The sequence below is a fragment of the Paenibacillus sp. FSL R7-0163 genome, from assembly GCF_037969975.1.
In the GTDB taxonomy this organism is placed as follows: Bacteria; Bacillota; Bacilli; order Paenibacillales; family Paenibacillaceae; genus Paenibacillus_AQ; species Paenibacillus_AQ odorifer.
Map to the genome: position 1 here is coordinate 3,344,945 of NZ_CP150224.1, position 57,671 is coordinate 3,402,615.

The following is a 57,671-nucleotide window of genomic DNA, read 5'->3' on the forward strand; positions in this document are numbered from 1 at the left end:
TTTACGCCACTCATCGTATCGCTCACCAACAGACAGCCGGCTATGCATAACCGCGACACCGCTGCCGAACCGCCCCTTGAACCGCTCCACCATTTGTGGTGTTAAAGCAATCTCTGGCACAAGAACAACAGCCTGTCTGCCCTGATCTAAACAGCGTTTAATACATTGCAAATAGATCTCTGTCTTACCACTACCCGTAACTCCATGAAGCAGAAATACTTCGTGAAGCTGCTCCTCTAAGGTTCGAGAAATTCTTGTATATACGACCTCTTGTTCCGCTGTAAGCGGTAGAGGTGTGGTAGGTTTAAAATCTCGTCCTTGATAAGGATCGCGATAGACTTCAATTTCACTGATCTCGATAAAACCTTTTTCCTCCAAGGCCTTTACAGTACTTGCCGTTACTTGGAGTGCAGACAAAACTTCTTTAAGGGCCATGGGGAGTGTAGCTTCCATATCAACTAAAAAGCTCAGAACTTCCTTCTGGCGTGCGGATTTTTTTGGGAATTTGTTCAAAGCCTCACGGGCAGCAGTGACACCTATCGCCAGATCGACTGCCTTGAGCTTTTTCTTGCCCATTTTATCCTTAATGGATTGACTCTCTATAAGTACTCCACGCCGCAGCATGAACTTCACCGTCTCAGCAGCCTCAGGAAATGCACGAGTAAGTTGCTTCATGGAAACTTCGCCACTACGTCCAATAAATTCTGTGATTAGTCGTTCCTCATCCCCTGTGTCGGCAAACATTGGGAACAATTCATCCTCTGGAAATGCTGTCTCTTCCTGCACATCTCCAAGTGAAATCAGCCGTTCTGCCTTCCCTTTTAGAGCGGTGGGCAACATCGCCTGCAGTGCTGAAATTCGTCTACATGCATATCTTTTACTCATCCAGTCCGCAAGCTCAACTAATTCAGGAGATAAAGGCGGAAGCAAATCCAACACTTCTTGAATAGGCTTCAGGCTAGGACTCACTAGGGTCTCGCCTGATTCTAAAGATACTACAAAACCTTGGACTGTCCGGTGCCCAAACGGAACGGCTACCCGACTGCCCACTTCAATCCATAACTTCAGGGATTCTGGAATACTATAATCAAATGGCCGGTCAGTGCTGCGTACAGGCACATCCACAATGACCTTGGCGATATCCATTATAATGAAGCTCCAGTAATTCGCTCTGCCACGAGCGTCAGCAAACGACGAGCTACCTCATCCTTTGACAATTGTGGCAATTCAAGCACCAATCCATTCACATCATATATCGAAACGATATTCGTATCCGCTCCAAATCCGGCTCCTGCAGCCGCTACATTGTTAGCAACGATGAGATCGCAGTTTTTGCGGACCAGCTTGTCCTTAGCATAAAATTCCGTATTGCCCGTTTCCGCAGCAAAGCCGACCAAAAACTGCTTGTTTTTGGTCTTACCGAGTGTTTCCAGAATATCCGTTGTCTTCACAAGCTCAAGCGTCATCGTCTCTCCGCTTTTTTTAATCTTGGAAGGCTCACTATGCTTCGGACGGTAATCCGATACAGCAGCCGCCTTGATCATAATGTCGCAGCTGTCCCACAGTGCGGTAACTGCTTCATACATTTCCTGTGCAGATTGAACACGAATGACTGAAATCTCTGGTTCCTGTGGAGGAGCCTCATCTGTACGCGCAGCAATCAACGTTACCTCAGCACCCATTGCACGTGCAGCACGTGCTAGCGCGAAGCCCATTTTACCGGATGAATCATTGGAGATATAACGCACTGGATCAATCCGTTCTACCGTTCCACCCGCTGTGATGACGATTTTTTTACCCGCAAGAGGTTTGGATGCGACGCTAGCTTGGTGTGCAAAAAAATTCTCAACCACACTCACAATAGCCTCTGGCTCTTCTAGCCGACCTTTGCCAACGTATCCACATGCCAGCAGTCCTTCACCAGGCTCAATAAACTGAATGCCTCGGCTAGCGAGAATATTCAAATTATTAAGTACAGCTGGATGCTGATACATATGAACATTCATAGCTGGTGCAACCATAATAGGAGCCGTAGTAGCAAGCAGTGTAGTAGATAACATATCATCGGCGATACCGTGTGCCATTTTGGCAATTATATTTGCGGTTGCGGGTGCTACCAGCACAAGATCCGCAGCATCTGCCAGATCAATATGTGAAATGGAGGATGGATCTCTCTCCTGGAATGTATCGCTATATACTCGTTGCTTCGATAGTGACTGTAGAGTTAATTCTGTAATGAACTGCTTCGCCGAAGCTGTCATAATGACATGAACCTCGGCTCCTTTTTGGACAAGCTTACTGGTCAAGGACGCCGCTTTATAAGCAGCAATTCCTCCTGTGATCCCAAGTAAAATAGTCTTCCCCTTCAAGCTCTTCAACATGATCTCCCCCCTGTTCCCTACTCTTACAACGAATGGCTATCTTTACGACGAGAAAAAAATAACAACCTTCCGGTTGTCATAAAGAGCCCGGTTCTGGGCTTTCATCATAAATTTAAGACCCGTAATTGCTCCATAACCCAAGAAGAAACGGCAGCGCCTCAAAACAAATAGGCGGCATCCGTTTCTACAATAGGTCATTATTACTTATACTTGAGACTACTCTTCACCGCGGGTTAGAGTAATGCGATCTTCGTAAATTTCCTCAAGAGCAACACCAACAAATTTATGCGATCTAGGATTCTTCACATCTGTCTTGCCACCCTCACGCAATTGTCTAGCACGACGTGCAGCAGCGACAACGAGCGAATACTTACTGTCAACCTTGGTCATCATTTCATCAATGGATGGATATAGCACTGGGACACCTCTTCATAGTTTACTGTTAATACCATTTGACCTTCAGCATAAATTATCTGACTTTACAATGTTCGGCGATAATAATGCTTTCTATTCTCTTACAAGCCAGATCAATCTCATCATTCACTACAGCATAATCATAATGCTGCATTAAGTTGATCTCATCTTCCGCTACAGTCATGCGGTGATCGATCACATCTGGATGCTCAGTACCCCGTCCGCGAATGCGGTCCTTCAACTCGTCCATGGATGGAGGAAGAAGGAACACAAAAATCCCTTCAGGAAATTTCTCTTTGACTTTGAGAGCTCCTTGAACCTCAATTTCGAGAATAATGTCTTTGCCGCTATTGAGAGTTCTCTCTACAAAATCACGGGGAGTACCGTAATAATTACCTACGTACTCCGCGTATTCAAGCAATTGATCGGCTTCGATCATTGTCATAAATTCCTCTTTGCTTTTGAAAAAATAGTTGACGCCATCTTCCTCACCCGCACGCGGACTGCGAGTAGTAGCAGAAACTGAGTAGACAAGTTCGGGCATCTTCGGACGTAGTGCAGTACAAACAGTACCTTTACCCACGCCGGAAGGTCCGGATAATATGATGAGCAATCCTTTTGACATAATACACTCCATTTAGTTGTTATTCGTCGTTGTCGTCATCTTTACTGGATAAGCGATGCGCCACAGTCTCCGGCTGTACAGCCGATAGGATGACATGATCACTATCTGTAATGATTACGGCACGAGTCCGTCGGCCATAGGTGGCGTCGATCAACATATGCCGATCACGTGCCTCCTGGATAATACGTTTGATTGGTGCAGATTCCGGACTGACGATAGAAATAATGCGGTTGGCAGACACAATATTTCCAAAGCCAATGTTAATAAGTTTGATTGCCATGTTCCGGTAGTTCCCCCCATAAAGTTCTATGCTATTACCTATTCCCGATTACTCTATGTTCGCAGCTTGTTCTCGAATCTTCTCCAGTTCTGCTTTCATATCTAGCACAAGACCCACGAGAGTTAGATGATTGCATTTCGATCCGATTGTATTCGTCTCACGGTTCATCTCCTGAATGAGAAAATCCAGTTTGCGTCCTACCGGTCCTTTCCCCTTCAGGAGGGCTCTGCATTGCTCGAAATGACTATACAACCGGGTCAACTCTTCATCAATATTACAGCGATCTGCAAAAATAGCGATCTCCATCCCGAATTTATGCTCATCAAAAGCGAACGTCCCATCATTTAGTTCATTCAATCGATGTCGAAGTTTCTCACGATATTCAATGATTACGACAGGTGCAAGTTCAACCATTTCAGCATGCATGTTCTCAAGATGGTTCAGGCGCTGTTCAATATCTGCGGCTAGATAACTGCCTTCACGGGCGCGCATCTCCAGCAGAGACTGCAAACACTGCTCAAGTCCCGCCTCCAATACTTCGGAGTAGTCTTCTAATGTCGCAGACACGGCACCCGCAGCCTCGTCTTTGCTGTCCATAATACCGGGTATAGAAAGTATATCACGTAAAGTCAACTCACCAGTCAAACCATATTTGTTCTTAAGCTGCTCTGCTGCCTTTAGATAGGTCATTACAGCAGAGTGATTCAGAACCGGTCTAACTGTCGACTCATCGTGCTCTCTATTGATGGTAACATCTATTCTTCCCCGTTTGATGTGCTGTTGAACCTTTCTTCTCAACACATCCTCATAACCCGTCCAATCCCGGGGCATCCGCAGTACAACTTCGCAGTACCGGTGATTCACCGATTTCACTTCGAACATAATCTTGTAGCCGCCGAATTGCAGGGACGATTGACCGTATCCGGTCATGCTAAATGACAACGGAATCACATCCATTACACTATTGTAATTGATTATTACTAGCGAAACAAGGGGGACAATTTGCGTCCTGATTTCTCCCACACATACTCCATTAGCTGTGCGCTCATATCATAGAACATGAACGGAGTCATCAGATAGATTCCATTAAAATGGGCAGTAGCAACATCTAACAGTTCCTTAGCGATAGCGACACCTTCTGCTCTTCCAGCTTCCCCTTCATGTCCCTTCATGCGGTTGCGGACATCGTCCGTAAGCTGAATACCGGGAACCTCATTATGTAGAAACTCTGCATTACGTCCGCTTGCCAGTGGCATAACACCAATGAATACGGGGATTTCCAGATGTGCTGTTGCCTCAGCTATCTTCACGATAAGTTCCTGATCATAGACAGGCTGGGTCATAATATAGTCGGCACCAGAGGCAATTTTCTTCTCCAGACGTTGCACTGCCTTATCCAAATGCTTAACATTCGGGTTAAATGCAGCTCCGATTACAAAATTCGCTTTCTGTTTCAAAGGTTTACCTGAGAAGGAAATCCCGTCATTCAGCTGCTTGATCATTCTAATAATCTCAAAAGAGGTTAAATCATAAACCGAGCTTGAGCCGGGAAGATCTCCAAATTTCGCAGGATCACCTGTTACAGCCAGCACATGATCAATTCCAAGCGCATCAAAACCCATCAAATGGGATTGAGTACCGATCAAATTACGATCCCGGCAAGCAATATGCACTAGCGGACGAAGTCCAGTTTTAGCGTGCACCAAATGTCCCAAAGCCATGTTGCTCATCCGTGTGACAGCCAGGGAGTTGTCGGCGAGTGTCAGCGCATCCGCGCCTGCTCTTCTCAAAACTTCTGCGCCCTGCATAAACTTTGCAATATCCAATTCACGAGGTGGATCAAGCTCAACAATAACCGTATGTCGTTCCTTTACCAGATCAACCAGGTTCGGCTCTCTACCATCTCTATCCTCATCGCCAAAATTCTCTTGCAGCGATACACGCTCCACTGCAGGTGGCAACGGTTTAGGAAGCGGTTGCGGTACATAATTCTTCAGTGCAGAGGAGATTTCTGCGATATGCTGCGGAGTTGTACCACAGCAACCACCGATTATCCGGCAGCCCATCTCCGCGAAAGTCTGTGCCATTTGGCCAAAATATTCTGGTGAAGCCCCGTACCGGTATTCTCCGTCTACATAATCCGCCACACCCGCATTTGGATACACAGAGGCTGGCAGAACCAGATTCCCTTGTACAGCTTTGAGCGCTCGCTTCATTCCGTTCGGGCCTGTGTTACAGTTAAATCCGATTACATCAGCGCCATCGCCTTCCAGAATACGAAAGGCTTCTGGCAAAGTTAATCCATCTAATGTGCGTGCCGTTTCATCGACAGCTAATTGGCAAACTACAGGAAGCGAGCTGATCTTGCGGAGCGTTCTTAGAGCTAAATGCAGTTCCTCAACATCGTAAAAGGTTTCCAGCATAATGCCATCTACATCCTCTTCTAGCAATGCAGCAATCTGCTGTGTAAAATATTTTTTCAGCTCTGTGGAAGAGAGATTCGCACGTTTGCCCGCACGAATAGATCCTACAGCTCCTAATACATACCCATGATCTCCAGCAGCCTGGCGAGCGATTCTAACCCCGGCTCGATTTATTTCCTCAACCTTGGATTCTAGACCATATTTGGACAGCCTGTCATAGTTCGCCGAGAAGGTGTTGCTTTCCAGCAGCACTGACCCTGCCTCAATATAGCTGCGATGAACATCTTCGATTACCCCCGGAGAGGTCAAATTTAATTCTTCATAGGAAATGCCGACCGGGAAACCCTTCTGATATAAGTAGGTCCCCATCGCTCCGTCTCCGACTAATACTTTATTTCCCCATGCGGAACGTAAATCCGGCTTCACAACAAGATCCTCCCCTGCCACATTAGTTTCTAACTTTAGTTTCATACTAATGTAACATAAATCGGTATGGATGATAAGCTTTACAAAAGAAAAGCATTTAGACCAAAATATCACCATGCATGTTCATATGTAAAAAGCTTCATACTAACGTTAATGCCGTTATTTCCATAAAGGAGAGAATACTTTGAAGAAAAAAACAAGAAAGTTTCTGATCCGAAAATACGCTGTAACTTTACTGCTAGCCACTCTCTGCTTGCTGTATATTTATTTGCTAGATTGGCTGTATGGCTATGGGCTGGGTAACGTCGGGTATATCCTTAACTATCTATTCTATACCGCCTCTGAGAAAGCTACTGCTTGTATTTTGCTGCTCTGCTTGTTCATCCCCGATATCTATTACTGGAAAACAGGACATCAACCAGAACGTGGCGGGGAAAGATGACTTCTTATCGCCGCAACGATGATAAGAATTACAGGGATCAACACCATAAAGAAGGGAAAAATCGTATATAACAATCTCCCCCCCTCATTAATATGTTCAGTAAAGCTCCGCGCATTCAACATCGAGCTGAACAGAATGATCAGAGCACAGGGATAGACCATTCTCCGGTAAGGAATCTTGAACAATTCCGAAATTCCTATAAGTGCGGCCGCAAAAAACACAGACATTTTGAAAAAAACGCCGATAATCAGCACCATAACAATTAGAATATCCACACGTTGAATAAAATCGGAGATTGAAATCTTGCTAATCGTGGGCATCAGAGGGAGGGGTGACCGTTTCACTATATCTGTGCCAAGCACGGAAATATTCAGCATCATAGTCAGACTTAAGAGCAAACCTGAAACAAATATCCCCGCGGCGATGACCCAAGGACCTTTTTTAACATTGTTCAGATAGGGCATTAGCATGGTAAAACAAATCATTTCACCAAAAGGGAACATATAGTTCTGGCGAATAACAGAATCAATCACAGGCTGGAACCCATTCTCAAAAATAGGAAGTAATCGATTTAAATTAATTGAGCCCGATAACATCAGCATGATCGAGCAAAATATTCCTATCAGCATTACAAGAGTTGCGAATACCAATGAAGTTCGGGATAATACCTCTACTCCTTTATGCAAAACATACGCAGAAGATAAGATCATCAACGTTGAAATAATAAACAAAGGTGTGCGGTGCATAGTAGCCATAACCAGCATGGAACTGCCATCCCGTAAATCACGACCCGCTAAATTGAGGAATAGGGTAATGTAGAGAACGGAAATCACCGTACCTAAGGATTTTCCCAATAGCTTGCGGGTATAAGCCGTTAAGGGGAGATCCGGAAACTTTCTGTACAAATAAGTGTACCCCGAAAATACAATCAAACCGATCAAATTTCCGAGGAGTATGGAAATCCACGCATCTTTACCAGACTCCATCCCAAGATTCACTACCAGCGCTGTTCCCAGCTCAAACAACAAAGTCAACGTGAAAAATTGGAGTAGTCCTATTTTTATCTTTCCCATAGCTGTCTCCTCCTTTATTGTCATTACTTATTCTTGGATTGAAAGGAATCACTTCGCATATCCGTATGCCTGATCACAGCATCAGCCTCGATATTAATCTGGCAGGTTTCAAATATACTCTCCCAATGATCTTTTACTTGTTTCCAGCCACGTGGATTAGCTCTTTCTACTGCTTCACCGAAACCTAGATAATCACTTTTTAATGAACGGGCAGTTGCTATGGCAGCGCGGATCTGTTCTTGAATATTCTTTTCCAAAAGCTTCGAAAGATCGTTTAACACTGTTGGATCTGTTAGATCCAAGCCATTGGGCGATTCCTTTAATCCAGCCTGCTGAGTGACATTAACCGTGAAGATAGGATGCTCTATATCTTTCGCATCCGCATGGATATGTACCTGTGATAAATACACATTAAACGATATATAGTCCTTCTCCCCTATCGAGACCAATACCGGCATCTGAGATATTTTATTCTTAAGTAGAACGGTACCGATCGCCTCTTCGCCGAGCAGCCATCCTTTAAGCTTGTCTTCTTTAAAAGCTGCAAGACCGGTAACCTTTATTATGGTCTTCGGACTTAAGTTCTTTAAATTATCGTTGCTCTCCCTCTGGTCCAAATCTCCAGTCACTAGCACGCCATTGATCACAGGCCCCCCACCCGGAACCTGAATCCCCCGGATAATATCATCCACTTCCATCCGATAGTTATATCCGAATTGTTTAGAGGTTGTCTGCAGCTTCTCCACCAAATCATTGGCTGGAATCCTTCCGAACACGGTCATAGTCGTCATACATTCACTTGCAGGCTGTCCCTTGGAAATAAAAATCAGGCTTGTCAGCCGGGTTTCGCTTTCCCTTTCCAGCACATCCATGATATCCTTGATGCCTTCTTGAGCGAACTTCTCGGAAATGATGACCACCCTAATATGTCCTAAAGACAAAAAACGTGCAGTCTGACGCGAGGCATTAGCTAATGCTTCAAACATAGTGCGGCCGCTACCTTTATAAACCGAAACAGGTGAAGTTCCTCTAGCGTTCTTCCCAGAGATTTCGTCAGCAACGATAACCTGAAAGGATAATACATATTTCTCTTCTTCTGTAGGTCCTCTATCTATGGACACACCGGAAACGATGGCTCTTCTGTTTAATTCCACACTATCCCAGCAGCCTGTGAGACTAAGACAGATCAATACGCAAGGTAAAAGTCCTGCTAAGAAAAAATTGCATTTACTCAGAATCTTGCTTTCCTTTCTTATGCGGCTGTGTCCCTTTAGTCTTATCAAGAATTTTTGGAGATAGGTTCTGTTCATGTCCGGTTGTGATCTCCTTCCCTTCTGAAATGTTCCCTTGCTGCGCAGTAGCAGGAGCTGGTTCTGCTGTGCCAAGCGCCCACAAAGGCAGCCTTAAGACGGCATCCTTCTGACCTCTGGATGACAAAGGCACTATTGGAGACAAATAAGGAACGCCAAAAGAACGCAGACTGTTCATATGTGCAACCAGTACGATTAAACCTAAAGTAATCCCGTAAAAACCAAACATACCGGCCAATATCAAAAAACCAAAACGGATAATTCTGCCCGCAATCGCCATGTTATACGCTGGAATGGCAAAGCTCGCAATCCCGGTCAACGCGACCACAATCACCATAACGGGCGTAATAATTCCAGCCTCTACCACGGCCTGACCAAGAATCAGAGCACCTACTACAGATACGGTCTGCCCAACTGCACGCGGCATTCTTACTCCCGCTTCCCGGATGATCTCAAACGCACCTTCCATTAGAATAGCTTCGACAAAAGCGGGGAAAGGCACATTTTCCCGTTGCGATAAAAGGTTGATCAGCAAAGTCGTAGGGATCATCTCATAATGAAACGTCGTCAAAGCTATATACACGGAAGGCCCTAGAATAAGCACGATAAAACTGATATACCGAATAATTCGCATCAGAATAGCAATATCGAACCTTTGCGCATAATCCGAAGCTGACTGAAAAAAAAGAGTGAAAACCGCAGGCAAAATCAATACAAAGGGGGTGCCATCTACGACAATCACTACCCTCCCTTCTAACAGATTCGTTGCAGCAACGTCTGGTCGCTCGCTGTTATTGATGGTTGGAAAAGGGGTAAAGGTCTTATCCTGAATCAGCTCTTCGATATAACCGGATTCCATGATGGCATCTACATTAATCTGCTGCAGCCGTTTTCTAACTTCTTCAACCAGCTTCTCGTCCGCAGTATCCTTGATGTACATTAAAGCCACATCGGTCTGAGTTACCGACCCGATCTTCACATGCTCGAGTCTTAGTTTGGGTGATCTTATTCTTCTGCGTATTAATGAGACATTCGTAGCCAAAGATTCAACAAAGCTATCCTTTGGACCACGCACAACTAGCTGAGTGGAGGGTTCAGTGACAGAACGTGCTTCCCCTCCTTCAGTCTCACACATGATGCCACTGTCATAACCTTCAATGAGAATCAGTGTCTTCCCAGAAAGAATTCCGAGCAGCACCTCGTTCCAATCCTCCTGCAGCTGCGCTTCACCTATTTCCAGGGCACGGTTTAAGATGAGGTCATTCAGATTATTTGCTGCAGTATTGCTTTCCTTGAGCATCTCATCCGTAATGGAGAGCAATGAACCCATTACAAATTGATTAACGGTTTCTGTCTTAGCTAGACCATTAAGATGTACCGCAGCAGCCTCAACAACGGATTCCTCACCAAGCTTTACCTGGCGGATTCTAAGATCCGGACTATCTCCCAGCTCGGTTATGATATTGTTTAGCGTCTGCTCCAGATAAATGGTTAATCTCACTCCAGAACCTGGACCTGCCGGGTCAGCTTGCTGTCCCTTACCGGATTTATTTTTTTTAGTTAACCCGTTGATGTTCAACAAGCTCCCCTCCTTTTTTTCATAAACTTTGTAGTATTATTCTCGGTTACTCCTTCCATTATTCGGCTGCTTAAAGTCACCTCAGGTTAGAAACACAAAAAAGGCAGTCCAAGAATGCGCTCTTGGACTGCCTTTTTATTATTTTTCTATATTGCTACACTGCCCGTGAATACGACCTCAGCAGGTCCAGTCATATACACATGATTATCCTCTTCATTCCATTCAATATAGAGATCGCCGCCCTTTAGACTAATCCAAGCTGCCCGGTCTGTAAGATCATTCAGCACAGAGGAGACAAGGGTTGCGCAGGCTCCAGTGCCACAGGCAAGCGTAGGTCCTGCCCCACGTTCCCAGACACGCATATCCACTCTGCCCCGATCCAGTACCGTTGCGAATTCAACGTTTACTTTTCTCGGGAATAAAGGATGTACCTCAAGCTTAGGTCCCCATGTGGCAAGATCAAAATTCACTGCATCTTCTACGTAAATCACGCAATGAGGATTTCCCATGGATACCGCTGTGAACTTAAATTCGGTTCCGTCCGCTTCAATCGGCTGAGCGAGCACTGGCTCTGCATCAATAGATACTGGAATTTGCAGACCGGACAATACAGGTTCGCCCATATCTACGGTTACAGTCTCCACAACACCGTCTTTCACGTTTAAAGTAACCTTTTGTTCTCCGGCACCAATCGTTTCTATTACAATCTGCTCTGAGCTTACCAGTCCGTGGTCATATACATATTTAGAGACACAGCGAATGGCATTTCCGCACTGCTCCGCCTCCGAACCATCAGAATTCATAATACGCATCTTGAAATCGCCACGCTCAGAAGGCAGGATATATACCAGTCCGTCAGCACCGATTCCAAAGAACCGGTTGCATAGGGTTACAGCAAGCTCCGCTGCATTACTTGGCAGCTCTTGCTCGCCGAAAACAACGATGAAGTCATTACCGAGGCCGTGCATTTTTGTGAATTCCATTAAAAGTCCACTCCTAAAGGTTATGTTATGTTAGCATTCGCTTAAGCTTAAAGTTCTGTGTAATTGAGCATTTCGCAAGCATATGAGCGGTTAACTGCAACAAGTATACCTTTAGGAATGGAGCATTAGTATTGACTTTATGCTGAAATTTTTGTACTTTTTATCATCGGATTACTGCCGCTGCGTCCACGATTACGTTTGCCGCCCCAAACACTGCCGGCACCCATCAAGAAGGTCGGGATCCCCGCTGTTACAAACACCAGACACCATTCGCGGAAATTGAGCGGCACTGTTTTGAAGACAGGCTGGAGCACAGGCACGTACATTACGGCCAGCATCAGTAAGACTGATGACAACACGGCAAGCACTAGATACTTATTCTGGAACGGATTGCGGTGGAACACTGAACGCGAACTGCGGCAATCGAAAACATGGATCAACTGTGCCATAACTAGTGTTGCAAAAGCAACGGACTGTGCCCGAATCAATTGTGCAGGATTCTCTGGTGCTATACGTAAGGTTAGCCAAAATGCTCCTAGCGTACATAAACCAATCAAGAATCCACGGCTTATAATTTTCCAGCCTAAGCGGCGGGCAAAAATATTTTCTTTCGCACCACGAGGTTTATGCTCCATCAAATCCTTCTCGGGCTGATCCACTCCAAGTGCCATCGCTGGCAGTCCGTCCGTCACTAGATTGACCCAAAGAATTTGGATCGGAACGAGTGGTAAAGGCAGACCCAGCATCATGGCAAAAAACATAGTCAGAATCTCTCCCACATTGGATGCCAACAGATAACGAATGAATTTACGAATATTCTCATAGATATTTCTGCCTTCTTCGATGGCAGCAACAATCGTTGAGAAGTTATCATCCCCGAGAACAAGTGACGATGCTTCCTTGGTCACATCTGTACCTGTGATCCCCATGGATATCCCGATATCTGCAGCCTTAATGGCTGGAGCGTCGTTCACTCCATCTCCGGTCATAGCCACTACGTGACCGTGACGTTGTAGAGATTTAACGATCCGAAGCTTATGTTCTGGAGATACGCGGGCGAATACAAACACATTGTCCGATATCTTATCCAGCTCATCATCATCCATCCGGGTTAACTGAGCGCCTGTCAGCACCGTTCCACCACGCTGCAGAATTCCCAGCTGGTGAGCAATTGCCTCGGCAGTTGTTCCATGATCACCAGTAATCATAACCGTCTTAATCCCTGCCCGGCGTGTGACACTGATGGCATCGCGGACTTCACGACGTGGCGGATCGATCATTCCTGCCAAGCCAATAAAGACTAATTGATTCTCCGCATCCTTTTCACTATTCACATGTTCATTTGGACGCATATCCCGGTAAGCCATACCTAGCACACGAAGGGCTCCTGAAGCCATTTGCTCATTGGCATCAAGCACCTTCTGCCGCAAAGTTGGCGTACAAGGCACAACACCGCCCTCCCAAAGCATATATGCGCAGCGATTCAGCAATACATCGGGCGCACCTTTGGTACATACCATCCGTCCTCCCGGATGGCCTACGATCACAGACATCAGCTTCCGCTCAGAATCAAACGGAAATTCCTGTTCACGAGTGTAGGTTACGGCAAGCGTCTGAGCGGTCAGTCCCATCTTTCCTGACAGTGCCACGAGCGCTCCTTCTGTCGGGTCGCCCTTCAGTTCCCAAACGGAAGTGTTGTCTGCAGACTTTTCAAGAACAGCATCCTTATCCTTCCCTTTTCGTTTGCCTCGCACTTCAGACTGGAAGGTCTCAATAATTTCCGCGTTGCTGCATAATGCGCCAACCTGCAACATCCGCCGTAAGCTTTGATCATGTTTTAGATCCACTGCTTTGCCTTTCTCCAGAACCTGTCCATTTGGAGCATACCCTTCACCTGTTACCTCAAGACCACGTCCACCCGTCCATAATCGGGTCACCGTCATTTTATTTTGCGTTAATGTTCCTGTCTTGTCTGAACAGATTACCGAGGCACAGCCCAACGTTTCCACTGACGGCAATTTACGAACGATAGCCTTGCGTTTGATCATCCGCTGCACGCCTAGCGCAAGCGCAATAGTTACAATAGCGGGGAGACCTTCCGGAATCGCGGCAACTGCCAAGCTCACACCAGCTAAGAACATGGAGGTGGCAGGCTGTCCATGCAGAATACCTGCTACCACAACTACAATTGTCAATCCCAGAGATACGTAGATCAGAATCTTTCCTAGCTGCTCAAGCCGATGCTGTAAAGGTGTTTCCTGAGAATCCGTATTTTGGATTAGATCCGCTATCTTACCCATTTCCGTGTTCATACCGGTACGGATTACAACAGCTCGCCCTGTTCCTCTGGTCACCATAGTGCCCATGAAGCCTAAATTCTTCTGATCACCAAGCGGAATCTCTTCTGCACGGATCGCTTCCGAATGCTTCGAGACAGGCAATGATTCCCCAGTAAGTGCGGATTCTTCCACATATAGAGCACTGCATTCCAACCAACGTACATCGGCAGGAATCCGATCTCCACTCTCCAGCAAGACAATATCACCTGGCACCAACATCTTGGCTGGGATAATCTCGCTATTCCCTCCACGTAGCACTTTGGCAGAAGGTGCGGAGAGTTGCTTTAAAGCTCTTAGCGAACGTTCGGCGCGAAACTCCTGAACAAATCCAAGCGCTCCATTCAGTAGGATAATCGCGATGATCGTGATGGCATCCAAGTATTCGCCTAGCAACCCGGATACAAGCGTTGCACCCATGAGCACAAGCACCATGAAATCCTTGAACTGGTTCAACAGCAGGGTAAACGGAGATACTGTCTTTCCTTCCGACAGCTCGTTGTACCCGTTCTCCTTTCGTCTCTCCGCGGCTTCCTCATCACTGAGGCCCGTCCTTGGCTGGACATTGAACATTTTCTGCAGCTCTTCTGCACCGAGACGGTGCCAACTGTTTTGTTCCATGACTTTTCTTTCCCTCCCGGTCGTTTCTTTACTTCCGGCGGCGCACAGCTTTTCCACCTGTTCATGACAAATGTATTCAAGGTCGTCCAATAATATCACCCCTATCCAATTCCCCTTTTGCGCGAATGTCCTAAAGTATGGCATCATAGAGAGGTGAGCATAGACGTCTTCGGCGTCCTTATAAGGACAGGTAAGCGTTTGAGCGAGAAATATAAGATATAAGTATTGTGTGAAACTTTTACTTTCTTATATTTAAGAAATTCATTTCACGGCGACAGGAGAGCTTTATCATGGCATTAGACGGCATTGTTACCCGAGCTATCGTGCACGAATTGCAATCATTCATAGGTGCACGTATAGGAAAAATATATCAACCGAACAATCACGATTTAATTTTTAACCTGCGCGGCGCAGGTGGCGGCGGCAAGCTGCTGCTCTCTGCTAATCCAACGTATCCTCGGGTGCATTTTACCGAAAGAAACAGCATTAATCCTTCGGAAGCACCCATGTTCTGCATGCTTATGCGGAAGCATTGTGAGGGAGGGACCATTGAAAGTATTACGCAGGTAGGTATGGAACGAATTATTCACATAAACGTCAAGACTAGAGATGAGCTTGGTGACGTCTTTGCCAAAAAGATCATCATAGAACTCATGGGTCGACACAGTAACATCATTCTTACTGATCTCAGTTCTGGAACGATCATAGACGGCATTCATCATGTAACTCCATCGATCAGCAGCTATCGGATTGTGATGCCCGGTATCGCATACACAGAACCGCCACAGCAACATAAGCTGAACCCTTTGGAGATTGGTCAGGAGCAATTTCTCAATTTAATCTCGGCTGCTGAAGAAGCTGCACTGATAGAGGATGATGAGGAGGCTGAGCCAGAAGAAATCATTGAGGGTGAGCTTGCTAAGCTGATCACAAAAGAAGCAGTAGAGCAAAAACCTGACGGCTCTGGCGGTCCTTCTCCCTCAGCTGACCCCGTGGGCTGGATGGTACATGCTTTCAGCGGAATGAGCCCACTGATTGCTGGTGAAATTGCTCTTCGTCTGAGAAACACCCTGGATAAAGGCGTTACAGAATCCGAAGCAGCATTTCCGACACAATTATGGGTTGCCTTCCATTCCGTAATGGGATCCGTACGCGATAACGAATTTTCTCCTGTTGCAGGTGCAAACGCAAAAGGTAAGATGATTTTTTCTGCGATCCCCTTAACACTTCTGGGTGAGAGTGCGAAACATTACAACTCCATCAGTGAATGTATGGAGGATTATTACGGGGATAAAGCCGAGCGCGATACTGTAAAGCAACGGGTGAGTGATTTGATCCGCTTCCTCAGCAATGAACGGAGCAAAAACGTTAAGAAACTCGCTAATTTGCAGAAGGATCTCGACGAAGCTCAGGATGCTGATCGTTACCGCATTTGGGGTGAGTTGCTTTTCGCTTCATTACACGCGGTATCCAAAGGGGATAAAGAAGCCTCCTTGGTCAATTATTATGATGAAAATCAGGCGGAAATGGTGGTTCCGCTCGATCCGTTATTAAATCCTTCGGACAATGCACAACGTTATTTCAAAAAATACAACAAATATAAAAACAGCCTGCTTGTCATTAATGAACAGCTTTTGAAGACGCATGAGGAAATTCTGTATATGGAGAGTCTGCTGCAGCAACTTGCCCACGCTTCCCTCAACGATATTGAGGAGATCCGCGACGAGCTTGTAAGCCAAGGTTATCTGCGAGACCGGAGCAAAAAGGGCAAAAAGAAGAAAAAGGCCACCAGACCCACATTACAGGTCTTCACCTCTTCAGAAGGAATCGATATTTATGTCGGCAAAAATAATTTGCAGAACGAATACGTCACCAATCGACTGGCTTCTCCGAATGATACTTGGCTGCATACCAAGGACATCCCCGGATCACACGTGGTCATCCGAAGTGAGCAATTTGGAGATGCAACGCTGGAAGAAGCCGCTCAGCTTGCCGCTTATTTCAGCCAAGCCAAACAGTCCAGCAGTGTGCCTGTGGACTGTACATTGATCCGCTATGTACGTAAACCAAGCGGTTCCAAGCCGGGATTTGTAATCTATGATCATCAAAAGACACTGTTCGTCACACCCAATGAGGAAAGAATTAAGAGTCTTCCAAATACTTTGAGAAGCTAAATACTAGATATAAAGAAACCTCCAGCTGCAGATGTTGAACATCTAAAGCTGGAGGTTTTTATGATTCGCTCCGCAAATTGACTAATTTCATGCCTTTTTGTTTAAATACTTCAGTACTTCTGTAGAAACCGTAACACTGCCGATATCCCCGTGAAAAATCACGCCTTGACGGGCACCATGAAAGTCAGAACCTCCGGTTATTAACAGATTATAATCCTCAGCCATAACTTGATAACGTTCTTCTTCCGCAGGTCCATGATCTGAGTGATAGACCTCAATCCCTTTAAAAGCGCCTTGCTCCAGAATATCTCGCACCAGAAGGTCATCCCCGTACAAACCCGGATGGGCTAATACTGGAGACCCTCCTGCCTCAATGATCCACTCGCAAGCTTCCTCCGGTGTGATTCTAGGAGGTGACACATAGGCCGCTGCACCCTCGGCCAAATACTTGTTGAAGGCATCTCTCATATCGGTAGCTGCCCCAAGCCGAACCAGCTCGTCGGCAATATGTGGGCGGCCGATGCTTTCATCAGGCTTCAATTCCCGCCCGATCCCCGCTATAACCTGTTCCAAGGTAATCGCAATACCAAGGTCTTGCAGCTTGGTAATTATCGCTTCATTTCTAAGTGCCCGGGTATCTCTTAGCCCTTCCAAACGTGAGAGAAATTGTTCATTCTCAGGATCAACATAATAGCCCAGCACATGAATGTCTTTGCCACCAGCACGCGTACTGATCTCTACACCAGGCACAACGGTTATTCCGTACTTATCCCCTGCTTCACAGGCTTCCTTCACGCCAGCCACTGTATCATGATCCGTAATGGCAACAGCGCTTAGCCCCTTCTCCTTAGCAAGTCGTACATTCTCCGCTGGTGGCTGCATGCCGTCAGATGCTTGAGTATGGGTATGGAGGTCGCATACATCCTTCGCAGGTAGGTTGCCTGCATTCTCCCACTCTTCCCGCAGAATCCCCATTTTTATGGCATCGTAGTATTCTCCTCGCACGATTCGTGCTTTACGGACGCGAGCTTCCTCCACCATGCCACATTTCGCTGCCAACCCGATCATTCTTTTATTCCCTGACCAGGTGCCTATTCCAAGACGGACTGTATCAAGAGAATTAAATAAATAATCTATCCACATCTTAAACGCTTCCGTACCGTAACCACCTGACCAATAACTAGAATCAAAGATTACTATACCAATCTCCATCCAGTTGGTTTCTTGCGATATCCAGTAGCGTCCTACTTTCCCCTTTACCTTGCCGTCTATTTCTATGATCAACAGGTTACGCGGGGTTTCCGTCTCAACTAACGCCAAATGACCTATGTAGTCCTCGGTAAACTTTTCGAATCTTTGATGTGCCAAAGATTTATAAGGACCATCCCATTTCAAGTGTTCACGGTCTTCAGCTTCATGATAGTGATAATAAAGCTTCTGAAAATCAGCCTCTGTAATATCGCGCAATACTAGCTTTTCTCCACGTAGAACAATTGACATTGTGATATCCCCCGCTTTAACTATCAGATTTCATTCGAATGCTCACGCAAATAAGTCAGGAAGGTTACTGCAGAAATTGGCAGCAGTGTTGATTTTAAATGAATGGCGTAGAATTGTCTTTTAAAAGAGGCATCGGAGATATTCACAATTTTCAACAGTCCAAGCGCAACTTCATGCTTAACCGAAGAGGTCGATATGATCGTTATGCCAAGACCTGCTTCCACCGCTGATTTCACAGCTCCCGTACTTCCAAGCTCCATCACGATCTTCATTGTTCCCGGATCAAGTCCCTTGGAGAACAGCTGCTCTTCCATCACACGCCGCGTTCCTGAGCCCTGCTCACGCAATACAAAAGGATGCTGAAGCACTTGCTCCAAGGTAACCTCTTGCTGCTCCGCAAGTGGATGATCATATGGCACGATCAACTTCAGCTCATCCCCCATCACGGGCTCGATCTCCATGTCCGGATGTGTGACCGGGGCTTCAATTAAACCAAAATTCAGTTGATGCTTGAGGATTTCCTCCATAATTTGCGAGGTGTTCATCACTTTCATCATAATTGAAATGTTAGGATATTGCTTTCCGAAAGGGCCTAACAGCCGTGGCAGCACGTATTCTCCTATCGTAAGACTCGCCCCAAGCTGCAATCTCCCTTCCAGCATATGTGTGAATGCTGACATGGCTTGATCCGTCTCTCGCATCAGCAGAATACTGCGTAGCGCGTATGGCATTAGAGTGTGCCCTGCCTCAGAGAGTACGATTTTTTTGGTGGAACGATTAAACAATTTGGTGCCAAAATAATCCTCCAGCGCCTGTACCTGCATGGTCACAGCTGGTTGAGTCATATGTAAAGTCTGCGCCGCCGCCGAGAAGCTTCCCCGCTCGGAGACCGTATAAAAAATATGCAGCTGATGAAAGTTCATGCTTCGCAACTCCTTATATTACAAGAAGAAACGTCGTTGCCGTCCTTTAAAGACGACAATCGTTTCCCGTAGAAATCTAAGAATATTATAATTGTGCAGTATATAAATTCTTATATTTTCAAAAAGGACATGCAGACTCGCCGCATGCCTCTTGCCCGTTTCTTTATAGACTATTTGCGTCTTCGCTTCTTCTTCGACAGCTTTGTACGGTGAGAATTACGCAGCAGTGAAAAATAGGTCTTTAAATCTCTCAGCTGTGGCATCACCGAGATTCTACCAAGAAACGAAACGATGATCATAGAATATAATGGCTGGCCTGAGAGATCTCTCTCACCTGTCAATTCCGTAAACTCAGCGATTACTACAGAGTCATCGTCAATTAAATATGCGTTATAATCACTGCTTGAAAAGGGCTTGATCCGATTCTGCATTAGGCACTGCCACATCCATGCAGCGACCTCTTCGGCATTGCTTGCACCATTGCTGATGCGGTCCATATAACGGCTCTTCGCATGATTTGTTATAACGATGTCGGCGACCCTGTAATCGTTCAGCATGATGTGGAAGGGCTCATAAGTGCTGGGCCAATCCATCCCCTTGTTGCGCATCATCATCACACTCCACCATAAGGGTCTTAGTATGCACTTAATGTTGTCATCTTACCTCATTGCCGAAAGTTGTACAAGTTTCTACCGTCGAGAGTAATGGCTTTTTTTGTAAATAAGCATAAAAAAAACAGGCGTTGTTTAAGCGCCTGTTTATCTCCTGGAATCACATACTGTAATTACGGGACTTGTCCGGTCCATTACTAGTATACTCTGTCTTAATTTCGTTACGATAAGATCTTTCAATCTTTCGTACATAGGAGAGTCTGCGGACATTCTTCATAACTTCCTCGGCCCGTTCTGCATTTACATACATAACTGCATAATGCATTTTCCGAGAAACATAATGTAATGTTCCGTATTTCTCAAGGTTACGTGCCGCTTTAACGTCACTTACCCAAATGATGTATCCTGTCCGTTCCGCAAACATAAGCTAAACCGCCTTTCTCTCTCTAAATCCTAAGGGAAGCTTATCCGCAGGAGCATTTTCCCCCGCTGCCGCATCCACCTTTAGGGGAAGGATCATTACTTGGTACTTTAATGCTATCTGATACTGAAAAAGCAATCGCTTCCGACATGGAATGCAGAATGTCGTCAAGGGTCTTCTCTGCCAGCTTGAAACGAACAACTTCTTCGAACTGCTCCAGTTCCGCTTCTACTGCCGAAACCTCATCCTTTGCTGAATGATAATTCGGGTGGAAATGTCCGAAACGCTGTGTTTCTTCAAACAGCTCCTTCTTAGTCTGAAGTCGTTTGACCATGGCCTGAATTTCGGGGTTCGTATCAACCCGTCCTTTCCAGTATAAGTAATCCGACACCTCGGCGGATTGATTAATCATATCGCCTAATTCATAGGCGTATGTCAGCACTTCAGCCATATCGACCGTATTTATTTCAGCTACGCTCATGAACTCAGCTCTTTTCTTCGTTAATGATCTACCGATTCAGTAGACTTTTCTATCATACCATAATCACTCGCTTGAGCAGAAGAGGAATTTCTTCGTCCTTTGGGAATAACTAACTTCATTTCCTTCCAGTCTTCCGGAGTGAGCTCTATATCTTCAACCGTTTCACCATCATGAAAGAGCAGTTGTCCGGAAACTCTCCATGGATTCCCACTTATGCGTGAAGGGATAAAATCTAACATCTGATCCTTTAGTGCAAAACGCACCTTGACTCCCCATCTTAACCCTTGCTCCATCACCTTTTGTGCAGTCGAGCTATGATAATGCCGCCATTCTTTGCTCCAGATCTGCGGTACATTTTCTCCACCGAAGAGAATCTCTTCCTCCTGTTCAGGAGCAATAACCGGCAGGTTAAGAAAAGGATTCCCTTTGGACAGCAATCCTAGTTCTACATTCAGCTCTGGAAGAACATACATTGCTTCGGGGTTTCCTGTTTCATGAGGAAACAAACACCACCCTAGGTTTGTTTCCTCTACCTGTCCTCCAATGATTCTGGAAGGCGCTAACCCCGCGGAGTACAGCTCTTTTCGTATCTGTTCCATACATTGCGGGTCCACTATGAAATGTAAAGGACCGATACGTTCAAGGTTCTCCTGTAAACGCGGGTGAGCTGCGATAGCAGCTCCATCTGCTTCCGTCTGACAGGTCAAAATAATTACTTGGGAGAGTGAGGTACGGCCAATGCTTTTTGCCCATTGCTCAAGAGACATTTGAACCACCGAAGGAAGCCCTCCTAGTGCATGCTCACTTATCCATGAGATGATGTCATCCGGTGACATTCCACGCTCAGCTGCAAGTTCCAACCTCTCTTTCGTCAGCCGGAAGCTCCATATCGTATCACTATGCTGGAGCTCAGCGCAGCCAGCCAGTGTCCATCGCACAGTATAAGGGACCTCCGGTGGAACCAGCACCTCGAAATCCGGCTGCACAATAAACTGTTCCTGTGTATCTCCAGACCCAACAGCAGCGAATGATCCCCTCTCAGAAGATAGCATTGGCTTAGCAGCAGTCCAGCAAAAACACAACATACCCTCAGCGGTTTCTCCCAGCTCACACCAGCCAAAACCTGTTAAACAACGTAACCAGTTCAAACTTGATTGTTCAAGCTCATTACGGGCAACGGTACCTGTGAGATTAGCATCCATCATCCAGTCTAATAGCGCGGGCAGCATTATCCATTTCCCGGGGATAAAATCTGCATTTGAGATTATATAACGAAAATGTTGATCGGCAGGTCCCACGCATCCGCAGCGATTAATTACAATTCCATAGAGAATGTCACTCATCGTCGCTTCAGGAAGCTGCAGCCAACGATCCAATAGCTCCATATCAAGCGTGTACCCGGCGCTCTGCCTGCGAATAAGTCCAAGAAACAGCAGGATATCCACCGTCGCAATGACAGAAAGAGTTTTCTGTTCCTCTAAAAGAGAACCCACGGAGAGCCATTGCAAATGCTCCTCGCCAAAAGAGAGCTGCTCCGCTAAGCGGTTTAGGTGCTTTTTATGAATAATCCCCTTGGCTGTCAGCGGCAACCCTTCCCAAGCGGTGAACAGCAAAGCCCGAAACAAATCTATCGCCAGTCCGGCTCCTGCTTCCATGGTAAGACTCACTAAATGCCCGGCAATGAATTGCGGCTGATACGGGAAAAATTCTTGTTCAATTGCCGGCAGCTGATCAACAGGAATCTGGTACAGCTTTTCGCCTAATATTTTATGCCTTGCAGTTAACAGCCCCTCGCGGCGCAATTCGTTCATTGCAAGCTTTTGCTCAGCACGACAAAGCGCCACAGGGCGCAATCGTTCTTCCTTCCCTTCCTCAAACGGCTGGGCAGCATAAGCTGCACATAATCGCTTTAAGACCTCTAATGCTTCTGTAGACAGCTGGTTCAATGGATGGTTCTCTCCTCTCCACTCGGCATCTTTTTAACGACATATTCATAGCCCTGCTCAGTCAAAAACATCCGGCGGCGCAAAGCGAAATCCTGTTCCCGGCTATCTTCAGATACCAGTGTATAGAAGTAGGCTTTATTCTCCCCCGCTTTGGGACGGAGGATTCGACCTAGTCGCTGGGCTTCCTCCTGCCGTGATCCATAAGCTCCCGAGACTTCAATTGCAATCGACGCGTCAGGTAAATTCACCGCGAAATTCGCTACTTTTGACACCACCAGTACCTGTATATCTCCCTCGTTAAAAGCCGCATATAGCTCGTCTCTTTCACGCTGCTTCGTTTTGCCGGTAATTAAAGGCGCCCCGATCCTGTCAGCCAGTTCACTTAACTGGTCGAGATATTGTCCAATAACCAGCACCGAAGAACCTGTATGGACCTTTAGAAGCTTAGCTACAATTTCAGCTTTGGCAGGATTGCAGGAAGCCATACGAAATTTTTCTTTTGCCGCCGCGTACATATATTCTTGTTTAAGCTCCGGATTCATCGGCACAATGATCTCTACACATTCCACTTCAGCGATCCAGCCCTGCTGCTCCAGCTCCTTCCAAGGCAAATCGTAGCGTTTCGGTCCGATTAAAGAGAACACATCCCCTTCCTTCCCGTCTTCTCTAACCAAAGTGGCTGTAAGCCCCAGTCGACGTGTAGCCTGAATGTCTGCTGTAGCCCGAAATACAGGCGCTGGAAGCAGGTGAACCTCATCATATATAATCAAGCCCCAATTGCGTTCGTTAAACAGCTTCATATGGAGAAACGGACCGTCTTTGGACGAACGATGCGTTAATATTTGATAGGTGGCAATGGTAACTGGCCGCACTTCTCTTTTTTCACCCGAATATTCACCAACTGCCTCCCCAGCCAAATCTGTTCGCTCCAGCAATTCATCCATCCATTGCCTTACGGACGTTGTATTTGAAGTTAAAATCAGGGTTTCACATTGGAGACTTTCAAGTACTGCTACTCCTACAATTGTCTTCCCTGCGCCACAAGGCAGCACCACCACACCGCTTCCCCCTTGTCCTTCTGTCCCTTGAAACAGCTGAACGGCCTCCTGCTGATATTCACGTAAGCCAAATGAATCGTTTGCCGAATCAGCCTTGCAGGTATCGAGATTCTCCTTCCAGGTCAAGCTAAGCGCTTGCCCTTCATGATATCCGGCGTAGTCGAGAACTGGATACCCCAATCTCATCAGCTCTTGTTTCAAAAGCCCTCTATTCTCCGCAGGGCACGAGCATTCCAGAGGATTTATTCTCAGTAGACCCAACGCTTTTAGACCTTGTACATCACTCAATTCATTCAAAAGCTCAGGAGCATCCGCTCTTAACATAACGACCTCATTCTGAGTCTCTTGGCCATGAAGAGTCAGCTTTCCATATCTGGACAAAAGAGTTTCAATTTCCTCCTCCAATCCTGTGGGAACACCCCAGCGTGCAAGGTGATGCAGGCTAGTGATAATCTCCTCAGCAGTATAATTAAGCGCAGCTGCATTCCAAATAGATAAAGGGGTAATTCGGTAGGTATGGTAAGCAGGAGGACTTTTTATCAGCTCCGCGAAGGTCCCTAGCTTTTTCCTTGCCACCTCAAAATCCGGATGAGCACATTCCAGTAAAATTGTCCGGTCCCTGCGTACGATGCAAGCTCCTGATCCATTCATAGCTTTTCCTCCCTAGTGTTCAAGTTATTTAAGCTTGCGCTATGTAATTTTGTTTATTTTCATATAACAGGAAAAAGCCCATCCCCGCATAACGGTCATGAGCTTCCCTATCTGACTATTTAATGTAAGTGCTGCTGCGAAATATCATGAAGTGCTTCACCAGCTTCATCCGCAAAAATGTCGCGCACAGCCAGATCTCCAATCGACACTACGCCCACCAGCTTCTGGTCACGTGTCACCGCCAGCCTGCGGATTTGCCAGCCAGCCATTAACTCTGCAGCCTCATCTACTGAAGTATTCTCCGAGACGGTCTGAATCTCTTTACTCATTACAGTTTCCACTGAGGTTGAACCAGGATGTTTAGCCGCATAACCTCTAATCACGAGATCGCGGTCAGTAATTACGCCGATCAGTGTCTTATGTTCTTCATTATCAACAACAGGTATAAATCCAGTGTCATAATCTCGCATTTTCACGGCAACTTCATACACATTATCTTGCAGCGTAACCGTTGCAGGCTCCTTCGTCATAACCTCTTTCACTGTCTTCAAGAATGAACCCTCCTAATCATGGTCTCCATGTTATGGGAATAGGTTCTCCTCTATGAAACGAAATTATACGATTGTGTTCTCACGCATACAGGAATTCGCCATAGCAATGAGCAGCTTCATTCCGTGCAGCATGGCATCTTCGTCAAAATCAAATTTGCTATGATGATGTGGATAGTCAGCCTCTTTATCCGGATTTCCTGCACCCACAAACATAAAGCAGCCTGGAATCTCCTTAACATAATAGGCAAAATCCTCAGCTGGCATCAGCTTTTCCATCCGAATCACCTCAACAGATTCTCCTAAAGCCGCTGGGGCCACCTCGAAAAACCGCTGAACTTCACCATCGTGATTTACGAGGGGAGGATATCCCATTACGTAATCTATCTTAGCTTCTGCCCCGTAAGCGCTGGCAATAGAAACGGTCATTTCTTCGATTCGCTGGCGTATCAAATGCCGTGTCTCCTCGTCGAATGCCCGCACTGTCCCTGTGATCCGGCATTGCTCGGCAATGACATTCTGGGCGAATCCCCCTTGAATGGTTCCTACACTGAGTACAGCAGGCTCCAGCGGGTTTACAGAGCGGCTTACAATGCTCTGGAGCTGGGTCACCAGCGCCGCTCCCGCCACGATGCTATCAATGGTACGGTTCGGCATGCCGCCGTGTCCGCCCTTGCCAATGATATCTATAAAAAACTCGTCCGCAGACGCCATCAACGGTCCCAGAGCACTCCCTACAGTTCCCATAGGCAATGGAGTCCACAGATGCAGACCATACACCGCATCCGCTCCTTCTAACATGCCTTCGGCGATCATCCCCTGCGCCCCTCCTGGGCATACTTCCTCTGCGGGCTGAAAAAGAAAACGCAGCTCCCCTTCCAGCTCCTCAAGCCGACTGCTGAAGTAAGAGGCTACACCGAGCAGTATGGAAGTGTGGCCATCATGTCCACAGGCATGCATTACCCCTTCATTTTGCGAAACGTAATCCTTCTTGTTCTCCTCTCTAATAGGTAGGGCGTCCATATCCGCGCGAAGAACAACGGTTTTCCCCGGCCGCTTCCCCCGTAATATACCAAGCACACCATACCCTGTCCCGCTTTTTCTGACTTCAATTCCGAATTTGGCTAACTTATCTGCTATAAATGCTGACGTTTCCTTTTCATGAAAAGACAACTCCGGATGACGATGCAAATGGCGTCTCCATTCCACGATCTCCGGCATGAGCGAATCAACCGCTAAGCTCTTCATAAGTTCTCCATCCCCTTCTCGATAAACCCGCATCCATAGCAAGCGATAGCAGTCCTGTTCACTTTGTTCCAGCCGCGAACGACTATAATTCTTTTATTGTAGCAGAAACGCAAAAAACTGGGTATTGTTAGGCACTGCCTACTCTTGCACAACCTTTAGAAACATACTATCATGAGGTAGAACATCAGCAATCGGATCAGAAATTCATCATTATACTTCATAAGGGGGATATGCGTGCTATGATTTTTGAGAACACGGGCCTCGTAGGATTGAAGAGTGATCTTCTCTATCTGGACGAGAGTGCCACAAAAGCTGGCTTCATCCGCTGGCAATGGGAATACTATCGTGCCACTTACGACTGCAAAATTGAAGACCCACAGGATGGTGGCGAATACTTCCTACGCATTAACACTCGCGCTGTCGAGGGAAAACTAGAGAAGTCTGATGCCGTACTTGCAATTGAAGCCGTATACTTAGGAAAAGCAACCTTCCCTCATGGCCTGGAATATGAATCTCCGGTGCCAAAACCAGTATTGGACACTGCTGCTAAGCGGATTCTTGAATTAAAGCAGCTGTTAGAGGCTTGAGTAACAGAAAGGGAACGACGAAACAAAATGTCAGCCTGCCCAAAAGAGGAACACCCGATTTCCAACTACTTATCTTAACACTACTACTTGTGGGTTTCGGTCTAGTCATGGTCTTCAGTGCTAGCTCAAGCTTAACCTTAGCAAGCTCGAAGTTCGGTAATGACCCTCTATTTTTCATTAAACGCCAAGTGATCTGGATCGTACTCGGAACCATTGTTATGTTTATAGCTATGAACATTCACTACAGTAAGTTTAAGAAGTGGTATGTACCTATTTTTATCATCACCGTTATACTTCTGCTCGTGGTAGCCTTCTCTGAAAAAATTAATGGTGCCAAGAGCTGGCTTAGTATCGGAACACTTGGAATTCAACCCACCGAATTAGCCAAAATATCGATTATCCTGTATATCTCAGCACTCATCACCAAAAAAGGTGAACGGTTTAGAGATTTCCGTACAGGATATATCCCTGTAATGGTCATCGTGGGTATTGTTGCCGGACTTATAATGATGCAGCCGGATTTAGGTTCTTGCCTTATTCTCGTAGCTACCAGCGGACTTGTTATTTATGCCGGTGGTGCCAGCATGAAGCATATTCTGGGCTCTATAGCACTGCTAGTGCTGGGTGTAGGACTAGTTATAGGCGCCAAAGCAGCGATTGATTCCTTATCTCCATCCGATAAAGCCACTGACACTCAGGATTATAGAAAAGGTCGTATCGTTGCCTTTTTAGATCCTTATCAGGTTGCTGAGGGTGATGGTTATAACATTATTCAATCCTTAACCGCTCTTGGCCAAGGTGGAGTAAGTGGTTCCGGCTTCGGCAAAAGCATTCAAAAGCTGGACTATCTAAAATACCCTTATACGGACTTTATCTTCCCCGTAATTGGTGAAGAGTTCGGCTTTCTTGGGACCTCCATATTTTTGATGTTATATCTGTATTTTATCTGGCGAGGTATTCTAATCGCTTTAAGGTGTAAGGATCCCTTTGGTACGCTCGTCGGAATTGGGATTATGGGCCTCATAGCCATTCAGGCCTTTGTCAATATCGGCGGTGTAACCAATACAATCCCTCTTACCGGCGTTACCTTGCCGTTTATCAGCTACGGGGGCTCTTCACTCCTTGTCAGCATGCTGTGCATGGGAATTATGCTAAGCATCTCAAGAGAAACCAACCTTCCTGCCAAAGAGGAAGTAACGAAATCTGTAACAACGGTTAGACAGGTTCGTTCCCGGTAAGCTTTATAAAGCCGGAGGTTAGGGAATTTACACATAAAAAAGCAGCCCAGGGAATTAACCTTGGACTGCTTTTTTGTGTACAAGTTTTTTAAGAGATTTCATCATTCTTGAAAGCTACGCCTTCAACTTTGACATTTACCTCAACAATATGAAGTCCAGTCATGCTCTCCACAGCTTCACGTACGTTCTGCTGAAGCATCCGGCACACTTCGTGGATCGGTGTTTCATAGAGAACGATAATTCGTAGATCTACTGCTGCTTCCAGTTGTCCTACTTCAACGGTAACGCCCTTCTGAACGTTCTTACCGCTTAGACGTTTCGCCCAGCCTTCTGACAGGCCACCAGACATGGCTGCAATTCCCGGAGTCTCCAAGGCAGCCAAACCGGCAATTTTTGAGACGACGTCATTTGAAATTCGTATATTTCCCATTTCCAGTTGAAGTTGTTCTGCCATGCCATATCCCCCCTACACTCATTATCAATTATTGTAATTCCAAAACAGGCTAAAAAGCAAATCACTTTATCGCTTTCTCGTTTACACCTAGGAACAATTTGGGTATATTGATTATGAATTCAATCTAAATACATAGATAGGAGTGCCTTCACATTGAAAAAATGGATTTCACCATCACTGATGGGTATCGCCTTTATCCTTAGTGCGATCGGCCATTATGCCGATTGGGATCATACCCTGCAGTTCATTCTATCAGCAATCGCTGTGGTGTTTGTGGCTGGTTTTCTCGGCCGGGCCACTGAAAGTGTAGCTCATTATGCCGGACAACGACTGGGCGGCTTCCTAAACGCCACCTTCGGCAATGCTGCTGAGCTAATCATTGCCTTCTTCCTGGTTAAGGAAGGATTGTTCGACATGGTCAAAGCCAGTCTTACCGGTTCTATTATCGGCAACCTGTTGCTTGTTCTAGGATTGAGTATTTTCGCCGGCGGGATGAAGTTCAAAGTTCAGAACTTCAACGTAACCCTTGCCGGAATGAATGGCTCCCTGATGATCGTTGCCGTCATTGCCTTATTTGTTCCCGCTATGTTCTTTACCACCCACTCTATTACGGAGAAGGATACCGATGTGCTCAGTTTAATCGTTGCCGGGCTGCTCATCGCTTCGTACATAGCTTGGCTAATCTTCTCCATGATCACGCATAAGAAACATCTAGAGGACGTTACAGAAGAGGGTAAAGAAGAATTAGCTCATGAACATGCCCCTGCTTGGTCCAAAAACAAATCCATCCTTTATCTCGTGCTTGCCACTGTAATGGTAGCCTTCGTGAGTGAGTGGCTGGTAGGAACGTTAGAGACTTTGACAGAGCGTTTCGGATTCAGCGAGCTGTTTGTAGGTGCGTTCCTCGTAGCCATCATCGGTAATGCCGCAGAGCATAGTGCAGCCATTATGCTGGCCATGAAGAACAAAATCGGTGCGGCAGTAGAAATTGCGGTTGGAAGCAGTCTGCAAATCGCCCTGTTCGTAGCACCTGTCCTAATCTTCGCCAGTTATTTCATGGGTGATACAATGGACATAGTTTTTACGACCATCGAAATTGTCGCCATCGGTGTAGCCGTCTTTATTGCCAAATCAATTACTCAGGACGGCTCAACTAACTGGTATGAGGGTCTCTTGTTATTAACGGTCTACCTGATTTTAGGAGTCTCCTTCTATCTCGTATAATCATTATTAACCATTGTACACAACAAAAAGCGCACATGAGCGATTCGTCCTCATGTGCGCTTCTATAAATACTTAAGAAACCGATATTTATTCTTCCTTCGCTTTGTTGTTCAAAGCCTCGTAGAGTACTGCTAAGTTACGCTCCAGCTTACTTAGTACCATCTTACCAGTAATCTCTGGGACCAAACCTGCTCTAACCGCAAAATCCACTTCTCTGGAGAAACCGTACATCTGGGTATCCAGCACTTCCTCATAGAGAGGGCAGTAGCGTGTTGCCAGATTCTCCATCTGCACTTCTATAAGTTGCTGAATTTTATCGGCATCTTCTTGTAGAAGATTGATTGCTTTAAGATTATACTGTTCCTGTAATTCCGATGAAGTCATGCCTCTATCCCCCCCATGTCCAAAAGTTAAGCTGCTTTTACTATTTTACTTAATATTAGACGAAATCCGGTATCAATACAACAATTCAGTTTATACTAACCATATATTTAAAAGAACCTGCTGCGTTATCCTATCAAGTTTCGTATCTACTTCTAGAAAAAACGCCCCACCGAAAACCGGTAGGACGTTTTTAGCACGACTATTACTCAGCAACAACTGTGAATTTCAAACCGTGTTTTGCAAACACTTCAGTCATTGCCTTCTTAGCTTCTTCAGCATCTGCCCCATGAACATGAAGCTCATAGCTTTGGCTGGATACCAAAGTAGTGAACAAACCAAGGATACTTTTAACATCAATGTACTTGTTGTCCGCTTGAAGAACGATTGAAGAGTTGAACTGGCCTGCCGTTTGGGCAATATCGACAATTGCCGCATTGTTACTGGACATAGAAATCCCTCCGCAACTTGATTATAAAACTTTAGTCTTTTGTTATCATTTCTTATGATACATTGAATCCGCTTACTTGTGCAAGGAGTTTTCTTGTTATTACATTTTATTTCAAGTTTTCAGGATTCAGACCTTCGAGTTCCGGCAACACAAAAATTCCATCCTTACGGATCAATACATCGTCAAAATAAATTTCTCCGCCGCCATAATCTGGACGTTGGATCAACACAAGATCCCAGTGAATGGAGGAGCGGTTACCGTTATCTGTAACATCATATGCTTGTCCTGGCGTAAAGTGCAGGCTGCCTGCGATTTTTTCGTCAAAAAGAATATCATTCATCGGGTGAAGAATGTAAGGGTTAAACCCGATAGCGAATTCACCAATATGACGTGCGCCGTCATCTGAATTCAAAATCTCGTTCAAACGGGCGGAGTCATTGCTGGTGGCTTCAACAATTTTTCCGTTCTCGAATTTGAATTTGATATTTTCAAAGGTCACTCCATTATATACTGACGGTGCATTATAGCTGATCGTTCCATTTACAGAATCGCGAACTGGGGCGCTGTAAACCTCGCCATCCGGAATATTTTTTTGCCCGGAGCATTTCTCTGCACCGATTCCTTTAATCGAGAACTTAAGATCTGTTCCAGCACTCAAAATATGTACCTTATCCGTTCTGCGCATGAGATCAGCTAAAGCATCCTGAGCCTTGTCCATCTTGGCGTAATCCAAATTACACACTTCGAAATAAAAGTCTTCAAACGCTTCAGTGCTAATATTCGCAAGCTGAGCCATGCTCGCATTCGGATAACGCAGCACTACCCACTTCGTGTGCTTCACACGTTGTTCGCTATGCACTGGATGAGAGTACAACGAGTTATACAATTTCATATTTTCTTCAGGAACATCAGACAGGTCATTCACATTCTCACCTGCACGAATCCCGATATAACAATCCATTTGCTTCATCCGGTTCAAGTCAATTTCAGCCCATGTCTGAAGACTCTCACGAGTTGCGTATTTAAGCATGCTGCGCAGGACTGTACGATCTGTTAATTGTACAAAAGCATGACCGCCGGCTTTGCCGATTTCCTCTACAACTGCTTTAATTAAATCTCTTTCATTGCCAATCATTTCGACGAGCACGTTCTCGCCTGGCTGGACATTTACGGAATAACCGACTAGGTTAGCCGCCAGCTTTTGAATTCTGGGATCTTTCATTGTGTATTCTTCCTTCCTCTGTCTAAAAAATAAGCAAGCTTTTCTATTGTAGCACGCCCTGTATGGAGCGCAAGACCTGTAGGATAATGTGAAAATCAACGAAATCCTGAAAAATTCACCTGTGATACATAAGTTTCATTATCAGATTTATTCCCCGCTTCCGAGTAGGTAACCTTACGATTTAAGGTGAGCTTTCTCGGCAGATTATGTTTTGTATCAACGGTTAAATGGTAGACAGTCTCAACATTAGCTTGTTTCAGCTTTTGCTGTAATTCATTATTTTTCTTCTCCCACAGCTCCACTAAAGCTTGCGTAACCGCCTGATCGTTCTTTGTTATTTTTCCAGCCGAATCAGGTGTTTCAGGTCGAAGGTCTTGCATCTCTTTTTCTAATTCAGCAGTCAGCTGCTTTCTGGCCTCAGCAGGCGTCAGCTCGATCCGCAGCACATTTGTCCCTCTGCCTGCACCCGCATCTTCAGTCACATTAGCCTCCATGGATTGCAGCTCCTCCAGCTGTTTTAACGGATTAAGCAAAGCAAGCGGATTTCCGTCCTCAGATGAACCTTCAGTGGTCAACGCTACCCATTCCCCCTCTTTTTTCTCTAGCTGACTATGGAAAGCTTTCATAGAAGTGATGCCGCTTTTTAAATCTTTAGCGCTATTAGCTGCTTTTTTTGTGGATGAGGATTTATCAGGAAGCAGTGTATACAGATTGACCTTCTTATGGTCCTGTACTGTGCCTTCGTAAAATATCATGGATTCCGGAACGGTCTTTCCACCTTTTGTAAGCATGGTTGACCCTTTAAAAGTAACCCCATCGCTGCCCGTTATACCCGCTAACACCAAACTTAGATCTTTCTTGGCTGGTTTGTCTCTAATAACGCTGCAACCGCTGTTGAACACGCAGGACAAGGTAAAAATCATAAGAACTAACCCCTTTAGTAACAATGACTTTCTCACGGTCATCAGGCCTTTCTTGGAGTATTTTACTTTACAGCCCACTATAGGGTTCTCCCTTCCTGCGCGCCTTATACAGATGCAAATACGTTGCTGCTATCGTTTTCCATACATTGCTCTAACTTATGCGCGTTCGTCGCTTGCTTTCGAATGTCAGTATATACCACCTTCAGACTCACGAAGTTACCGCTGCCAGTCGCCGCACCGTTGTCGCTTTCGGACACAGCTGACCTTAATTACAGTATTTTGCGATATTTCGTATGCCAACGGACTCCATTGCAGCTATTGATCCGAAATGCGTCCGATATGCCCCTCTTATTAAGGAATAGCGTCTCCGGAGTCCGAAAACATGCTTAAAAAGCTAAAATCACGCAAATAACGTCATCTGAGTCCGATGCATCGCAGCAGGATGATAGATACACAGTCGAAGCAGCCAGCCATCTGCCAAAACAAAAAGCAGCGACTCTCCAATAAGGGGAGAACCGCTGCTCTGCTATCTTTTTTTACTTATGAGGCAATCCCTTCACACCACTGCCATTCTCTTTAGTGTCAACGATCACCTGGTTACGCCCATTGTTCTTAGCTTTATACAGTGCCATATCCGCTCGATAGAACAGGGATTCCACGCTTACACGTTCGTCCATCCAGCTCCATTCTGCTATACCGCAGGACACTGTTACATTAGGTTCGGTTTCGTTCATCACCCGCTTGCGAATACGCTCAGCCACATTTACTGCCTGTTCTACTCCCATTAATGGTAAATAGACCGACAGTTCTTCTCCGCCCCACCTCGCAGCAATATCACCTTGACGGATGGAGGACTTCACAATTTCACTGACCTCTTTTAAAATCTTGTCACCCTTTTGATGACCATAGGTATCATTCACCATCTTGAACTGATCGATATCCACAACGATTAAGCAACCGCAAAAATCTGTAGACTGCCGTTCCTTTATTTCTTCGTCCAGATAATGACGAGCATAAAGTCCAGTTAGGCTATCTCTGTTCGCTAGACGTCTAACTTCGGCATGCAGCCTTGCGTTCCCTACAGCAAGTCCAATATGCCCCGCCATCGCCTGAAGCAATCTGTAATTGTCATAAGAGAAATAATGGGCATCGCGATGCGCCAACATGATGGCACCACGCACTTCACCACCTACACTTAAAGGTGTGGCAATCAGCGACTGCGACCCGGTAGCATTCATTAAACGAGAAGTAGTATTAGGATTATCTATGTAGTTAGACATGATTAATGATTCCCCAGTAGTATAGACCTTCCCGCCTAAACCTTGTCCTACTTCTAAAATCTCATTTTGCAAGGAGGAATGATTGCAAGCTATAACCTCTAGCCCGCCCTTTTCTTCGTTCATATGTAAAATACAGCAGTAGTCTGCACCAAACATCTCAAGCAGCTCTTCAAACGCAAATTGGAAAATATCTCCTAAGCGCAAGCTTTGATTCAGACGCTGTGTAAGTTCGTTACTCATACGCAGCTCACGAATGAGCTGATTGGAGCGTTCATACAGCTTGGCATTCTCAAAAGCAGTACCTGCGGTATCTGCCACCATCGAGAGAAACCGTAAATCTACATCCATAAAGATTGAGTTATCCATCACCATGTGGAATACCCCATAAACCCCCTGCTTGCCACCTAGCGGAAGACCAATTTCTACAATGTGTTGATCTTCAGTATTGGTGTTCAGAGCAACACGGCCGTCTTTAAATGCTCTAGCGCAGACATCATCACTGGACATCTGAAACGGTAAAGGTTTGACCTGCGGATGAGTGCTGCGGTGATCTTGCGACATAAACAGCTCAAGCCTGGCACCAGGGTACATTGCAGAAATGCTATCTATAACCTCCGTAAGCACGGCGTTCACATCAATATTGTCATGCATCCGCTGAACGATCTGAAATAACAAGGAGCGGCGATTGCTCTCACGTTCAGCATGTAGATGAACACTCGCAAGATCAGTTACAAAAATATGTTCAAACTTATGATAGAAAATGGTCCGGTACTGCAACGATATAGCCTCAGCAGTATCTCGTCCACCCATTAAATATTGTTGTGTCGGCATAGCACAGCCCAGGAAAGCAAAAATTTCTTTGTCAACGCGAGTGATGAGCGGTATAGTAAAAAAGCTCATATCCTGACCTTGCACCGTCAGTTGAACAGATGAGGTTGTGCCGGAAAGTAAACTAGCTGCCGCCGCCTGCTCCCATTGGTGCCTCCATCGTTCTTGCTGATCGGCAATATTAGCAAAATATCTGCCTTCAAAATTCAGTACACACCAATCCCATGATTTAGCGAACGGTAGAGCCTCTAGCCCATCGATCCATTCCTCGAAGCTGTCTGCAATCAGATTGGCCAAATATGGGAAGTCATGGGACACTATTTCCGTTTCCCTAAGCCAGGCGGTTGGATCTTCGGAATCTCTACTAGCGTGCAATTTGTCCTGTATCAGCATACGACTGTCTTTATAAGCGTATGCTTTCTGTTCTGACATAACGAAGATCCCCTTTGCTTCTCAATTAAGAAAAAAAACCTTCCCAATTAACATCTAATTAACTATATTTTACTCCCTTTCTTTGTGTATTGCATTATATTTTCCTTATTTCCGGGATTTTTTTTAGGACCAAAGAACTAACGACAAAGAATGACAAAAACTCTTTTAATATGCGCTTGACTTTATATACTACTTTCATATAATATTTATTGTTGAACAAGACTGTAACAAGTCTTACTTGGGCGTAACGTTGTGTCACCCTCACGCATTTCGTTACTGCCAGGGCAGCGGCTGAACTTCCCTGGTAGTGTGGAAGCCAATAATGCTAATCACGGATACGAAATGCGGCGCAAATAGAGCCCTAACCTGAAATTTCAAATATAAAGGAGTCTACTATAACATGGCACGTTACACCGGACCTAAATTCAAACTCAGCCGCCGTCTGGGCATTTCCCTTAGCGGTACAGGCAAAGACCTGAAACGCCCTTTCCCACCAGGACAACACGGCGCTAACCAACGCAGAAAAGTAAGTAACTACGGAATGCAGCTTTTGGAAAAACAAAAACTGCGTCACATGTACGGCTTGGGAGAGAAACAATTCCGTACTCTCTTCGCTAAAGCACAAAAACTTCCAGGTCTTGCGGGCGAAAACTTCATGTTCTTGCTTGAAAGCCGCTTGGACAACCTAGTTTACCGTCTTGGATTTGCTAACTCCCGTGCTGGAGCACGTCAGTTGGTATCCCACGGACACGTAACTGTAAACGGCAAAAAAGTCGACATCGCTTCTTACCGTGTAAGCTTGGGCGACGTTATCGGTCTTCGCGAGAAGAGCCAAGGCATGGCTTCCATCAAAGAAGCTCTTGCTAACCGTAACCACCTTCCAGCTTACCTGGAATATGCTGAAGGATCTTTCGAAGGTAAATATATCCGTTTGCCAGAACGTTCCGAGCTTTCCCAGGATATCGATGAGAAACAAATCGTCGAGTTCTACAACCGTTAATATCTCGCTTTTAGCGGGTATGACCGAAGCCTCCGGATTAATCCGGGGGCTTTTTGTTATGTCTATATTCTAAATTCCAAGCCGTTTGTTGCCTATTACGCTTTCGCAAATCATACCCTAAATTACTTTATTTATAATTTTTGCACAAAAGTCGAATCTTAAGACCATGAGAATCAGGTAGAAGCGCATTCAAAAACGCCAATTTATGCTATAATAATTCCGTTAAAAGGAGGAATTATCGTCGATGGCTCAAGAGAACAAGAAAAAAAACGCTAAGAAGCCTTCACCCCGCAGATCCGCCCTAAGCAGGTTCGGTTCTGTAGTTAAGTGGATGTTTATTCTTGGAATAATAGGCGTTCTATTTGCCGGTGGTGCTGTAGCAGGCTATGTCGCTTCCATTGTGAAGGATGAACCTGTTCGCTCCGAAGAAATGATTCAGCAGCAGGTCAGTCAAAATGCGATCACCGGATTCGCTTATTTCCGAGACGGCGCACCGATCGGCCAGCTTCGGACAGAAGAAGACCGAAGGCTCATTGAATTCAACGATATCCCCCAGCTTATTATCGATGCAGTTCTCGCAATAGAGGACAATAATTTTAATGAGCATAATGGCGTGGATTTCAAAGGCACCCTGCGTGCCGTCAAACAAAAGCTTCTCAACGAATCCGTTCAGACCGGAGGCAGTACACTCACCCAGCAGCTCGCAAGACGTGTATTCCTGAATCTGGATCGGACAGAAGATCGTAAAGTAAAAGAAATTCTACTTTCTCTTAGATTGGAACGCTTCTTGACCAAGCAAGAAATATTAACGGCTTATCTAAATAAGGTTCCTTTCGGCAATGGTTCGAATGGCTACAATGTTTTCGGGATTAAAGCAGCAGCCAAGGGGATATTCGGTCTAGACGATCTGGACAAATTGAATGTCGCTCAAGCAGCGTATTTGGCTGGTCTTCCGCAGCTCCCTTCTGCTTATTCTGCATTTAATGGCATAGGTGAATTCAACGAAAAAGCTTTCAACAGAGCTATGGACCGTCAACATCTTGTACTTCGTCGTATGCTTGAGGAGAATAAGATCACTACCTCTCAATATGATGAAGCCCTTAAATTTGATATCAAGAGTTCTCTGGCGCCACATACCAAAAAAGCCTATGCTACATATCCATACCTGATGATGGAGACTGAGCGTAAAGCATCCGAGATCCTTCTATCATTGAATGAAGAGAAAAATGGCACAACGGATGCCAATAGCACTACTGACAATGCCGTGTTACTTGAAGAAGCAAGACAGCAGCTCATGACCGGCGGTTATCGAGTCTACACAACTATTGATAAAAAAGTTTACAATGCAATGCATAGTGTCTCAGAAGACAGCAATAATTTTACTAAAGACAGCAAAACCAAAGGTATGGAACAGACGGCTGGCATGTTAATTGATAACAAAACGGGAGCCATTCTCGGCATGATTGAGGGCCGCGACTTCAATATTGAGCAGATGAATTATGCTACCCAAATGATCCGTCAGCCCGGATCGACTATGAAGCCAATTTCAGCTTATTTACCAGCCTTAGATGCAGGGCTGATTCAGCCTGCCGGGATTGTGGATGACGCGCCAATTATTCTAAAAGACGGCGGAAAAGGATTCCATATTCCCAAGAATGCCAATAACCGCTATCAAGGTCTGGTCACTGCCCGTTACGCACTTAATAAATCGCTCAACTTGCCTGCGCTTAAGCTGTTTAATGAAAAGGTCGGAATAGAGAAATCTTGGGCCTTTACTAAAAAGCTGGGGATCACCACCCTCACAGATGATGATTACAGCGCGCAGACTGGGGTTATAGGCGGTCTCAAATACGGTGTATCCGTAGAAGAGTTAACCAATGCCTATTCCGCTATCGGCAACCAGGGAGCCTTTAATGATGCCTACATGATTGAGAAAATCGTCAATTCAGAGGGCAAAATTATCTATCAGCACAAGGTTAATCCTGAGCAAGTATTCTCTAAGCAGACAGCTTACCTAATGACAGATATGCTGCGAACTGTAATTACAGAGGGTACAGCCAGCACCGTAAAAAGAGCATACAAACACTCTAAAGAAATTCCGATTGTCGGTAAGACTGGATCTACCCAGAATTATGGGGACGTATGGTTTATGGGCTACACTCCTGATGTCACATTGGGAATGTGGGTCGGTTACAAAGAGCAAATCAACACTCTTACGGGAGATACACAAAAACGTCAAGCCCAAACATTATGGGCAAAAGTATTGAATGCTGTCATTGATAAACAGCCGGAACTATTCGTCACAGACAAATTTGCACAGCCTGAAGGAATTATCAAAAAGACAGTTTCCGCATATAGCGGCAAACTGCCAACATCTCTGACTGATAAATTCACAACGGATATATTTAATACAAAATATGTGCCAAAAGAGAGCGACGACGGGATTTCCAAAGCCAAGTATATTACTTACAAAGGCGTCAATTATATCCCGTTGGAAGGTACTCCAGAGGAGTTCCTAAAGGAAAAAATCGTCGTTAAACGTGAGAAGCCGATACAGGAACTCGTCAAAGAACTCCTTGCTGCCTTCCCTAAGATGAAGGATCATAAATCACTGGAGTATTATATGCCAGCCGATGCCAAGACGGATTTCCCAACAGAAGTTGATCCACGAGTGGACGACGGGGCTTCCCCTGCTGCTCCTGGAAATGTTAACGTCTCTTATAGCACTGGTAAAGCGGTCATCAGCTTCTCCGCTAGCAGCTCGGCAGATGTTGTGGGATACCGCTTATATCGTTCATTAAATGGAGGTTCTTTCCAAAAGCAATCTATACTCATGGCAGATGAGAACAAGGTATTCACGCCGGGTACACCGGCAAGTGCTAATGCAACCTTCTATGTAACCGCCGTGGATGTTGCAGGTAATGAGACGGCTTCTGGCAGCGTTGCTGGAGGGATTACACCAACACCAGAAGCAACTCCTACACCTGATCAACAACCTGGCACAGAGCCGCCTACAGAGCCTGAGACGACACCAGGAGACATTATTGAGGATCCAGGTAACATTCTCCCGCTACCGACGGAAACACCAGCCGGTGGAGGTAACAGTACTGGGGGCAGTAATAATCCCACAGCAGGTAATAATGCAGGGACACGTTAGCCCAAAGATTAATAAATAACTTTACACAGCAAAACACCGTTCCCATGGATTCATCCGGGAACGGTGTTTTTTACAATTCATTCTAATCCTCAATCGTGGATAGATCTCCTGTCGGAAGATGCAGCTCCCATGCCTTCAGTACACGCCGCATGATTTTACCTGATCGTGTCTTCGGTAGTTTATCCTTAAACTCGATTTCTCGCGGCGCAGCATGTGCAGACAGGCCCGCTTTGACAAAAGCGGCGATCTCCTCTTTCAGAGCAGCAGTTGGAGTATAACCTTCTCTAAGCGAGATAAAAGCCTTAATAATCTCACCCCGCACAAGATCCGGTTTGCCGATTACACCCGCTTCTGCCACTGCCGGATGTTCCACTAATTTGCTCTCCACTTCAAATGGCCCAATACGCTCACCAGAAGAGTTGATAACATCATCAATTCGTCCCTGAAACCAGAAATATCCTTCGTCATCCATATAAGCGGAATCGCCAGAAATGTACCAGCCAGGAATCCGGAAATATTCCTCATACTTCGTCTGATTGTTCCAGATCGTTTTCATCATGGACGGCCACGGAGTTTTTATCGCAAGATTCCCCATAGAGAACGGTGGAAGAACATTTCCCCGATCATCCAGAATCGCTGCTTCAATCCCCGGTAACGGACGGCCCATTGAGCCTGGTTTGATATCCATTGCCGGATAATTACAAATCAATTGTGCCCCTGTTTCAGTCATCCACCAAGTATCATGTATACGCTGATTGTAAAATTTATCTCCCCACCGCACCACTTCCGGATTTAACGGTTCACCAACCGATAGAACATGGCGCAAGCTGCTTAAATCAATCCCCTGTAAGGAGTGCTCCCCTGCACCCATCAACATACGAAAAGCTGTAGGTGCGCTGTACCATACAGATACCTTATTCCGTTCGATTGTCTTATACCAATCCTGAGGACTAAAGCGGCCACCTCTAACTACATTGGTCACCCCGTTTAACCAAGGGGCAAATATGCCGTATGAAGTTCCGGTCACCCAGCCAGGATCTGCCGTACACCAGTATATATCGTCTTGACGTAGATCTAGCACTACTCTGCCTGTATAATAATGTTGAATCATTGCTCTATGCACATGATAAACGCCTTTGGGCTTTCCTGTAGAACCAGATGTATAATGCATAATAAGGCCGTCATCCAAATCAAGCCATTCTAAATTAAGATCAGCAGAAACGTTAGCCATCTCTTCTGCGAACCCTAAGTTTCCTTGCTCAATATCTGTTGCTCCACCTACTAGAAAAATATGACGAAGCTCCGGAAGCTCTTCTCGCTTGACCCGATGCAGCAATTCAGGCGTAGTTACCAGCGCAACGGCTCCACTATCCTCCAAACGATCCTTAACTGCTGTTTCCATGAAGGCTTCGAACAAGGGTCCTGCTATGGCTCCGATTTTGAGAATACCTAGCAGACTGAAATACAGTTCCGGTTGGCGAGGCATAAAAATAAATACCCTATCTCCTTTACCGATGCCATATTTACGCAATACATTTCCGAACCGATTCGACCGTTCCTGCAGATCGGTAAATGTATAGGATTCTTCCCGTACAGTGTCACTGTAGAGTAGGGCCGTTGCCGCTCCCCGCCCTTCATCAACATGGCGATCAACGGCTTCATAGGCCATATTAACCTTGCCGGTTTCATACCATGAGAAATTACGTTCAACATCCTCCCACTCAAAATTGGCTACTGCCTCCGCATAATCAGACATATTGGAGCTCTGCACACGACCCGGCAAAATTTCGCTATGGACTTGACCCATCACTCTTGCCTCCCTCACTCGTTTGATTTAAGCTTTAAGGGTAAGACTCATGTTTTAAATAATGATGTCAATGCAGTGAATGTGAATTTTTTATGTCTGAATTAGTATACCATAGCAAGCGTTTACATACCATTTTTTTGATCTGAAAGGAGCACTGTCATGGAGCATCGCAAAATCCCTATTTCCCATACTCTCTCCTATATGGGTAGAACGATAACTGTGAGCGGACCCCGATCTCCTGAGGACCTTGAAGCCCTGCATATGCATCAGGATCTAGATGCTTTTCGCAGGCCATTAGAGCAGCAAGAGGCGCTCGTAGAGATCGCCAGCTTGCCAGAAGGCCGTGTGATTACTGCGGTAGAGAATGATGTCATAGTGGGCTATGTGACCTTCCATTATCCAGATGAAATGGAGTTATGGTCACAGGGTGGGATGGAGGATCTTATTGAGCTTGGAGCGATAGAGGTTAGTAATGATTATAGAGGGGCCGGACTAGGCCGGCTGCTGATTTCTACTGCTTTTGAGCGGGAGCAATTGGAGAATTGTATTGTTTTTACAACAGAGTATTACTGGCACTGGGATTTAAAAGGCAGTGGGCTGGACGTATGGGCCTATCGCCAAATGATGGAACGGCTGATGAAGACGGTTAATATGGTTTGGTATGCTACGGATGATCCAGAAATTTGTTCACATCCCGCTAACTGCCTAATGGTTCGCATTGGACAAGAGGTGCCCATGTCCTCCCAGGAGACCTTTGACAGAGTACGTTTTAGACAACGTTTCATGTATTGAGCATTAAATATGCTGCAGCATAAATTCTAATATGGAATGCGAGCGTTGTGAAGATTGTACTGTAAATTCTCTGAAATTCACCTCAGCTGATCCATCAGACTTATCTGACATCGAGCGAATGATGACAAAGGGCGTGGCGTTCATATGACAGACTTGGGCAACCGCCGCCCCTTCCATTTCCACACAAGCTCCATCCATTTGCTCTCTTAATTCAGCTACCATCTCCGCATTAGAAATGAATTGATCACCAGATAACACTTTGCCTATCAAGTACTTTTGACCTAACTCATTGCATGCCTTCTCAGCAAGCTGTACTAACGCAGGGTCTGCCTGGAAGACGGAAGTCTCCTGATAAGGAATTTCGCCTCTTGCGAACCCAAGCCCCGTAGCATCCATGTCATGTTGTACACATGTAGACGATATAACAATATCTCCAATATTCAATTCAGGATGTACAGCACCAGCAACCCCCGTAAACAGCACACGGGATACGCCAAAATTATCAATTAGAAGCTGAGTCGTAACTGCTGCATTTACTTTACCCACCCCAGATTTACAGAGCACTACGGATTTGCCTAATATATTTCCTATGTAATATTGTATACCTGCTTTAACTTTTGTCCGCTTGTCCTCCATGCCTTCTAGAAGCAGCTTAATTTCTTCATCCATCGCTCCGATTAATCCGATGATTTCACTCACAGCAAATGCCTCCTTTGATGATTTGTTTAATAAATAAAAACATAAAAAGCTCCATAAGGAGCTTTTTACGGAATAACTGTTCAGTTCTTAAATTACTTATTCAGATGATTAACCGACAAGCGGAGAATCGTTTCATGAGGCAGGATAACCCGCGGATTCTCAACGGTTTCTTTCTTCATAAGCTTGGTCAAAAGTCTCATCGCAACCGCGCCCAAATCGTACATAGGCTGAGCTACGGTTGTCAGCAAAGGACGAACCATCGAAGCCATACGAATGTTATCCACACTAATAATGGAGAAATCATCCGGTACCTTCAGACCTTCATCTTGAATACTGTGAATGGCGCCAATAGCCATTTCATCCGTTGCCGCAAAAATAGCGGTTGGTTTCTTCTTGAGTCCAAGGAAATACTTCATTGCTTCTACACCAGATTCATAGCGGTAGTTACCGATGCGTACCAAATCCTCTTGGTACTCGATTCCTGCCTGTTCCAGTGCTTTCTTGTAACCATGGAAACGTGCATATCCATTTGCAGGATCCTGCAGTGTGCCACTGATCATAGCAATCTCACGATGACCGTGACGAATCAATGTGTTCACAGCATCAAAAGCAGCGGTTTCATGATCGATGTCAACGGAAGGATAAGTTCCCTTCTCATCCCGTGTAGCACATAGAACAATCGGAACTGCAGAAGTCTGGAAAGCTTGAATATGTTCGTCAGTTACTGTACCCCCCATGAAGAGCAGACCATCGACCTGTTTCTCCAAAAGGGTATTAATGACACGAATTTCTTTCTCTTTACGCTTATCCGCGTTACACAATATGATATTGTAATGATACATGTTCGCGATATCTTCAATCCCGCGTGCAATTTCTGCAAAAATCGAGTTTGAAATATCAGGGATGACAACCCCAACGGTTGTCGTTTTCTTACTGGCAAGACCTCTTGCCACGGCATTGGGACGATATCCCAAACGTTCAATCGCTTCAAAAACTTTCTTCCGGGTCTGCGGTTTCACGTTAGGGTTATTATTCACAACCCGTGATACCGTAGCCATAGATACGCCTGCTTCTCGAGCTACATCGTAAATGGTTACCGTCAAATTACTCTCTCCATTGCGATAAATTTTATCGTTCGACTAATTAAAAATATGATACGACACTTTGTACATTTGTGCAATGATAACGCTTCATTTTCCTTTCAAAATTTCTTTCAAGGCTGAAAACGTCACCCTGGATTAAAATTGTGACCAGTGCTGGTTAACCTGTCCAAGAGCATCAATAATGTAACTTCTATCTATCGTAACAAAAAGTGAGTGAAAAATCCAACATTCCGTGAAAAATTTTCATTATTTTCACACAATTTTTTTATAATCTTCATTTTCAGTCATTTGGAAGGTTAATTGAGACAATCTTCGACTAGTTTCTTCCATCCAATGCTGGTCTGACAGCTTCTCAGCTAAACGATAGATATCGAGAAGCATATCGACTCGGGTCTGAATCCTCTCTCGGATTATCGCCTCTAGTTCTAATATTCCCCCTATTATAGTTTCTGACAAGGATTCTTTTAATACACTGGCCAATTCATTTCTCTCCGTAAACAAAAAATCTTTTCCCGGATCATCTCCACTGAGTTCTTTTACTAATTTGCCTAGATCTGCTTTAATAAACTGCAAAGGTTCATAACTAGCGCATTTTGGGCAGGTATAGACAGGAACATGCGTAATCTTCATCTTCGTATTAAAAATCAAAGAATGCATATGTAAGTTCATGAGGCCACCACAACTGCACAACTTCTCCATCAAATTATCTTTATACATCTTCTACACCTCTTGCACAAAATTAATAAAGCACAAAGTTTGACTTTTCAACTTCTATATTCGACTCCACTCGATTAAAACCCTCCTTTATTGCATATAATGATTAAATTGGCAATTTGTCTATATTTTACATCCCTAAAGATGACTTCATATTTTAAATTTGATAGAATAATGAAAGAATCATGGGAATAGAAAGGAGCTTAACTAAATGAGACTAGCCGGTAAAAAGGTCATAGCACTCGTAGACGATGAATTTGAAGATTTGGAGCTCTGGTATCCCGTGTATCGGGTGAGAGAAGAAGGTGCCGAGGTTCACTTGGCAGGTCTGGAAAAAAATAAGACGTACGTCGGTAAATATGGCGTACCTGCTAAAGCAGAATACTCCTGGGACGAGCTTAATGCCGCAGATTATGATGGGATTTTGGTTCCAGGCGGCTGGGCTCCTGATAAAATCCGTAGATACAGTGCCGTTCTAAAGCTAGTACAGGATTTTAATGCGGCTAAAAAACCAATTGGGCAGATCTGCCATGCAGGCTGGGTATTAATTTCTGCTAAAATTCTGGAAGGTGTAACCGTCACCTCCACGCCGGGCATCCGTGATGACATGGAGAATGCCGGAGCCATCTGGAAGGATGAGGCTGTAGTTACGGATGGACATATCATTTCCGCTCGCCGCCCGCCAGATCTTCCGCCATACGGCAAAGCCTTTTGCGATGCACTTGCTGGGGAATAAACATAGGTATATAGTTTAAAATCAAACAAGCCCTGTTTCTCACAATTTGAGGAGCAGGGCTTTTGATTTGAGGCGTTTAAAATTCCAATTATTACCTGATCCGCATAGAATCCGTCTCCATGATCATATTTGGATAATTTGTAAACCTAAAGGTCAAAGGTTGAGGCAGCTTTTCTTGACCCACGTTAAGAAAATAAGTTATTGTAGTTCCTTTTGCATCCTCTCTATACTCTCTATATCCGGAGTAATTATCATGTACAAGCCAATGTCCGCTTCCAGTGCTATCCACAAAATTATCGTCTATCCCAAAACCGGTTGCTTCATGCAACTCCTCAACTTTTTTGGGAATCAATAAATCCAATACTATAATCCCCTGCTCTTCGTCCGCGGTCCGTTTGGAAATCGAGAGAGAGTTATCCGGTGCCTTTAAAATCTGCTGCGTTTCCGTGTTAATCACAAGCTCGACCTCTGATTGATCTAGAGCAGAGATTCCTTCAACTTCAAGTTTGATTGGATCATTAGGTCTCATATTGTCATTGTGGTAAATATTCGATCCACTTGCCCGCATTAGTTCCTCTTGATGATCCCCTTTTCCGAGGACAAGCTTAGGTGATAGCAAACTAAAAATCCTCATTGTATTCTCTCTGCCAAAGGTTTCCCGCATATAAATACCCGTAGGTCCAATATAAACCTGGTCCATTATAATTTTCTGTCCACCGATAGACAGACTATCCTTCAAATCAACAAGTTCTCCTTGAAAATAATTGTTATCGGCTTCCAGTGGAATTTTGACACCCATTTCTTTTATATCCTTGTTATTAAAAACTTGACTAAGAGCATCTGGAAAAAGCGATAATGTGATATTCAACTCCTCTGGTATCTCATCCTGATATTTATCCCAGACGATTTGCTCATACATACGAGTCGTCCCAGGGGACCCAACCTCTTGTGCATTAGAAGTGCTAAACCCGCTGTATCCACTAAGGTGGTATTTATCCTCTGGAGTCTTTTTCAAAGACAAGCCAAAAAGACGCATCTTCTGATCCGTATTGTTCTGGATTGTATAAAGCACTGCAATGCCTCTTCGATCTGCAATGATTCCGTTAACAGTCCATGTTATCCCATCCACCTCAGAAGAAGAGATACTTACCTCCTTCATCATTCCCGCATCAAGTGCTGATTTAATCGTCAGATTATTAGCAATAACGGGTCTAAACACTTCAAGCTGGCCCCAGCTTTTTGGAGGTAATTGCGCACGTACGGGATTTATCATCTGATTTGCCCAAGGCACAATTATAAGTAAGGCGAATGCCAAGACCACCAATACAACAACAGCGTACCTTTTACTAAAAGACAAACGTGTACGGTTCCCTTGCTGCATCCCCCTGCGGATCGCAGTGTCCAGTTTTACATCCAAAATTTCTTCTGCCTCCGCATCGATTTTCTGAAAATAATCCTTAAGCAGCTTTTCTTCAGACTCAGCCATAAAATAGCTCCCCCTTCCGCTTCATTTTGTCACGCAATTGTTTTAATCCTTTATTCAGCCATGTCTTCACTGTGCCCTCTGGTTTATCCAGCACCTCTGCAATTTCGGCAAGGGTCATATCCTTGTAATATTTGAGCACCAGCACTTGGCGATATTTGGGTTTCACTCCATCCAGCGCTTGTTCCATGTCCAGTCTGCGGTCACTTTTCATCTCCATGATTCCCTCATCACTTCGAGCAGCTTCTGCGACTGTATTCCTCTTTCGGCGCTTCAGCTCATCATTACAGCAATTAATCAAAATACGTGTTAACCAAGGAGCGAACCGCTCCGCGTCTTTTAAGCTCTTTCGTTTAATCCATGCGCGGCAGGTTGCCTCCTGCAAAACCTCCAGCGAATCCGCTTCATTTCGCAAATAGCTGTAGGCAATGCTATAAAGTTTTCTTTTCTGTCCAGCCACTTGCTCATAAAACAGCTCTTCGTCCGTAGCGGCCATGTCCATTTCATCATTTATAATGTGATCCATTTTCGGCCTGTCTCCCCCCTTGCCTTTATTCCTAAATCGGTTCTGTGTAACTCTCTCTATGTATTGACTGCGCTGCAGGGTAAACGGTTTTGTTTTTTTTAAAGTATGTCATAAATATAGAAAAAGGCTCGGCAAGAATGCCGAACCTTGATATGAATTGAATAAAAGTTACAGTAACTTTAGGATGAGGCTTTCTCCTGTAGTTCCCCGCTTGATCCAAGTGTAAGACCACTTTTTTGTGCAAACGCAGTTAACATTTCTTCCGTCTCTGAGCTTGTACGATGATGGAAACACGCTTTGGCAATTCTTTTGGCATCCTTGGCCAATGTGTTCAGTGTGCGGTGTTTAACCTTCAGCAGCGCCTGCGGCGACATGCTGAGATCTCTAATTCCCAGCTCCAGCCAAAGAGGCAAAGAACGCTCATCCGCCGCCATTTCACCACATACACTGATATCAATCTTGGCATTACGTGCCGCTTCTACCGTCATACGGATCATTCGCAGAACCGCTGGATGGTACGGATGATACATATGAGCAATTTGTTCATTCATACGGTCTACCGCTAACACATATTGAACCAAATCATTAGTGCCGATACTGAAAAAGTCAACTTCCTCAGCCAATAAATCCGCAATCATAACCGCCGCCGGAACTTCAATCATAATACCCACAGGAAGATTCCGGTTAAAAGGGATATCTCGTTGCTCCAGCTCAGCTTTCACTTCTTCTAAAACAGCTTTTGCCGCCTGCACTTCCTCTACGGAAGAAATCATCGGAAACATTAACTTTACATTCCCGTATGCACTTGCCCGCAAAATGGCACTTAACTGGGTTTTGAACATATCCAATCGATCCAAGCTGATGCGAATCGCCCGATAACCAAGGAAAGGATTCTGTTCTTCAGGCAGCTGGATATAATCCAACTGCTTGTCCCCGCCAATATCCAGCGTACGAATCACTACAGTGTTGTTGCCCACCTTCTCGACAACCTGTTTATACACTTCAAATTGTTCATCCTCAGTTGGAAAAGATCTGCGATCCATATAAAGAAACTCGGTACGGAACAGGCCTACACCTTCAGCACCATACTTAAGTGCTATGTTGAGTTCTTTAACTGAACTGATATTGCCGGCAAGTCGCAGGTTCACACCATCCTTGGTGACAGCCTCCACGGTGGCGAGCAGTTCCAGCTGCTCTTTCTTTTTATGCTGTTTATCCCGAATCGCTACATATTCATTTATCGTAAGTTCATCTGGGTGGATTTGTACAGATCCGGTATCGCCGTCGATCACAAGCATGTCCCCGGTCTGAATAGGATTAGACAGATTATTCTCCAAGCCCGCTACAAGCGGAATGCCTAGCGCACGAGCCATAATGGAGGAATGTGAGGTTTTACCGCCCATCATGGTGACAATACCTAGAACATAAGTTGGATTCAAGTGAGCTAGCTGGGAAGGAGACAACTCCTTCGCAACAAGAATATATGGCTGTGTATCCGATGGTAACGTAACCTCTGGAGCGCCTAAAAGATGTTTTAAAAGACGGTTTCCGACATCCTTGATATCAACCGCCCGCTCCTTCATGTACTCATCGTCTAGCAGATCAAACATCGCTACAAAATGATCAATCGCTTCTTTCACAGCTACTTCTGCCGCTTTGTACTGGCGTTCAATGATCCCGCGGATTTCACTCATGAACACAGGATCATCTAAGATCGCCAGATGAGCATCAAAAATACTCGATTCCTCCGGACCTACCACTTCTCTGAACTCTTTTTTGATGAATTCAATCTCGTCCTTAGAGGTACGGATACCTTCGTATAAACGCTCAAACTCCTTAGCTAGATCCACTGGGTTCACTTGTGTATCCGGTAAGCTCCATTCCCAGTTCGGCAAGACAAAGGCCTTCCCGATAGCTACACCTGCTGCTGCGCCTATGCCTTGTATCATCCTTCAATCCCTCCAACGTTACTTTCGTGTAAGACTACGGACATTACTGATGATTGCCCCTTTTTAACATTTTTAAATGGAGCATAGCTCCATGATTTGACCCGATCAGGATTCGTGATCACCATCGGTGTAGCCAATGAGGCCGCATGTTCACGCAAATAAGCGAGGTCGAATTTAACAAGCAATTGACCTGGCTCCACGCTGTCGCCTTCTTTTACAACCGCCTCAAAGGGTCCCTTGAGCTGTGAAGTGTCGATCCCTATATGCATGAGTACTTCCAGCCCTTCCGGCGTCGAAATACCCACGGCATGCATTGTAGGATAGACGTGCATAACTTTCCCGAATACGGGTGAAGTAAGTTCCCCTTTTTCCGGCAAAAATGCAACCCCATCGCCCACTAGCTTAGCTGCAAAAATGTGATCAGGCACTTCCTCGATAGGCATCATTCTGCCCTGCATTGGCGAACTGAACAGCACCTGCGGCAAATCACGAAGCATAAGCTTGTTAATCTCCTCGCGGATCAGTTCAGAATACGTGCCAAATACTACCTGGACATTTCCGCCGCCCAGCTTGATAATCCCTGCGGAACCCAAACCTTTAAGCGCTCCAGTATCTATATATCGGTCATTATGAACCGTAAGCCGCAGACGGGTGATACAGGACTGCACTTGTACAATATTCTCCTTGCCCCCAAGCGCCTCTAAGATTAGCGGTGCCTGATAAGGGATATTGCCGGCCCAATCCCCAAGCTCTGAACCTTCTTCACGCCCCGGTGTCGGGATCTGAAAACGGCGAATCGCCCAGCGAAATAAATTATAGTATACAATCCCATAGCCGATACCAATCGGAATCAGCAGCCAAGCCCTCTGTGACAAATGCATGTTCAAGAAGAAATCAATGGCTCCAGCCGAATAGGAGAACCCGTGATGGATTCCCAGCATGTAGGTCAGTACCATTGCGAGACCGGACATTACAGTATGTACCGCGAACAAATACGGAGAAGCAAATAAAAATGCAAATTCGATCTGCTCCGAAACCCCGGTCAGAAAACAAACCAACGCCGCACGCACAAAAGTCTTTTTAATCTTGGGCTTCAAATCCTCGCGCGCTTCCTGAATAATTGCAAAAGCAATGGCAGGCAGCGCAAACATCATAATCGGAAACAACCCCGCCATAAAAATCCCCGCCGTAGGATCGCCTGCAAAAAAACGCGGCAAATCCCCCTGAACCACAGCACTGCCATCAGGAGTCGTAAAATTCCCAAATTGAAACCAAAACACATTATTAAGAATATGATGTAGTCCAAAAGCGGTCAGAACCCTATATAGGACCCCATAGATAAAAACACCAAACCCGCCCGTCTGCAATATTCCCTGAAAAAGATTATCCAGCCCAATCTGCAGCAGCGGAGATATTCCTAACATTACCCACGCGAACCCGGCAGAAAATAAGCCCATGAACAGCAAAACAAAACGCGACCCTCCAAAAAACTGGATCGCCTCTGGAAGCTTAATATTTTTAAACCGGTTTTGCGCGACACCGGCAACGATCCCCAGCAAAATTCCGATTAGTGTTGCAGGTTGTACAAGCCCGTCTCCCATTTGGGTGACAATTCGGTCGTAAGTGAACATCCCAGCCAGCGCTGCAAGCCCCGCCGTTCCGGCTTGATTGGATAAACCCCATGCTACACCTACAGCGAACAAATAAGGCATATAATAAAATATTGCCTGCCCCGCGTAAGTAGCCACTTCAGACACCGAAGAAAGTCCCCATGCAGACCAAGGTAAGCTGCCCAAACTCAGCAAAATGGCTGCCGCCGGCAGTACCATGGTAGGAAGCATTATGGCTCTGCCCAATTGCTGCAATGATCCGAGCCAATTCAAGGCTACCCTCTCCTTTCTTTCTATATTGAATGGTAAGCGCTGCGGGGATTTTTGTCAAAAGAAACTCATGAGATCTTCACGTTACATTTTTAAAACAAATATTCTCCCATTCCACTAAACATTTATTCACTAGTATCCATAGAACGGCTGGTATTTACGTGGGACTATCCATACTACAGAGTCAGAATCGAGTTTAAGTGTACTTTGTGCAACTATTCCTATCGGCGTTACTCTGAGCGCTTTTTTAACTGCACTTTATACAACTATTTTTAGTGATTTTCCACTTCATCTAATCTTTGATGCGTTCTAAGTGTACAAAGTGCAACTATTTCGCATTTAGATAGCTATTTTAGCGTTTTAGTTGTATAAAGTGCAATTATTCCCTTGCGCAGCTATCGTATAGATATCCCTCGCATACCTGATTTGATTGATTGGATTGGATTGGATTGGATTTGATCTGGTCTGGTCTGAACTGATCTGATCCCAGAGCATTCGATTCATAACATCGAACTTTTCTCCCCCACTAACTAGCTCCAACACCCTAAACTCACAGTTAGGAATTCCACCTGAGTTTAAGTGTACTTTGTACAACTATTCATATCGACGTTACTCTGAGCACTTTTTTAACTGCACTTCATACAACTATTTTTAATGATTTCCCACCTAATCTAATCTTTGATGTACTTTAAGTGTACAAAGTACAACTATTTCGCATTTAGATAACTATTTCGGCGATTTAGCTGTATAAAGTGCAATTATTCCCTTGCGCAGCTATCGTATAGATATCCCTCGCATACCTGATTTGATTGATTGGATTGGATTGGATTTGATCTGGTCTGGTCTGAACTGATCTGATCTCAGAGCCCTCGCTTCATAACATCGAACTTTTCTCCCCCCATTAGCTCCAATACCCTAAACTCACAGTTTGGAATTCCACCTGAGTTTAAGTGTACTTTGTACAACTATTCATATCGACGTTACTCTGAGCACTTTTTTAACTGCACTTCATACAACTATTTTTAATGATTTCCCACCTAATCTAATCTTTGATGCGTTTTAAGTGTACAAAGTACAACTATTTCGCATTTAGATAACTATTCCGGCGATTTAGTTGTACAAAGTGCAATTATTCCCTTGCGCAGACTCTAAAGATCCTCTTACCACATTTGATCTGGTCTGAGAGCCTTCACCTCATAATACCGAATTCTTTCTCCCTGATTAACCGGCTTCAGCAACCCCTTCTCACTTAATGATTGCAGCAATCGACGCGCCGTACGGAAATTAATGCAGAAATGCGTGGCCACATCCTTTGGACGAACCGGTCTACCGAGACGCCAAGCGAAACGCAGAACCTCTTTTTCCTCAGACAAAATAGCTACGCTAACAGAATTACGAGCCAAGTAAGGCGCCAGCACCAGTTGCAACAGCATGCGGCAGACCTCGGGACGTTGCTGGATATCATCAAAAGAAAAATGAATCATCCTCCAGCCCATCCCAGTCAAAAAAGTGTCCCTATTTACTGAATAGTTGAATTTTTCGCGGTCCATATCTTTCACATGGCTTTGATATCCATCACACTCGATCCCAAAGCTGCTGCCCGTCTGCGGAAGAAAAGCAAAGTCCAAAAATTGTGATTTGCGATTCCAGTCATATACTTCGTATTCTGGATGCAAATCGTCTAGGGACTCAAACATAGGCCACCATACATTCTGCAAAAATAGCTTTTCCGCAAAATTATTGCCTCTAACCAGCCTCCCTCTTTTTTCACCTGTTCTTGATTTCATATGTTGGTCGATAAACAAACCATGCGCTTCTTCAAACTCCATAACCTATAGCCTCCCCTACAAAATAAAAAAACGCCCTTCACCGCAAAAAGCGGTTAAAGGACGTTCTTCGTCTAATCTCATTATAACTAGCTCAACAGGCGAGTTACATTAAAAATCGCACCTTGTGTTACACAATACCTCTTACTTTGGCTGATCTCCATCATCTAAGTTTGCTATAACCTCAGCGTCATAAATTTAAACCTAGTTAGTTTATTCCTCTTTTGCTCGTTCTCGCCAGTTTGCTCATTCTTCACCAGCTAGTTCGTTCTTCACCAGCTAGTTCGTTCTTCACCAGTTAGTCCGTTCTTCACCAGCTAGTTCGTTCTTCACCAGCTAGTTCGTTCTTCACCAGTTAGTCCGTTCTTCGCCAGCTAGCTCGTTCTTCATCAGCTAGTTCATTCTTCACCAGCTAGTTCGTTATTCGTCAGTTCCTTGTTACGTCCGTTGGTCAACGATAACTGTAATCACCACACACTTAACTCAGTGTTCAGTTCAACAGTATATGACCAACCCTACTGCCGGCTACGCCCATGCATAGTGATCGCTTCTTCGACCTTGATGCAGCGGTCCATAATGGCGATCATACCGTGCTCAGCGGCGATTTCAGCGGCTTCTGCGCTAACTATACCCTGCTGGAGCCACAGCACACGTGCGCCAATGTCAGCAGCCTCCTGCGCGACCTTTGCGCAGTGTTCGCTTCGACGGAATACATTGACGATGTCCACTGGATCTGGAATTTCAGCTAAAGTGTGATAACACTTTTCACCCAGGATCTCACCATCCACCGTTGGGTTAACGGGAATGATCCGATATCCCCGGCTTTGCATGGCGCCCGCGACCATATAAGAGGTACGGTCTGTTTTGTCTGACAAGCCGACAACAGCAATGTTACCTGCGGAAGCAAGGATATCTCCGATCTGCTCCCGACTTGGATTCTCAAAGCTCATAAGTAGTGCCCCTTTCCATAGTTACACTTAATGATCCTTGTTTAACTGAAGCTAGATACACTAGCTCCCTCATTCCTATTGTACCCACTCCACATTCGCACCAAGCGCACGCAAGTGATCAAAATATTGCGGATAAGATTTTGCCACATGATGTGCATCCTTAATCAAAAGAGGTTTACGCGCACGCAGGCCCACTACGGATAGTGCCATAATTACGCGGTGGTCATAATGCGCATTAATGGTGACTCCGCCTTCGACACCTTCAGGCATGCCGTGAACAATAATCTCATCGCGGCGTTCTTCTACCTTAGCTCCGGCACGGGTTAATTCTGCTAAGTAATCGGTAATGCGATCGCATTCCTTATAACGCAAATTCTCAACATTATAGAATCGGGAGGTGCCTTCTGCAAATACTGCGGCAGCCACCATGGCCAATACCGCATCGGTTGCAGCATCTCCATCAAATTCAACAGCTTTTAGGATACCGTTCCCTTGGACATGTACTGTGCCCTCTTCATGAGTAAGAGGAACTTCCATCATCCGCAGCACATCAACAATGGCTCTTTCACCTTGTTTACTTTGTTCTGCAAGACGGTGGATTTTCACATTCGACTTTGTAACGGCAGCCGCCGCAAGGATTGCCGCAGAGCCTGGGTAGTCACCTTGAACAGTATATGACTTAGCTGCATAAGCTTGACGACCTGGAACTTTAAAGGACATGTAATCATCCGCAGCGTGCACCACAATACCTGCCTGCTCCAACACTTCCAAGGTCTGACCCACGACAACCTTCGATTTCAAATCATCGAGGACAATAATTTCACTATCTTCTTCAAGCAATGGTGTCAGGAATAATAGAGCACTTAAGAACTGGGAGCTTACTGCACCAGAGACAGTAATTCTGCCTCCAACCGGTTTACCCCCACGGATCGTGATTGGCAATTTCCCTTCATTATGCTCCACCTGAACACCTAGCTGTTCCAGCGCCACAATCAAGTCGTCATGCGGACGTTTGCCCAATGAGTCTGGATACGTATTTACAAAAGTAACCTCAGGACTTAACGCGGCCACAGCCATAAGAAAACGCAGCACCGCTCCGGCATTTCCTACATTAAGTTCTTTAACGTCTTTTGGATGACGTCCGAAGCCTTGAATCACAATCTTTTCCTCATCCTCTGTAAGCACAGCACCCAAATCTGCTATGCAGCGACGGATCGCGTCGCTATCCTCACTATGTGCAGGATGATAAATCGTACTTACTCCTTCAGACAATGCCGCAACCAGCAGATAACGTGTCGTATAGTTTTTGGAAGAGAGGGCTCCAAATTCTCCTTGCAGAGATGGCGTTGGCCTAACAATAACGTCCATAATATAAACTCTCCTTAGTAGATGTAGTGGGTATGTAATGCTCGTTTGACAGGGTATTCTGTTCTTGTGTTATCATTAAACCATTCTTCTGATGAAAAGAGGTCAAACCCATGCATAATGTACCACAAATCACACCGCAAGAATTACGGCAGTGTATAGAGACAGGTGAAGACCTTGTACTCATCGATGTTCGCGAAGACGAAGAGGTGGCCTCTGGGATGATTCCAGGTGCACAACATATCCCTATGGGAGAAATTCCACACCGTACTGAGGATATTCCAAGCGACGCCAAAGTGATCTTCATTTGCCGTTCCGGTGCCCGCAGCCAACGTGTCTGCGAATATCTACAGCAGTTTGGTTATAACGCTGCGAACCTTAGCGGTGGTATGATTGAATGGAATGAGACACTCTCTTAAAAGCTCAACCGCGGTAATGCATTAAAATATGTTGCGACACTTCTGCCGCAGTCAGTCCCGTTGTATCGACCGTGTAATGCGCGAATAGGTATGCATCCTGGCGATCTTCCATGATTCGTCTGACCCGTTCTTCTGCATTGCCGGCGAGCAGCGGACGATTCTGATCCCCGCTAACACGTGCAATAATCTCTTCCTCAGTTGCCGTTAGCGCAACCACATGCCCTTTACTCAGCATTAAGGCTGTATTCCCCGGCGCCAATACCGCGCCACCACCAGTGGATATTAATTTATTCTCAGACTCTAGCATTTGCTTAAGAACCGCAGTTTCTACGCTTCGAAAGTATTCCTCACCATCTTCTGCGAAGATTTCTGCAATGCTTCTGCCTTCAGTCTCAATAATGACATGATCCAAATCAACCAGCTCATAGCCCAGCTCCTCGGCCAAAATAGCACCAACAGTTGACTTACCAGTCGCCATCATCCCTACTAAAATAATGTTTTTGTTCTTATCTTCCTGACTCATCGTTTTTAGTTCTTCTGTATCCCCAGCCATGACTATCCTCCAACCGCGATATTTGTCATATCATAACACAGGGTCAAAACATTAGACAATCCGCTTCTTCCAGTAAAAAAAGACCCGAAAGGCTCCCCATTTCTGGTGAAGCCGTCCGGGCCGCTTGTCATTCAGTCAATTAGATTATTCTGCTGCCATCCAGTTGTGGTGGAAGACGCCTTCTTTGTCCACACGTTTGAAGGTGTGAGCGCCAAAGTAATCACGTTGAGCCTGAAGCAAGTTAGCAGGCAAACGTTCTGTACGGTAGCTGTCATAGTAAGCCAATGCGCTGGAGAATCCAGGGACTGGAACACCCAAAGTTACCGCAGAAGCAATGACTTTACGCCATGCAGATTGGTAATTATCCATAACATTCTTGAAGAAAGGATCAAGAAGCAGATTCTTAAGCTCTGCATTGTTCTCATAAGCATCTGTGATGTTTTGTAGGAAACGGGAACGGATAATGCAGCCGCCGCGCCAGATTTTAGCCAGCTCGCCATATTTCAGATCCCAACCATATTCGTCGGAAGCTACGCGAAGTTGAGCGAAACCTTGCGCGTAGGATACGATTTTGCTCGCGAACAATGCTTTACGCACGTTCTCGATGAATTCGGCTTTGTCGCCTTCAAATGTTATTGCTTCTGGTCCGTTAAGCACTTTGCTTGCTTCTACGCGCTCATCCTTCATAGCAGACAGGAAGCGGGAGAATACGGATTCGGTAATCATGGACAGAGGTACACCAAGATCTAGTGAGCTTTGGCTTGTCCATTTACCAGTACCCTTTTGGCCAGCGGAATCAAGGATAACGTCAACCATAGGTTTGCCGGTTTCTTCGTCATATTGAGCAAAGATATCAGTAGTGATCTCGATCAGGTAGCTGTCGAGCTCGCCGCTGTTCCACTCTTTGAAAATATTGTGAAGTTCTTTTGCATCCAGACCTAGAACATCTTTCAACAACTGATAAGCTTCACAGATCAATTGCATATCACCATATTCGATACCGTTGTGCACCATTTTAACATAGTGTCCTGCACCGTCAGGTCCGATATATGTACAGCAAGGCTCTCCGTCCACTTTGGCTGAGATTGCCGTTAGGATAGGCTCTACAAGTTTATACGCACTTTCTTGACCACCTGGCATAATCGAAGGACCTTTAAGAGCACCTTCTTCACCACCGGAAACTCCAGTACCGATAAAGCGGAAACCTTTTTCTTCCAGCTCTTTACTACGACGAACTG

At 45.3% G+C, this 57,671-nt stretch carries 50 protein-coding genes and 1 pseudogene (2 of these 51 running past the window's edge); 10 read left to right on the forward strand and 41 right to left on the reverse strand.

Annotation, left to right across the window (positions count from 1 at the left end):
- The 7 genes from priA to NST45_RS14945 form a co-directional block, all read right to left on the reverse strand.
- Positions 1-1,146 carry the beginning of a primosomal protein N' gene (gene priA, locus NST45_RS14915; RefSeq protein ID WP_036686191.1) on the reverse strand. It extends 1,386 nt beyond the left edge of the window, so 1,146 of the gene's 2,532 nt are visible here — the first part of the coding sequence; it begins with the start codon at positions 1,144-1,146; the stop codon falls past the left edge of the window.
- On the reverse strand, positions 1,146-2,381 hold the full coding sequence (gene coaBC, locus NST45_RS14920; RefSeq protein ID WP_036686190.1) for a bifunctional phosphopantothenoylcysteine decarboxylase/phosphopantothenate--cysteine ligase CoaBC: 1,236 nt from the start codon (positions 2,379-2,381) through the stop codon (positions 1,146-1,148). Before coaBC ends, priA begins: the two co-directional genes overlap by 1 nt.
- 216 nt (positions 2,382-2,597) lie before the next feature.
- Complete coding sequence (rpoZ, locus tag NST45_RS14925; protein ID WP_036686188.1) at positions 2,598-2,798, reverse strand: DNA-directed RNA polymerase subunit omega; 201 nt, start codon at positions 2,796-2,798, stop codon at positions 2,598-2,600.
- Positions 2,799-2,850: 52 nt separating this feature from the next.
- Positions 2,851-3,420, reverse strand: coding sequence for a guanylate kinase (gene gmk, locus NST45_RS14930; RefSeq protein WP_036686186.1), 570 nt, complete (start codon positions 3,418-3,420; stop codon positions 2,851-2,853).
- Positions 3,421-3,439: 19 nt separating this feature from the next.
- Entirely contained in the window at positions 3,440-3,700 is a 261-nt protein-coding gene (locus NST45_RS14935; protein ID WP_006209218.1) for a DUF370 domain-containing protein, read from the reverse strand.
- 48 nt (positions 3,701-3,748) lie between these two features.
- Positions 3,749-4,642, reverse strand: coding sequence for a YicC/YloC family endoribonuclease (locus tag NST45_RS14940; protein WP_339826045.1), 894 nt, complete (start codon positions 4,640-4,642; stop codon positions 3,749-3,751).
- 38 nt (positions 4,643-4,680) lie between these two features.
- Positions 4,681-6,549 (reverse strand): bifunctional homocysteine S-methyltransferase/methylenetetrahydrofolate reductase, encoded by a 1,869-nt coding sequence (locus tag NST45_RS14945; RefSeq protein WP_339826048.1) that lies wholly within the window; start codon positions 6,547-6,549, stop codon positions 4,681-4,683.
- A 184-nt stretch (positions 6,550-6,733) separates the two neighbouring features.
- Here NST45_RS14945 and NST45_RS14950 point away from each other — a divergent pair, with 184 nt between their 5' ends.
- Positions 6,734-6,991, forward strand: a complete 258-nt coding sequence (locus NST45_RS14950) for a hypothetical protein (RefSeq protein WP_036686181.1) — start codon at positions 6,734-6,736, stop codon at positions 6,989-6,991.
- Here the strand turns inward: NST45_RS14950 and NST45_RS14955 are convergent.
- The 5 genes from NST45_RS14955 to NST45_RS14975 form a co-directional block, all read right to left on the reverse strand.
- Positions 6,964-8,064, reverse strand: a complete 1,101-nt coding sequence (locus NST45_RS14955; RefSeq protein WP_036686178.1) for a GerAB/ArcD/ProY family transporter — start codon at positions 8,062-8,064, stop codon at positions 6,964-6,966. The two genes, NST45_RS14950 and NST45_RS14955, sit on opposite strands and share 28 nt — an antisense overlap.
- A 23-nt stretch (positions 8,065-8,087) precedes the next feature.
- Entirely contained in the window at positions 8,088-9,374 is a 1,287-nt protein-coding gene (locus NST45_RS14960; RefSeq protein WP_081383702.1) for a Ger(x)C family spore germination protein, read from the reverse strand.
- Positions 9,292-10,953, reverse strand: a complete 1,662-nt coding sequence (locus tag NST45_RS14965) for a spore germination protein (protein WP_063829831.1) — start codon at positions 10,951-10,953, stop codon at positions 9,292-9,294. Before NST45_RS14965 ends, NST45_RS14960 begins: the two co-directional genes overlap by 83 nt.
- Before the next feature lie 146 nt (positions 10,954-11,099).
- Positions 11,100-11,936, reverse strand: a complete 837-nt coding sequence (gene dapF / locus NST45_RS14970; protein WP_038570307.1) for a diaminopimelate epimerase — start codon at positions 11,934-11,936, stop codon at positions 11,100-11,102.
- 137 nt (positions 11,937-12,073) lie between these two features.
- Entirely contained in the window at positions 12,074-14,893 is a 2,820-nt protein-coding gene (locus NST45_RS14975; protein ID WP_036686174.1) for a calcium-translocating P-type ATPase, SERCA-type, read from the reverse strand.
- Positions 14,894-15,183: 290 nt separating this feature from the next.
- Here NST45_RS14975 and NST45_RS14980 point away from each other — a divergent pair, with 290 nt between their 5' ends.
- The gene (locus NST45_RS14980; protein ID WP_339826053.1) at positions 15,184-17,067 is read left to right on the forward strand and encodes an NFACT RNA binding domain-containing protein; all 1,884 of its coding nucleotides are present in this window, start codon (positions 15,184-15,186) and stop codon (positions 17,065-17,067) included.
- Positions 17,068-17,154: 87 nt separating this feature from the next.
- On the opposite strand, the gene NST45_RS14985 is transcribed toward NST45_RS14980, so the two are convergent.
- The 10 genes and pseudogenes from NST45_RS14985 to NST45_RS15030 all read right to left on the reverse strand — a co-directional run bounded on the left by NST45_RS14985 (position 17,155) and on the right by NST45_RS15030 (position 26,454).
- Positions 17,155-18,042 (reverse strand): PHP domain-containing protein, encoded by an 888-nt coding sequence (locus NST45_RS14985; protein WP_051491464.1) that lies wholly within the window; start codon positions 18,040-18,042, stop codon positions 17,155-17,157.
- A gap of 72 nt (positions 18,043-18,114) precedes the next feature.
- A pseudogene (locus NST45_RS14990) lies at positions 18,115-18,567 on the reverse strand (GNAT family N-acetyltransferase); the annotation flags it as partial.
- A 23-nt stretch (positions 18,568-18,590) separates the two neighbouring features.
- Positions 18,591-19,490 carry a selenium metabolism-associated LysR family transcriptional regulator gene (locus tag NST45_RS14995; protein WP_036686171.1) on the reverse strand — a complete coding sequence of 300 codons (900 nt, stop codon included), beginning with the start codon at positions 19,488-19,490 and terminating at the stop codon, positions 18,591-18,593.
- Positions 19,491-19,660: 170 nt separating this feature from the next.
- Positions 19,661-20,098, reverse strand: coding sequence for a hypothetical protein (locus NST45_RS15000; protein WP_036686574.1), 438 nt, complete (start codon positions 20,096-20,098; stop codon positions 19,661-19,663).
- 163 nt (positions 20,099-20,261) lie between these two features.
- Positions 20,262-20,525: a YlbG family protein gene (locus NST45_RS15005; protein ID WP_036686170.1), complete on the reverse strand. Its 264-nt coding sequence runs from the start codon at positions 20,523-20,525 to the stop codon at positions 20,262-20,264.
- Positions 20,526-20,565: 40 nt separating this feature from the next.
- Complete coding sequence (locus NST45_RS15010; RefSeq protein ID WP_036686168.1) at positions 20,566-21,003, reverse strand: YlbF family regulator; 438 nt, start codon at positions 21,001-21,003, stop codon at positions 20,566-20,568.
- Positions 21,004-21,023: 20 nt separating this feature from the next.
- The gene (locus tag NST45_RS15015) at positions 21,024-22,949 is read right to left on the reverse strand and encodes a helicase-associated domain-containing protein (RefSeq protein ID WP_036686166.1); all 1,926 of its coding nucleotides are present in this window, start codon (positions 22,947-22,949) and stop codon (positions 21,024-21,026) included.
- On the reverse strand, positions 22,946-24,658 hold the full coding sequence (locus tag NST45_RS15020) for a DNA repair helicase XPB (protein ID WP_036686164.1): 1,713 nt from the start codon (positions 24,656-24,658) through the stop codon (positions 22,946-22,948). Before NST45_RS15020 ends, NST45_RS15015 begins: the two co-directional genes overlap by 4 nt.
- Positions 24,659-24,777: 119 nt before the next feature.
- Positions 24,778-25,209 carry a CBS domain-containing protein gene (locus NST45_RS15025; protein WP_036686162.1) on the reverse strand — a complete coding sequence of 144 codons (432 nt, stop codon included), beginning with the start codon at positions 25,207-25,209 and terminating at the stop codon, positions 24,778-24,780.
- Between the two features lie 63 nt (positions 25,210-25,272).
- Entirely contained in the window at positions 25,273-26,454 is a 1,182-nt protein-coding gene (locus tag NST45_RS15030; protein ID WP_036686160.1) for an amidohydrolase, read from the reverse strand.
- Between the two features lie 239 nt (positions 26,455-26,693).
- On the opposite strand from NST45_RS15030, the gene NST45_RS15035 reads away from it, so the two are divergent.
- Both NST45_RS15035 and ftsW read left to right on the forward strand, forming a co-directional pair.
- A complete protein-coding gene (locus tag NST45_RS15035) occupies positions 26,694-27,041 on the forward strand; it encodes a YugN family protein (RefSeq protein ID WP_036686159.1) in 348 nt (115 codons plus the stop codon).
- Positions 27,038-28,279: a putative lipid II flippase FtsW gene (gene ftsW / locus NST45_RS15040; RefSeq protein WP_081383704.1), complete on the forward strand. Its 1,242-nt coding sequence runs from the start codon at positions 27,038-27,040 to the stop codon at positions 28,277-28,279. The genes NST45_RS15035 and ftsW overlap by 4 nt, the downstream gene beginning before the upstream one ends.
- Before the next feature lie 88 nt (positions 28,280-28,367).
- Here ftsW and NST45_RS15045 read toward each other — a convergent pair whose 3' ends face one another.
- The gene (locus tag NST45_RS15045; RefSeq protein WP_019911482.1) at positions 28,368-28,733 is read right to left on the reverse strand and encodes an Asp23/Gls24 family envelope stress response protein; all 366 of its coding nucleotides are present in this window, start codon (positions 28,731-28,733) and stop codon (positions 28,368-28,370) included.
- A gap of 153 nt (positions 28,734-28,886) precedes the next feature.
- Between NST45_RS15045 and cax the strand changes: the two genes are divergently transcribed.
- A complete protein-coding gene (gene cax, locus NST45_RS15050; protein WP_036686157.1) occupies positions 28,887-29,957 on the forward strand; it encodes a calcium/proton exchanger in 1,071 nt (356 codons plus the stop codon).
- 87 nt (positions 29,958-30,044) lie between these two features.
- On the opposite strand, the gene NST45_RS15055 is transcribed toward cax, so the two are convergent.
- The 5 genes from NST45_RS15055 to NST45_RS15075 form a co-directional block, all read right to left on the reverse strand.
- Positions 30,045-30,341: a YlaN family protein gene (locus tag NST45_RS15055; protein ID WP_036686156.1), complete on the reverse strand. Its 297-nt coding sequence runs from the start codon at positions 30,339-30,341 to the stop codon at positions 30,045-30,047.
- A gap of 202 nt (positions 30,342-30,543) precedes the next feature.
- Positions 30,544-30,789 carry an HPr family phosphocarrier protein gene (locus tag NST45_RS15060; protein ID WP_036686154.1) on the reverse strand — a complete coding sequence of 82 codons (246 nt, stop codon included), beginning with the start codon at positions 30,787-30,789 and terminating at the stop codon, positions 30,544-30,546.
- Positions 30,790-30,895: 106 nt separating this feature from the next.
- Positions 30,896-32,011, reverse strand: a complete 1,116-nt coding sequence (locus NST45_RS15065) for an aminopeptidase (RefSeq protein WP_036686152.1) — start codon at positions 32,009-32,011, stop codon at positions 30,896-30,898.
- Between the two features lie 95 nt (positions 32,012-32,106).
- Entirely contained in the window at positions 32,107-32,934 is an 828-nt protein-coding gene (locus NST45_RS15070) for a hypothetical protein (protein WP_036686151.1), read from the reverse strand.
- Between the two features lie 536 nt (positions 32,935-33,470).
- Positions 33,471-35,474 carry a sensor domain-containing diguanylate cyclase gene (locus NST45_RS15075; protein WP_076099563.1) on the reverse strand — a complete coding sequence of 668 codons (2,004 nt, stop codon included), beginning with the start codon at positions 35,472-35,474 and terminating at the stop codon, positions 33,471-33,473.
- Between the two features lie 400 nt (positions 35,475-35,874).
- Between NST45_RS15075 and rpsD the strand changes: the two genes are divergently transcribed.
- Both rpsD and NST45_RS15085 read left to right on the forward strand, forming a co-directional pair.
- Complete coding sequence (gene rpsD, locus NST45_RS15080) at positions 35,875-36,474, forward strand: 30S ribosomal protein S4 (protein ID WP_036686147.1); 600 nt, start codon at positions 35,875-35,877, stop codon at positions 36,472-36,474.
- A gap of 244 nt (positions 36,475-36,718) precedes the next feature.
- Positions 36,719-39,631, forward strand: a complete 2,913-nt coding sequence (locus NST45_RS15085; protein ID WP_051491442.1) for a transglycosylase domain-containing protein — start codon at positions 36,719-36,721, stop codon at positions 39,629-39,631.
- Between the two features lie 82 nt (positions 39,632-39,713).
- Here the strand turns inward: NST45_RS15085 and acsA are convergent, their stop codons facing one another.
- Positions 39,714-41,438: an acetate--CoA ligase gene (gene acsA, locus NST45_RS15090; RefSeq protein ID WP_036686145.1), complete on the reverse strand. Its 1,725-nt coding sequence runs from the start codon at positions 41,436-41,438 to the stop codon at positions 39,714-39,716.
- A 159-nt stretch (positions 41,439-41,597) separates the two neighbouring features.
- Here acsA and NST45_RS15095 point away from each other — a divergent pair, with 159 nt between their 5' ends.
- Positions 41,598-42,230: a GNAT family N-acetyltransferase gene (locus NST45_RS15095; protein ID WP_036686143.1), complete on the forward strand. Its 633-nt coding sequence runs from the start codon at positions 41,598-41,600 to the stop codon at positions 42,228-42,230.
- 3 nt (positions 42,231-42,233) lie between these two features.
- Here NST45_RS15095 and NST45_RS15100 read toward each other — a convergent pair whose 3' ends face one another.
- From NST45_RS15100 to NST45_RS15110, 3 genes are all read right to left on the reverse strand, one after another.
- Positions 42,234-42,929 carry a 5'-methylthioadenosine/adenosylhomocysteine nucleosidase gene (locus NST45_RS15100; protein ID WP_036686141.1) on the reverse strand — a complete coding sequence of 232 codons (696 nt, stop codon included), beginning with the start codon at positions 42,927-42,929 and terminating at the stop codon, positions 42,234-42,236.
- Between the two features lie 92 nt (positions 42,930-43,021).
- Positions 43,022-44,032 (reverse strand): catabolite control protein A, encoded by a 1,011-nt coding sequence (gene ccpA, locus NST45_RS15105; protein WP_036686140.1) that lies wholly within the window; start codon positions 44,030-44,032, stop codon positions 43,022-43,024.
- A gap of 252 nt (positions 44,033-44,284) precedes the next feature.
- Entirely contained in the window at positions 44,285-44,749 is a 465-nt protein-coding gene (locus NST45_RS15110) for a hypothetical protein (protein WP_036686138.1), read from the reverse strand.
- Between the two features lie 208 nt (positions 44,750-44,957).
- Here NST45_RS15110 and NST45_RS15115 point away from each other — a divergent pair, with 208 nt between their 5' ends.
- Positions 44,958-45,482, forward strand: a complete 525-nt coding sequence (locus NST45_RS15115; RefSeq protein ID WP_036686137.1) for a type 1 glutamine amidotransferase domain-containing protein — start codon at positions 44,958-44,960, stop codon at positions 45,480-45,482.
- 91 nt (positions 45,483-45,573) lie between these two features.
- Here NST45_RS15115 and NST45_RS15120 read toward each other — a convergent pair whose 3' ends face one another.
- The 7 genes from NST45_RS15120 to aroA form a co-directional block, all read right to left on the reverse strand.
- Entirely contained in the window at positions 45,574-46,968 is a 1,395-nt protein-coding gene (locus NST45_RS15120) for a DUF4179 domain-containing protein (RefSeq protein WP_036686135.1), read from the reverse strand.
- Positions 46,961-47,491 carry a sigma-70 family RNA polymerase sigma factor gene (locus NST45_RS15125; RefSeq protein WP_143758627.1) on the reverse strand — a complete coding sequence of 177 codons (531 nt, stop codon included), beginning with the start codon at positions 47,489-47,491 and terminating at the stop codon, positions 46,961-46,963. The genes NST45_RS15120 and NST45_RS15125 overlap by 8 nt, the downstream gene beginning before the upstream one ends.
- Positions 47,492-47,670: 179 nt before the next feature.
- Positions 47,671-49,440, reverse strand: coding sequence for a phosphoenolpyruvate--protein phosphotransferase (ptsP, locus tag NST45_RS15130; protein ID WP_036686134.1), 1,770 nt, complete (start codon positions 49,438-49,440; stop codon positions 47,671-47,673).
- Positions 49,437-51,323 carry a glucose PTS transporter subunit IIA gene (locus NST45_RS15135; protein ID WP_036686132.1) on the reverse strand — a complete coding sequence of 629 codons (1,887 nt, stop codon included), beginning with the start codon at positions 51,321-51,323 and terminating at the stop codon, positions 49,437-49,439. Before NST45_RS15135 ends, ptsP begins: the two co-directional genes overlap by 4 nt.
- Positions 51,324-52,480: 1,157 nt before the next feature.
- Complete coding sequence (locus NST45_RS15140; RefSeq protein WP_339279701.1) at positions 52,481-53,149, reverse strand: hypothetical protein; 669 nt, start codon at positions 53,147-53,149, stop codon at positions 52,481-52,483.
- A 512-nt stretch (positions 53,150-53,661) separates the two neighbouring features.
- A complete protein-coding gene (locus tag NST45_RS15145) occupies positions 53,662-54,096 on the reverse strand; it encodes a CoA-binding protein (RefSeq protein WP_076303382.1) in 435 nt (144 codons plus the stop codon).
- Positions 54,097-54,171: 75 nt separating this feature from the next.
- Entirely contained in the window at positions 54,172-55,464 is a 1,293-nt protein-coding gene (aroA, locus tag NST45_RS15150) for a 3-phosphoshikimate 1-carboxyvinyltransferase (protein WP_339279700.1), read from the reverse strand.
- Between the two features lie 110 nt (positions 55,465-55,574).
- Here aroA and NST45_RS15155 point away from each other — a divergent pair, with 110 nt between their 5' ends.
- Positions 55,575-55,880: a rhodanese-like domain-containing protein gene (locus NST45_RS15155; protein ID WP_038570249.1), complete on the forward strand. Its 306-nt coding sequence runs from the start codon at positions 55,575-55,577 to the stop codon at positions 55,878-55,880.
- Between the two features lie 4 nt (positions 55,881-55,884).
- On the opposite strand, the gene NST45_RS15160 is transcribed toward NST45_RS15155, so the two are convergent.
- Both NST45_RS15160 and gndA read right to left on the reverse strand, forming a co-directional pair.
- Positions 55,885-56,433, reverse strand: coding sequence for a shikimate kinase (locus NST45_RS15160; RefSeq protein ID WP_244886472.1), 549 nt, complete (start codon positions 56,431-56,433; stop codon positions 55,885-55,887).
- Between the two features lie 144 nt (positions 56,434-56,577).
- Positions 56,578-57,671 carry the 3' portion of an NADP-dependent phosphogluconate dehydrogenase gene (gene gndA, locus NST45_RS15165; protein WP_076104782.1) on the reverse strand. Its footprint extends 322 nt past the window's final position, so 1,094 of the gene's 1,416 nt are visible here — the last part of the coding sequence; the start codon falls outside the window, past its right edge; its stop codon occupies positions 56,578-56,580.

Bases quoted from the DNA above. Each gene is read 5' to 3' on its own strand.
- coaBC (WP_036686190.1), bottom strand. From the start codon at position 2,381: ATGTTGAAGAGCTTGAAGGGGAAGACTATTTTACTTGGGATCACAGGA.
- gmk (WP_036686186.1), bottom strand. From the start codon at position 3,420: ATGTCAAAAGGATTGCTCATCATATTATCCGGACCTTCCGGCGTGGGT.
- NST45_RS14935 (WP_006209218.1), bottom strand. From the start codon at position 3,700: ATGGCAATCAAACTTATTAACATTGGCTTTGGAAATATTGTGTCTGCC.
- NST45_RS14955 (WP_036686178.1), bottom strand. From the start codon at position 8,064: ATGGGAAAGATAAAAATAGGACTACTCCAATTTTTCACGTTGACTTTG.
- NST45_RS14960 (WP_081383702.1), bottom strand. From the start codon at position 9,374: ATGAACAGAACCTATCTCCAAAAATTCTTGATAAGACTAAAGGGACAC.
- dapF (WP_038570307.1), bottom strand. From the start codon at position 11,936: ATGGAATTCACAAAAATGCACGGCCTCGGTAATGACTTCATCGTTGTT.
- NST45_RS14975 (WP_036686174.1), bottom strand. From the start codon at position 14,893: ATGGAACAAAACAGTTGGCACCGTCTCGGTGCAGAAGAGCTGCAGAAA.
- NST45_RS14980 (WP_339826053.1), top strand. From the start codon at position 15,184: ATGGCATTAGACGGCATTGTTACCCGAGCTATCGTGCACGAATTGCAA.
- NST45_RS14985 (WP_051491464.1), bottom strand. From the start codon at position 18,042: ATGGGGATTCTGCGGGAAGAGTGGGAGAATGCAGGCAACCTACCTGCG.
- NST45_RS14995 (WP_036686171.1), bottom strand. From the start codon at position 19,490: ATGAACTTTCATCAGCTGCATATTTTTTATACGGTCTCCGAGCGGGGA.
- NST45_RS15000 (WP_036686574.1), bottom strand. From the start codon at position 20,098: ATGCGCAACAAGGGGATGGATTGGCCCAGCACTTATGAGCCCTTCCAC.
- NST45_RS15005 (WP_036686170.1), bottom strand. From the start codon at position 20,525: ATGTTTGCGGAACGGACAGGATACATCATTTGGGTAAGTGACGTTAAA.
- NST45_RS15010 (WP_036686168.1), bottom strand. From the start codon at position 21,003: ATGAGCGTAGCTGAAATAAATACGGTCGATATGGCTGAAGTGCTGACA.
- NST45_RS15020 (WP_036686164.1), bottom strand. From the start codon at position 24,658: ATGAATGGATCAGGAGCTTGCATCGTACGCAGGGACCGGACAATTTTA.
- NST45_RS15030 (WP_036686160.1), bottom strand. From the start codon at position 26,454: ATGAAGAGCTTAGCGGTTGATTCGCTCATGCCGGAGATCGTGGAATGG.
- NST45_RS15035 (WP_036686159.1), top strand. From the start codon at position 26,694: ATGATTTTTGAGAACACGGGCCTCGTAGGATTGAAGAGTGATCTTCTC.
- NST45_RS15045 (WP_019911482.1), bottom strand. From the start codon at position 28,733: ATGGCAGAACAACTTCAACTGGAAATGGGAAATATACGAATTTCAAAT.
- NST45_RS15055 (WP_036686156.1), bottom strand. From the start codon at position 30,341: ATGACTTCATCGGAATTACAGGAACAGTATAATCTTAAAGCAATCAAT.
- NST45_RS15060 (WP_036686154.1), bottom strand. From the start codon at position 30,789: ATGTCCAGTAACAATGCGGCAATTGTCGATATTGCCCAAACGGCAGGC.
- NST45_RS15065 (WP_036686152.1), bottom strand. From the start codon at position 32,011: ATGAAAGATCCCAGAATTCAAAAGCTGGCGGCTAACCTAGTCGGTTAT.
- NST45_RS15070 (WP_036686151.1), bottom strand. From the start codon at position 32,934: ATGATTTTTACCTTGTCCTGCGTGTTCAACAGCGGTTGCAGCGTTATT.
- NST45_RS15075 (WP_076099563.1), bottom strand. From the start codon at position 35,474: ATGTCAGAACAGAAAGCATACGCTTATAAAGACAGTCGTATGCTGATA.
- rpsD (WP_036686147.1), top strand. From the start codon at position 35,875: ATGGCACGTTACACCGGACCTAAATTCAAACTCAGCCGCCGTCTGGGC.
- NST45_RS15085 (WP_051491442.1), top strand. From the start codon at position 36,719: ATGGCTCAAGAGAACAAGAAAAAAAACGCTAAGAAGCCTTCACCCCGC.
- acsA (WP_036686145.1), bottom strand. From the start codon at position 41,438: ATGGGTCAAGTCCATAGCGAAATTTTGCCGGGTCGTGTGCAGAGCTCC.
- NST45_RS15095 (WP_036686143.1), top strand. From the start codon at position 41,598: ATGGAGCATCGCAAAATCCCTATTTCCCATACTCTCTCCTATATGGGT.
- NST45_RS15110 (WP_036686138.1), bottom strand. From the start codon at position 44,749: ATGTATAAAGATAATTTGATGGAGAAGTTGTGCAGTTGTGGTGGCCTC.
- NST45_RS15115 (WP_036686137.1), top strand. From the start codon at position 44,958: ATGAGACTAGCCGGTAAAAAGGTCATAGCACTCGTAGACGATGAATTT.
- NST45_RS15120 (WP_036686135.1), bottom strand. From the start codon at position 46,968: ATGGCTGAGTCTGAAGAAAAGCTGCTTAAGGATTATTTTCAGAAAATC.
- NST45_RS15125 (WP_143758627.1), bottom strand. From the start codon at position 47,491: ATGGATCACATTATAAATGATGAAATGGACATGGCCGCTACGGACGAA.
- ptsP (WP_036686134.1), bottom strand. From the start codon at position 49,440: ATGATACAAGGCATAGGCGCAGCAGCAGGTGTAGCTATCGGGAAGGCC.
- NST45_RS15140 (WP_339279701.1), bottom strand. From the start codon at position 53,149: ATGGAGTTTGAAGAAGCGCATGGTTTGTTTATCGACCAACATATGAAA.
- NST45_RS15145 (WP_076303382.1), bottom strand. From the start codon at position 54,096: ATGAGCTTTGAGAATCCAAGTCGGGAGCAGATCGGAGATATCCTTGCT.
- aroA (WP_339279700.1), bottom strand. From the start codon at position 55,464: ATGGACGTTATTGTTAGGCCAACGCCATCTCTGCAAGGAGAATTTGGA.
- NST45_RS15155 (WP_038570249.1), top strand. From the start codon at position 55,575: ATGCATAATGTACCACAAATCACACCGCAAGAATTACGGCAGTGTATA.
- NST45_RS15160 (WP_244886472.1), bottom strand. From the start codon at position 56,433: ATGGCTGGGGATACAGAAGAACTAAAAACGATGAGTCAGGAAGATAAG.